Here is a 57,671-nt window from a genome sequence, read left to right on the forward strand (position 1 = left end):
TGCTCGCGAAGGCTTGATTGAGTACATATCCATTTCTGCGGTAACGGCTGCTTAGGGTTCCGCCCTGACGGCGGCTCACTTTTTTTCAAACGCCAAAAAAAGTAAGCAAAAAAGGCTTGCCCCACCACTCGGTGCCTCGCCTAGGCTCGGTGCCGAGTGGTGGGGCAGGAGCGTTTTGGTTACTTTTGACTGGGCCGGCTTCCGGGCTTTTCAAAAGTGACCCGCCGTCAGGGCGGAACCCTAAGTGGCCGTTACCGCAGCAATGGATATGTACTCAGTCAAGCCGCCATCGCGAGCAGGCTCGCTCCCACAGTTTGATCGAAGTACAACAGGGAGTACCAGGTCGGACACCAGGCCGCCATCGCGAGCAAGCTTTGCTCCCACAGCCGCTGTGATCGACGGGTCATAGGAGGCAACAACACGGTCAAATCCCCCCCAATCACCGCAATCTCCCTGTAAACTCCGGCCTTTGCCCAACACCCAGGGAGTCGGCAATGTCGGGTTCGATCCTTTATATCCATGGCTTCAACAGCGCCCCAGCGTCGACCAAGGCCTGTCAGTTGACGCAAGTGATGACACGCCTGGGCCTGGGCGACCAGTTGCAGGTGCCTGCCTTGCATCACCACCCCCGCCAGGCCATCGGTCAGTTGGAGCAGGCGATTACAGAACTGGGGCGCCCGCTGCTGGTCGGCAGCTCGCTCGGCGGCTACTATGCGACTCACTTGGCCGAGCGCCACGGCCTCAAGGCCCTGTTGGTCAACCCTGCCGTCAGCCCGCATCGGATGTTCGACGGGTACCTGGGCACGCAGAAAAATTTGTACACCGACGAAACCTGGGAGTTGACCCACGACCACGTCACGGCCCTGGCCGAACTGCAAGTGCCGGCACCCCGGGATCCGCAACGGTTTCAGGTATGGTTGCAAACCGGTGACGAAACGCTGGATTATCGCCTCGCCCAGCAGTATTACCGCGCCTGTGCCTTGCGCATCCAGGCCGGCGGCGACCACAGTTTCCAAGGGTTTACCCAGCAGTTGCCGGCGCTGTTGAGTTTTGCCGGCATTGGCGCCGATTTGTACCAGGCGATCGACTTCACGTCGCTGTGAGCCCATCGCCCCTTTTTCATTGAACACTGACGACGAGACCCCATGGCCACTCCCAGCGCTAGCTCTTATAACGCAGACGCCATCGAAGTCCTCTCGGGCCTCGACCCGGTGCGCAAACGCCCCGGCATGTACACCGACACCAGTCGGCCGAACCATCTCGCCCAGGAAGTCATCGACAACAGTGTCGACGAAGCCTTGGCCGGGCACGCCCGTTCGGTGCAGGTCATCCTGCACGCCGATCACTCGCTGGAAGTCAGCGATGATGGCCGCGGCATGCCGGTGGACATTCACCCTGAAGAAGGCGTGTCGGGCGTCGAGTTGATCCTCACCAAGCTCCACGCCGGCGGCAAGTTTTCCAACAAGAACTACCAGTTCTCCGGCGGCCTGCACGGGGTGGGTATTTCCGTGGTCAACGCCTTGTCGACCCAGGTGCGGGTGCGGGTCAAGCGTGACGGCAACGAATACCAGATGACCTTCGCCGACGGCTACAAGGCCACCGAGCTGGAAGTGGTCGGCACCGTCGGCAAGCGCAACACCGGGACCAGCGTGTATTTCGCCCCGGACCCGAAGTATTTCGACTCACCGAAGTTTTCCGTCAGCCGCCTCAAGCATGTGCTCAAGGCCAAGGCCGTGTTGTGCCCGGGACTGCTGGTCAGTTTCGAAGACAAGGCCACCGGCGAGAAAGTCGAATGGCATTACGAAGACGGCCTGCGCTCTTACCTGGTGGATGCGGTCAACGGTTTCGAGCGCCTGCCCGACGAGCCGTTCTGCGGCAGTCTGGCCGGTAACAAGGAAGCCGTGGACTGGGCACTGCTGTGGCTGCCCGAAGGTGGCGAAAGCGTCCAGGAAAGTTACGTCAACCTGATCCCTACGGCTCAGGGCGGCACCCACGTCAACGGCTTGCGTCAAGGCTTGCTCGATGCGATGCGTGAGTTCTGCGAGTTCCGCAACCTGTTGCCCCGTGGCGTGAAGCTGGCGCCGGAAGACGTCTGGGAACGCATCGCTTTCGTCTTGTCGATGAAGATGCAGGAACCGCAGTTCTCCGGCCAGACCAAGGAGCGCCTGTCGTCCCGCGAAGCGGCGGCGTTTGTCTCCGGGGTGGTCAAAGACGCGTTCAGCCTATGGCTCAACGCCAACCCTGAAACCGGTTTGGCCCTGGCCGAGCTGGCGATCAACAACGCTGGCCGTCGTCTCAAGGCCAGCAAGAAGGTCGAGCGCAAGCGCATTACCCAAGGGCCGGCATTGCCGGGCAAGCTCGCCGATTGCGCCGGGCAGGACCCGATGCGTTCCGAGCTGTTCCTGGTGGAAGGTGACTCCGCCGGCGGCTCGGCCAAGCAGGCGCGGGACAAGGAGTTCCAGGCGATCCTGCCACTGCGGGGCAAGATCCTCAACACCTGGGAAGTGGACGGCAGCGAAGTGCTGGCCAGCCAGGAAGTGCATAACATCGCCGTGGCCATCGGTGTCGATCCGGGCGCCGAGGACATGAGCCAGCTGCGCTACGGCAAGATCTGCATCCTCGCCGACGCCGACTCCGACGGCCTGCACATCGCCACGTTGCTCTGCGCTTTGTTCGTCCAGCATTTCCGCCCGCTGGTGGACGCCGGCCACGTCTATGTGGCGATGCCGCCGCTGTACCGCATCGACCTGGGCAAGGAGATCTACTACGCCCTGGACGAAGCCGAGCGCGACGGCATTCTGGATCGCCTGGTGGCCGAGAAGAAGCGCGGCAAGCCGCAGGTCACTCGATTCAAAGGCCTGGGCGAGATGAACCCGCCGCAACTGCGTGAAACCACGATGGACCCGAACACCCGCCGTCTGGTGCAGTTGACCTTGGATGATTTCGAAGCGACGTCGGAGATGATGGACATGTTGCTGGCGAAGAAACGCGCCGGCGATCGCAAGTCCTGGCTCGAATCCAAAGGGGACCTGGCCGAGGTGTTGGCCTGATGCGCAACGGTTTCGCCCTGGCGTTGTTGCTGTGGGCGGGGGGGGTGGTCGCAGGGCCTGCGCCGGAACTGAAGTTGCTGTCCGAGCATGTCGTCGATGGCATGCGCGGCGGCAATCTGTCCGGGCTGGCGCTGTGCGGCGACGAAATGTGGACGGTATCCGATCGCGACGATGATCGGCTCTATCGCCTCGCGCCCTCCGAGGCGCCTCTCTGGCAAGCCGAAGTGGTTGACATCGAGGTGCCTGAGGTGCCGGACAGTGGTTTGCCCTGGGGCTTGAACGCACGGACTTGGGCGGCCTCGTTCCTGCGCGGTGGCGAGCTGGATTTCGAAGGCATCAGCTGCGACAGCGCTGGCAATCGCTACGTGGTCAGCGAGTCCCATGCCGCCGTGTTGCAGGTGCCGCCGACGGAGCCGGCGTCCTGGTTGAGAATTGCACCAACCATGATCCGCCAGGCCCGCGCCAGTGGCATGTTGCTGCATTTCAATGCGTTGTTCGAAGGCTTGGCGGTCAACCCTGCCGGTGACCAACTGTGGTTGGCGGCCGAACGTGAGCGTCGCGGCCTGTTGCTGATCAAGCGCCAGCAAACGGTCTGGGACTGCGACGGTAGCTGCGTGCTGCTGAGCGAAGCAGGACTGGAGATGCAACCGGCGCAATTCCCCAAGGCCGAGGCGGTTTCACGGGATTTTGCTGACCTGTCATTGTTCAACGGCAAGCTGTTTACCCTGGAACGCAACGCCTTTCAGATCTGTCGACGTGACCTGCAGACCGCCCAAGTGGAGCGGTGCTGGTCGTTCGCCGCCGAGGCGTTGCAGGACAGTCGGCGTTACGCCCAGGATTATGGGCTGGCCGAAGCGCTGGTCGTAGACGCCGAGGGCGCCTGGATCGGCCTGGACAATAACGACGGTGCTCGCGCCGACGGCGAAACCCGGCCGATCATCTGGCGCTTCGCCGCGCCGGACGGTGGTTGGAGCGCCTCGCCATGAGTCAGCCGCCGGGCAAGCGTGCTGGCCGGGTGTTGATGATATTGGCCTGGTGCGCGGCGCTGTTCCTGGCAACGCGGTTTTTTGCCCAATGGGAACAGCGCCAGCAAAACCCCAATGCCCAGGTGTATTCGCAAAGACGCGAAGGGTTTATCGAGGTGAAGTTGGTCGGCAACAGGCAGGGACATTTTGTCGCCAGCGGCCAGATCAACGGCCAGCCGGTGGATTTCATGCTCGACACCGGCGCCACCGACGTGGCGATTCCGGTGGAGTTGGCCGAGCGCCTCAAGCTGGAAAAAGGTTTCGGCGTGACGTTGAGCACTGCCAACGGTTTGAGCGAGGGCTATCGCACCCGCATCGACCGGCTGCAATTGGGTGACATCGTATTGCGCGATGTCCGTGCCCTGGTGGCGCCCGGCCTGGGTGGCACGCAAGTGCTGCTGGGTATGAGCGCCCTGAACAAACTTGAATTTACCCAGCGCGACGGCACCATGCTGCTGCGCCAGACAACGAACTGATGAGGCCCGCATGAGCGACATTCTTGCAGACAGCTTAGACGGCGTAGAACGCCGATCGCTGGCTGACTTCACCGAAAATGCCTACCTCAATTACTCCATGTACGTGATCATGGACCGCGCCTTGCCGCACATCGGTGATGGTTTGAAGCCGGTTCAACGGCGGATCATCTATGCCATGAGTGAGCTAGGGCTGGATGCTGATTCCAAGCACAAGAAATCGGCGCGTACCGTCGGTGACGTGCTCGGTAAGTTCCACCCCCACGGCGACTCAGCCTGCTATGAAGCCATGGTGCTGATGGCCCAGCCATTCAGCTATCGCTACACGCTGGTGGACGGGCAGGGTAACTGGGGTGCGCCGGACGATCCCAAGTCTTTCGCGGCCATGCGTTACACCGAGGCGCGGTTGTCGCGCTATTCCGAGGTGCTGCTCAGCGAGTTGGGCCAGGGCACCGCGGACTGGGGGCCGAACTTCGACGGTACCCTCGACGAACCCCTGGTTTTGCCGGCGCGCTTGCCGAATATTCTCCTCAATGGCACCACGGGCATTGCCGTGGGCATGGCCACTGACGTGCCACCCCACAACCTGCGGGAAGTGGCCACGGCGTGCGTGCGTTTGCTGGACGAGCCCAAAGCCACGGTAGAACAACTCTGTGAACACATCCAGGGCCCGGACTATCCGACCGAAGCGGAAATCATCACGCCGCGTGCCGACCTGCTGAAAATCTACGAGACCGGTCGCGGTTCGGTGCGCATGCGCGCCGTGTACCACATCGAAGACGGCGACATCATTGTCACGGCGCTGCCGCATCAGGTCTCCGGGGCCAAGGTCTTGGAGCAGATTGCGGCGATGATGCAGGCAAAGCCGTCGAAAGCACCGCAAGTGGCGGACTTGCGTGACGAATCCGACCACGAAAACCCGTGCCGCATCGTGATTATCCCGGTCAACAGCCGAGTCGACCACGACGCGCTGATGCAGCACCTGTTCGCCAGCACCGACTTGGAGTCGAGCTACCGGGTCAACATCAACATCATCGGCCTGGACGGCAAGCCGCAGTTGAAAAACCTGCGGGCATTGCTGGTGGAGTGGTTGGCGTTCCGGGTCGAGACCGTGCGCCGGCGCCTGCAATTCCGCCTGGACAAGGTCGAGCGTCGCCTGCACCTGTTGGACGGTTTGCTGATTGCCTATCTCAACCTGGATGAAGTGATTCACATCATCCGCACCGAGGAGCATCCCAAGGCCAGCCTGATCGCCCGTTTTGATCTGAGCGAAATCCAGGCCGACTACATCCTCGACACCCGCCTGCGGCAGTTGGCGCGGTTGGAAGAGATGAAGCTGCGCGCCGAACAGGATGAATTGCTCAAAGAGCAGGCCAAGCTGCAAGCCCTGCTGGGCAGCGAAGCCAAGCTCAAGAAACTGGTGCGTACCGAACTGCTCAAGGACGCTGAAACCTACGGCGACGACCGTCGCTCGCCCATCGTCGAGCGTGCCGAAGCCAAGGCGCTGACCGAACACGACCTGTTGCCGAACGAGAAAGTCACCGTCGTGCTGTCAGAAAAAGGTTGGGTGCGCTCCGCCAAGGGGCATGATATTGACGCGACGGGGCTTTCCTACAAGGCCGGGGACGGGTTCAAGGCCTTGGCGGCCGGGCGTTCCAATCAATTTGCGGTGTTCGTCGACTCCACCGGGCGCAGTTATTCGGTGCCGGCGCATACCCTGCCATCGGCTCGTGGCCAGGGCGAACCGCTGACCGGTCGGTTAACGCCGCCACCGGGTGCAACTTTTGAATGCGTGCTGATGCCTGAAGATGATGGACTGTACGTAATTGCGTCGGACGCGGGTTACGGGTTCGTGGTCAAGGGTGAGGACCTGCAAGCCAAGAACAAGGCAGGCAAGGCGTTGGTGAGCTTGCCGAACAACGCCAAGGTGATTGCGCCGCGGCCGGTTGCTGACCGGGAGAACAACTGGCTGGCGTCGGTCACCACCGAAGGCCGGTTGCTGGTGTTCAAGATCAGCGACCTGCCACAGCTGGGTAAAGGCAAGGGCAACAAGATTATTGGTATTTCCGGCGAACGGGTCGCCAGCCGTGAGGAATATGTCACGGATATTGCAGTGTTGCCGGAAGGTGCGACGCTTGTGCTACAGGCAGGAAAGCGCACGCTTTCGTTGAAAGCAGACGATCTTGAACATTACAAGGGTGAACGCGGTCGGCGGGGCAACAAGCTTCCAAGGGGATTTCAGCGAGTCGATGCGCTGCTCGTCGAAAACCTCAATTAGGCGTACTAGAGGGCTCGGTCTGCGATTAAATGCCGCAGATCGATACTTTCGCGCTGGAGTCGGCGCGCATATTCACGGATGATAGGCCCTTTCAAGCGCCGGCGTGGCCGAGCGTTCTTCATAATGACCGAGTATTTTTTCACTGTGGTAAGCCTTGTGGCTGCCACCTGGACGGAACGATGACTGCTCTGCGCCTCCCTATTTTGTGGCTCGCCGGCCTGCTTGGCCTGGCGGGCTGCAGCATGAACCAGCCGGTGTCGCTGTACCAACTGGACAGCGGAACCCCGGCCCAGCCTGCGCAAAGCACAGGCATGGCAGTATTGCTGGGGCCGGTCCTGATTGCCGATTACCTGCAACGCGAAACCTTATTGCAACGCCAACCGGACGGCAGCCTGCAGGCCGCCACTGACGGTCGTTGGGCTGGCAGCTTGTCTTCTGATATCGATCAGTTGCTGCTACGCCAGGTTGCCGGGCATCTGGACAGCCAGCGTGTGGTGCTGGCACCCGCGACCCAAGGCTTCACCCCGGATGTACAGGTGTTGCTGTCGATTACCCGCCTGGACTCGGGTAAAGCCCAGCCGGCAGTGCTCGATGCCCAATGGCGATTGGTCGACCGTCGTGGCAAGGTGCGTGAGAACCGCATCGTTCATTTGCAAGAACAACATGCCGGCACCACGGCGGCACAGGTCCAGGCCCAGGGCGTGCTCCTGCAACGCCTGGCCGAACAGCTGTCCGTGTCGCTCAAGCCCCTGGCCAACCAGCCTCCTGTCGCAGAAGTCCCACGAAAGTCTGCTCCCGCCCCGGCCAAGCCGGTAGAAAAGGACAAGGACAAGGACAAGATCCCCATGGCCTTGCCGATTCGCACGGACATGGAAGTGTTCAGGTTCTGACGCCAGGACTGGATGCAAAACAAAGCCCGCGTTGATGCGGGCTTTGTTGTTTCTGTCTGGCGGAATCTCTGGCGTCTGTCCTGGCCCTATCGCGAGCAGGCTCGCTCCCACAGAAGATCTGTGGTCATACAGAGAACTTCCGGTGGGAGCGAGCCTGCTCGCGAAGAGGCCAGACAAAGGCGACAAAAAAGCCCGCAGACAATCACTCATCTGCGGGCTTCGTCATTTCAAGTCTGGGGATCAGGCCTGGCGTTCATGCATCCGTGCCAGCTGCCGTTCCAGCATCGATGGGTAAGGCTCCATCAAGCGTTCTACGCAACACGCGCCTTCGGGGCTGGCGATGGGGCGAATGCGGGTGCGCTGACGGATCAGGGCGTCGTCGTTGATCTTGCGCTCCACCAGCAGCAAGTTGCGGCTGTGTTGCGACAGCGCCAGGGCGTCCTGGGCGGTTTCGGTCAGCAGCAGGTCGATCTGGCTCAGGCCGAACAAGTCGTCGCCCAGGGTCAGGCCCAATTGCAGTTGCAGGGTGATGCCGCTGTCGGCGACTTCTATCTGCAACTGGTGGCCCAAGGCGCGCAGCAGCTCACCGCAGCAAATGGCGTTGGTCAGGTAGTCGTCACCGCTGTCTTCGGCGTGGAACAGCATCAGCGTGCTGCCGTCGTTCAGGGTGTGCAATTCGCCCTGATAGAGTGACGCGGCCTGGTCGAGGCAGTCGCGATAGCGCTCGAGCAATTCCTTCAGGCGCGCCTGGGGCAGGCGGCGCAGTTGGTCCTGGGCGCCCAGTTGCACGGCCAGTACGGCGCTGTGCTGGGGCAGGTTCGAGACGACTGGCCTGGCGACCGGTTGAGGTGCTCGATCGACTGACTCGTCCCGCAGATCGGCGAACGCGTCGTCGTCCTCCTCGTCCTCTACCGTGCGTACCACGTGGCGTAGCGCTGGTTTGGAGGCGGGCATTGGCTGGCTTTCATCAAACCCTGGGTCGCGCAGGTTGCGCACTTCGAAGCCTGGCTCGGCATCGTCGTCGTCCACGTAGTCGATGTCTTCAGGTTCCGGCACGGGCGCAGGCTCCGGTGCGAAGCTGACGTGCAGTTGCCGGGCCAAGTCGCCGATCTCGTCCTGGCGCTGGGTGGCCGGCGTGTGTTCGTCGATGTCCCGCAGCCAGACACGCAATTGCAACAGCGGCGTAGAGATGTGCCGTCCCAGGCGCAGGCTCAAGGCCAATGCCAGCGCCAGCAGGATCGCGCTGAGGATGCCCATGCTTTGCAGGCTGATGGTCATCGGTTGTTGGAACTGGTCCATGTCCAGGCTGATGCGCAGTTGCCCGGCGGTCACGTCCTGGAAGGTGATCTTGCTCTGGTACATGCCACCGGGCTCGCCCAGCAGGCCTGCCTTGGGACGCTGGCCGGCCTCGGCGAGGATGCGGTTGTCCACGCTGTAGATGGCGGCGTGAGCCACCAGTTTGTTCTTGGTCAGGTTGTTGAGTAGCACGTTGAGGCTGAGGATGTCGTTGGACACCAGCAGCTCGGTGGCGGATGTGGCGGTCTGGGTGGTCAGGCTTTCACCCAGGGCATCGGCCTGCTCGTGCATCGCCTGCTTGAATTGCAAACCCATCACGCAGGCATAGATAACCAGGGCCAGGGCGACCAGAATCACGTTATGGCTGGCAATGCGCAATGCAATCGGCACACGACGGTGACGCAGTGCACGGAAGATCAGCAGGAAGAAGTTGTCGGTTTTGACTGGCGTGGGCCGGTTCACTGAGCTCGGCTCTTTGTCCGTGAAATTGACGCGCAGTATAGCGACAGCCCCATGACCGGCAAAGCGCTGGCGGTGCCCGATGGTCACTGAATGTGGGTAGAATGCGGTTTTTTTCCACCTGCGGGGGTGCGCCTTGCGCGAAATCGTCCTGATAAACATCACTGGCAGCGACCGTCCGGGTCTGACTGCGGCCATTACCGGCGTTCTGGCCCAGGGTGGTGTGAACATTCTCGACATCGGTCAGGCGGTGATCCATGACACGTTGTCGTTCGGCATCCTGGTTGAAATCCCGGACGCCGAACAAGGCAAGTCGGTGCTCAAGGACATCCTGTTCACCGCTTACAAGCTTGACCAACAGGTGCGCTTCACCCCGGTGTCCGAGGACGATTACCAGCATTGGGTGGCCGGCCAGGGCAAGAAGCGCCACATCGTTACCCTGCTGACCCGCAAGGTTACCGCCGAGCAGTTGCAGCGTGTCAGCTCGATCACCGCCAAATATGACCTGAACATCGATCACATCGACCGCCTGTCCGGGCGCATGCCGCTGGACACTCCGGATGACAAAGGCAAGGGCTGCATCGAGTTTTCGGTGCGCGGCGAGCCGGCCGATCCCCAGGCGTTACGTGCCGAGTTCCTCAGCGTGGCCCAGGAACTGAACGTCGACATCGCCTTCCAGGAGGATTCGCTGTTCCGTCGTAACCGCCGCCTGGCGGTATTCGACATGGACTCGACGCTGATCGAAGCCGAAGTCATCGACGAACTGGCGAAGGCAGCCGGCGTGGGCGACAAGGTCTCGGCCATCACCGAGCGCGCCATGGCTGGCGAATTGGATTTTCGCGCCAGCTTCAAGGAGCGCCTGGCGCTGCTCAAGGGGTTGGACGTCAGCGTGCTGGACTCCATTGGCGCTTCCCTGCGTCTGACCGAAGGCGCCGAGACGCTGTTCGCCGAACTCAAGCGCCTGGGCTACAAGACCGCCATTCTGTCCGGCGGCTTCACCTACTTCGCCAAGCAGTTGCAAGCCAAGCTCGGCATCGACTATGTGTTCGCCAACGAACTGGAAGTGGTGGACGGCAAGGTGACCGGCGTGGCCGTCGAGCCGATCGTCGATGCCCAGCGCAAGGCGGACCTGCTGCGTGAATTGGCTGAAAAAGAAGGCCTGCGCCTGGAACAGACCATCGCCGTGGGCGACGGTGCCAACGATTTGCCGATGCTGGCGATAGCGGGCCTGGGCGTGGCGTTTCGCGCCAAGCCGCTGGTCAAGCAGTCGGCCAGGCAGGCGATTTCAACCTTGGGGCTCGACGGGGTGTTGTACCTGCTGGGCTTCAGGGATCGTGACGGGCAGCTCTGAGTCTGTCGCAATCTTTTGTGGCGAGGGGATCTAGTTGTGGGAGCAGGCTTTGCTCCCACAGAGAATTCTCTTTTCACAAAGGGTTACGCGTTGGCTGTTTAAAGCGACTTCCACAACGAATCAAAATCCCCTTCTTGCTCGTCGCCATCCCCGTGGGTGGCTGAGTCTTCCTGATGATAAGCAAACTGGTTGAAGCTGTGGGTGCTGGTGACCCGGCGGTCCAGACCGGCGCGGCGTTCCTGGCCGTTGGTATTGATCAACACCCGCTGGCCCTCCTGGAAGGGCAGGCGCGGGGCGATCATGGTAGGGGGGAGGTCAATGGCGCTGATCTCGGGGAGTAGCAGCCCGCGCAGGTAGTGACCGTGCTCATTTTCTTCCCGGACCAGTTGCAGCCCGCAAGGCTGGGCATGTGGTGCGACCAGCTCGATGCCCATTTGCATGGCGCCGTTGCGCACTTGCCGGATCCAGCGCACCACGGCAACGCTCCAGGCTTGGTCGCTGGTGTCCCGAATGCCGATCATTTCCCCGGCTTGCAACTGTTCCGGCACCTCCTTGGGCCAGCCGAGGCAGTAGCCGCCAGGGCTGTGGTTGATGATCGGCAGGTCGTAGGTGGGGAAGTGATGCTGGTTGTCGGAGTGGCTGCCGTCGTCGTCGCTCGGGTTGACCGGGTACTCGATTTCTTCGTAGGGCAGTAGGTCGCTGTCGCCAGCAGGGGCGGCATCGAAGGCCTGGTCCCAGGCGTCGTTTGTCTTGCTCGACGAGGCTTCGAAGCGGGCCTTGCGGGGGGCGGGGCTTTTCAGTATTTCGTTGAAAGAGCGCTCGCCGCCGAGGTAGTAGTGCAGTGCACTCATGCCCACGCACAGCGTCAGCGTGCCGTTACCCTCGGTGCGCTGGAAACTACGTTCCGCCGCTTCGCCCCAGGCGGCTTGCAGGTGATGCAAGGTGTCGACGCTCATACCACCGGGTATCGGCAGGCTTTGCTCGGCAGGTTTTTCCAGGTGCGTGGCGATTGCGCGCACCAAGGGCTGTGGATCGAAGCCCTGCAAGGTTGGCTGTTGTTCGGCGCGGAACTTGGAGCGGTAGCGTGGCCCCACGTCCAGTTGCGGAGCGAGCGCGAACAGGCTGGCCGCTCTGCTGGCGGGTTCCAGCTTGACCCACTGGCTCCAGGCTTCGAGCGCTTCGGTCAGTCGCCCGATTTGGCTCTGGCGCAGCTGATTGCTGCGTGACGCCCCCAGCAGCAGGGCGACGACATAGGTCTGCTCGGCGGTCAATTGATGAACCTGGCTGGCCAGTTCGTCACTCACGCTCAGGTGCTGTAACCGGTGCAGGCAGGCGATCTGGTACAGCTGATGCAAATCGAGCCACAGCCCCTCAGGCACTGGGCTGTACAACTGACTGGCACGCAGCAGCGGGCCATTGAGGGCATGCATCGCCCGTTGCAGCGCGGTGCTCAGCAGGCGGGCCCGGTCCTTGGTGTATTTAGGTGTAATACGCGCCACGATCTGTTTGTAGCCCATCGCCAGCTGAGTTTGCAGCGCCTGGCAGAGGTTGACGATTTTGCGCGAGCGTTCATCCAGCACGATGGCCTGTTGCAGGAAGTGCCGTTCCAGGTGCTTGCAGACGTAATACACCTCGGGCCGCAGCAGCTCGAGCAGTTGCAGGCGATTGTCGCTGGGCGTGAGCAGTTGGTTGAGTTCACCAAGGGCTTGGTACAAAAGACGGGCTGTTTCGCCGATGTTGGCCTTGGGCAGGTCGGCAATCCAGCGCTTGAGGTCGCGCGGCGTGGCTTCACAGAACGACAAGCGTGATTGCGTCGGGGTCAGGACGCGCAATAGCTGGAGAGGGCTGGTCTCATTCATGCCGTGTACGGGCTCCGGCGGGAAATGAACGTGATGTTTCCAACTCTAGCAGCTGACAGGCCGGTGTGTTGCCCTGAATGTGCTGTGGGAGCAAAGCTTGCTCGCGATGCAGGCGCCGCGGTTTCTTTTGGACCGCGTCATCGTTCATCGCGGGCAAGCCTTGCTCTCACAATCCTACTTCCGCAGGCCTGTCTCTACAGGCCTGGTTCAAGGGGCGGGCGTGAATCAGGCTTTTGGCAGTGCCAGGCCCTGGCCCATCTGCACTGGCGAACCGGCCACCAGGCCTTCGACCCATTTCACCTGGTCCGGCCCGAACAGCACGATGGCCGTCGAACCCAGCTTGAAGCGCCCCAGTTCGGCGCCTTTTTCCAGATGAATCGGCGCGCGGGCGGCTTCGTCATAACGGAAGGTTTTCAGCTGGCGCTTGGGTGGCGTCACCAGCCCGGCCCAGACGGTTTCGATGGACGCTACGATCATCGCACCCACCAGTACCACGGCCATCGGCCCACGTTCGGTGTCGAAAATGCACGCCACGCGCTCGTTGCGGGCGAACAGCTCCGGAACGTTTTCGGCGGTGCTCTGGTTGACCGAGAAAATCCGCCCAGGGATGTAGACCATCTCCCGCAGGGTGCCGGCCAGCGGCATGTGCACGCGGTGGTAGTCCTTGGGGGACAGATAGATGGTGGCGAAATCGCCGCCCATGAACGGCGCCGCGTTGGTCGCGTCACCACCCAGCAGTTCCAGCACGCTGAAGCTGTGGCCCTTGGCCTGGAATACCCGGCCGTGCTCGATCGGGCCGAGCTGGCTGACGGCGCCGTCGGCGGGGCTGAGGATCGCGCCTGGGGTGTCGTCCAGCGGACGTGCGCCGTCTTTCAGGGCGCGGGTGAAGAAGGCGTTGAAGTGCTCGTAGGCAGTCAGGTCTTCCACCAGGGCCTGGGACATGTCCACTTGGTAGCGCTTGGCAAACCACGCGGTAAAGGCGTTCTTGAACCATCGCACGCGGCATTCGGCAATGCAGCCGGCCAGCCGCGACAGCAGGTGGTGGGGCAGCAGGTATTGAGTGAGGATGAACAAACGGTTTTTCATTAACTGTCCTTAAGAACCTTCAAAGCTCGATGGGTGTGTCGGGGTGGTTGCCCCATTCGCCCCAGGAACCGGCATAGCCTTTGACCCGTGGATAACCGAGCGCCTTGGCCACCAGGTAGGTGAAGCCGGAGCGGTGGTGAGTTTGGCAGTGGGTGATGATTTCTTTGTCAGGCGTGATGCCCAATTGTTCGAGGATTTGCGGCATGTCTTTGCGGATGCGCAGGTTGCGCGATTGGTCCATGCCGGCAGTCCATTCGAAATTGACCGCCCCGGGAATGTGCCCGCCTCGGGCTGCGACGACTTTCGCGCCGGAATATTCCAGCGGGCCGCGAGCGTCCCAAATCGCCAGGTCGGCGGCACCGAGCCGGCTTTGCAGGTACTCGCGGGTGGCGGTGGGCGCTTCGTGCAGCGTCAGGCTGACCGGGCCTGCGACGGGCACAGGCGCTTCGACGGACACCGGCAGGCCTTCGTCCAGCCACGACAGCAGGCCGCCGTCGAGGTAGTGGTAGTTCGAGTGGCCGATCACGTCCAGCAGCCAGATAAACCGCCCGGCCCAGCCGCCGCCTTCATCGTCATAGACCACGTAGACCGCATCCGGGTTGTGCCCGAGCTCGCCGAACAGTGCTTGCAGGTCGGCTTTGGCCGGCAGCAGGCCCGGCGCCGGCGGGTGGCCGAGCTGGGTGCGCTTGGGATCGACGAAGCGTGCGCCGGGGATATGGCCGGTGCTGTAGCGGGCGGCGCTGGTCAGGTCCACCAGAATCAGCTCGCGGGCATCGAGGCGCGGTAGCAGTTCGCTCGGCTCGATCACCAGCGGCAAGCCAGAGAAGTCAGGCATGTGAGGTCTCCAGGGGCGCAAAGGGAAAGGATTGTAGCAAGTTCAGCGGCCGCGGTTGGTAAAGGTATGCAGGGCCCTTTCGATGCATTGCACGGTTTTGCCGAAGGCTTGCACGGTCACGTCCGAGAACGGCCCACCGCCCTGGTCCACCACCACCAGCATGATCACTCGGCCATTACAGGTCAGGGAGCGCAGCAGCAGGTGCTCACCCCGGAACAGGGTGCGCAGGCCCGGTGGCAGTAGTGCCGAAAACTGCGCGTTGTTGTCCGGGTTCAGGCGAACCTGGGCCTGCTGAGCCAGCAAGCGCTGCACTATTTTGCTCTGGCTGATGGTAAAGCTCATGGCCGCGGCTTCTTTGGGCAGGCCGGCGGTCTGATGTACGCGCACGCTGGTCTGGTTGCGGTCGGCCATCAAAATCATCACTCGACGCATGCCGCAGGCCGCCAACACGTCACGTGCCGAGGTGGTCAGGTGCATGGCATTGCTGAAGGGGCTCGGCTCCACTAGCAGTGCGGAACATTGTTTGCGCCACTGGCTCAGGTCCTCGGCGCTGGGTGGCGGAGGCGGTAGCAAGCCGGGGTGGATGCGTCGGCAGCCCCAGGGCCAGAGCAACGCCACGGCCGGATGCCAGAGGTCTGGCATGGCGTCATGACGGGCGCTCGTGACGGCTTGTTGGTGCAGTTGTTGTTGGAGCTCATCCATCGGCATCTGCAGATACAAACTGGTGAGGTATTGCCAGCGGGCACTGTGGGGGGTGTCCCAGGCCTGTTGTGCTGAAAGTGCCAGGCCGTTGGCCAGCAACACAGTATTGGCCGGTTGATTGAGCCAGCGTCGCAGGGTTGGGTCGTCGTCTAGGCGATTCCGCTGGCGCAGCGGGTGCTCGCTGTCCCGGGCGATGCGCAGAACCTGCACCAGCTCGCGGCGTTCATTGAGCAGTAGGCGATAACCCTGCATCACCCAGATCGGCAGGCGCCAGGTCTCCACCAGCGCCAGGCAGATTTTCATTAGGCTGACGCCGAACAATTCGCGCTCTACCTTGCGCGCAGGCTCGCCTTTGTGGACGACTCGCAATTCCCATTCCCCCAGCAACCGCGGGTGAGTCAGGGCCAGTGGCCACAGCGGCGAGAGAAACAACAGGCTGCCCCAGTGTATGTCCTGCCACAGCCGCGCCAGGCGGCTGGCAAAAAAGCCATTGGCCTGTTGCGTGGCGTGCTGGCTGATCAATTGCAGTTGGCGCAAGGCGATGGGGATTTCGTGGCCCGGCAACGACGGCAGGCGAGCGAGCAGTTCCTCGGTACGCTTGAGGCCGAGGCGGTTGATGGCCACTTCGAGGTTTTCCGCAGGTTCGGCGAGGCTGCCATGGGTGTGATGGTTGGCCTCGCGGATGACGCTCAGGGCCAGGGCGGGGCTGTCCTGCATCAGTTCGGCGATGTCTCGCAACGAGCGGCGGCTGTCGGCAATGGCCTTGCAGACCAGGTCATGGCTGGCCTGGGGCACCGGTAGGTGCACGCCATCGAGCAACTTCACCCAGCCTTCGAGGGTGGTCGGTCGTGGCGTTGGAACCTTCGTTTTGTTAGTCATGGCTGGACGTGATCATCGTATGAATTCTCTACGCCCGGAACGGGGCAAATTGGCTTTTCGCCAGAACAGCCTATAGTCTGGCGCAGTTTTGCCGATAAGGAGAAGAAGAGATTTTTCAGCTTCCGAATATGACCTTGAACCCGACTTAAGTAAGTACTTTCTATCTATGGCTAAAATTATCGGCATCATCGTCGTGTTCGCGAGCGTGCTTGGCGGATACGTGCTCTCCCATGGCAAGATTGCCGCCCTGGTCCAGCCTTTCGAGGTGTTGATCATCGGTGGTGCGGCCCTTGGCGCATTCTTGCAGGCCAACCCCGGCTACATGACGATGCATGTGCTCAAGAAATCCCTGGGCATGTTCAGCTCGCGTTTCAGCCACACCTTCTACCTCGAGGTGCTGGGCCTGATCTACGAGATCCTCAACAAAAGCCGCCGTGAAGGCATGATGGCGATCGAGGGCGATATCGAAGACGCTGCCGCCAGCCCGATCTTCGCCAAGTACCCTGCGGTACTCAAGGACGCTCGCATGACGGCGTTCATCTGTGATTACTTGCGCATCATGTCGTCCGGTAACATGGCGCCCCATGAACTCGAAGGCCTGTTCGACATGGAGCTGTACAGCCTCAAGGAAGATCTGGAGCACCCGTCCCACGCGGTCAACGGCATTGCCGACGGCATGCCTGGCTTCGGTATCGTCGCGGCGGTATTGGGGATCGTGGTGACCATGGCATCCTTGGGAGAAGGTGATCAGGCCTCCATCGGTCTGCACGTGGGTGCGGCATTGGTAGGTACTTTCTTCGGTATTCTGGCTGCGTACGGTTTCTTCGGCCCGCTGGCCCATTCCCTGGCCCATGATGCCAAGGAAGAACTCAACGTCTATGAGTCCATCAAGGCGTCCCTGGTGGCCTCGGCCTCGGGCATGCCGCCATCGCTGGCGGTGGAGTTCGGTCGCAAGGTCCTGTACCCAGCGCACCGTCCAAGCTTTGCCGAGCTGGAACAAGCGGTTCGCGGTCGTTAAACCATGGAAAATAACCAGCCGATTATTGTAAAACGCGTCAAGCGCATTGCCGGGGGGCATCACGGGGGCGCCTGGAAAATCGCCTTCGCCGACTTTGCGACGGCAATGATGGCGTTCTTCCTGGTGCTGTGGCTGCTGTCTACGGCAACCCCGGAACAGAAGATCGCCATCGCCGGTTACTTCAAGGACCCGGTCGGTTTTACTGAAAGCGGCACGCCGTACATCATCGATCTGGGCGGCTCACCGACCCTGGCGCCGGACACGACCCTCAACCCCGAAGTCAAATCCGAGCCCCAGCCCGACAAGGTGACGGTGGATTCCGAACAGGTCGAAGGCATGGCCGAGCAGATCGAGCGCGAGCGCCTGGAGCTGTTGTTGCAGGAGTTGCAGAACAAGGTCGAAGAAAATCCTGAGCTGCAGAAGTTCAAGGACCAGATCCTGTTCGAGATCACGCCGAACGGCTTGCGCATCCAGATCATGGACGCCGAGAACCGGCCGATGTTCGACTCCGGCAGTGCGCGCCTGAAGCCTTATTTCGAAGACATTCTGCTGGCCATGGCCGATACCATCAAGGCGGTGCCGAACAAGATCAGTGTCAGCGGTCATACCGATGCCAAGCCCTTCATTGGCAACGGTGACTTCGGTAACTGGGAGCTTTCAGCCAACCGCGCCAACGCGGCACGCCGCGCCTTGGTGGCGGGCAGTTACCCGGACGAGCAGGTGGCAAGGGTGGTCGGTTATGCGTCTTCAGCGTTGTTCGACCGCGCGGATCCGTTCAACCCGGTCAACCGGCGTATCGATATCGTGGTGTTGACCAGGAAGGCCCAGCAGGCCATCGAAGGTTCGCAAGCCGATGATCTGGCGCCGGATCCGGCCCAGGGCGCACCGGGTGAAGTGCCGGCGACGCCTGGCGCTGCGGCGGACCCGAATGCCTTGCCGGCGGATCAGCAACCCGTACCGGCCCATGAGCTGCGCGAACGCCTGAACCTGTTCGACGACGTTGCGCCGAAACCGGCCGAGCCACCGGCGCAATGACCTAAGAGCCGATACAGACCTGTGGGAGCAAGCTTTGCTCCCACAGGTCCTCTCGACTCACATTCCTTTTAGAATCAGTAACTGCTTTCCGGCAGGCTGGCGATGATCGAGCGGTAGCTGTTCATCCTTTGCTGATGCACGCGGCCTTCTTCCAAGGCCATGAGCAGCGCGCAACCGGGTTCGCGGTCGTGCTTGCAGTCGCGGAAGCGGCAGGTGCCGATCAGCTCGTTGAACTCGATGAACCCGGCTTCGACGTCGGCCCGGCTGACGTGGCCCAGGCCGAATTCGCGGATGCCCGGTGAGTCGATCAATTCACCGCCGCCGGGAAAGTGGAACAGTCGCGCGGTGGTGGTGGTGTGGGTGCCCTGGCCGGACAGCTCGGACAACGGCCCGACGCGCGTCTCGACGTCCGGCAGCAGGCTGTTGACCAGCGATGACTTGCCGACGCCGGACTGGCCGACGAACACACTGATGTGCCCGTCCAGTTGTTGTTGCAATTGTTCCATGCCGTTACCGTGGTGGGCCGAGACTTCCAGCACCGGGTAACCCAAATCCCGATAGACCGACAGCAGGGCGTTCAGCGCCGGGGCGTTGTGCTCGTCGATCAGGTCGAATTTGTTGAGCAGCAACAGCGGGCGGATGCCGGCGTGCTCGGCGGCCACAAGGTAGCGGTCGATCAGGTTGGCGTGGGGTTCGGGCAGCGGGGCGAACACGATGACAATCATGTCGACATTGGCGGCAACGGGCTTGAGCTGTCCCCGACTGTCCGGACGGCACAGCTCGGTGTGGCGCGGCAATTGCGCGACGATCACGCCAATGCCCTGGTTGCCGGCACGCCAGACGACTTGGTCGCCCGTCACCAGCGCCGGCAGGTTGGCGCGCAAGTGGCAGCGGAACACCTGGCCGGCCAGTTCGCCTTCCCGGGCCTCGACCTCGACCTGTACGCCGAAGTGGGCGATGACCAGGCCGGTCTGTTCAGGGCCCAGGTCACCACCCTCCAGGGCTTCGACAGCGCTGGATTCGCGTTTGGCGGCGCGGGCGGCGCGCTCGCCCTGGATCTTTTCGATGCGCCAGTTTTGACGACGATTGAGTTGGCGTTTGGCCATGGGTGTTCCGTATGAAGAAATGCAGCGAATAGGGTAAAACGGCCGCGAGTTTAGCACGCCCAAGGGGCGGCCTAGGCTAAACTGCGTGGCTACGCCGAGGAGCTTCCCTATGCAAAACCCGCAGAATCTGATCTGGATCGACCTGGAAATGACCGGTCTGAACCCGGACACCGACGTCATCATCGAAATGGCCACCATCGTCACCGACAGTGATCTCAACACCTTGGCCGAAGGCCCGGTGATCGCGATCCATCACAGCGACGAGATCCTGGCCGGCATGGACGAGTGGAACACTCGCCAGCACGGCGGCTCGGGCCTGACCCAGCGGGTGCGCGAGAGCAAGATCAGCATGGCCGAGGCCGAGGTCCAGACCCTCGCCTTCCTGGAGCAGTGGGTGCCCAAGGGCAAGTCGCCGATCTGCGGCAACAGCATCTGCCAGGACCGTCGCTTCCTGTACACCCACATGAAATCCCTGGAAAGCTACTTCCACTACCGCAACCTGGACGTCTCCACCCTAAAGGAGCTGGCCGCCCGCTGGGCACCGCAAGTACGCGACAGCTTTCAGAAAGGCGGCAGCCACCTGGCCCTGGACGATATCCGCGAGTCCATTGCCGAGTTGCAACATTACCGTAAGCACTTCATCAAGTTCTGATTCCAGCGCACGGCATTCTTGTAGCGCGTGGGATTTGAGGGAGCAAAGTTTGTGGGAGCAAAGCTTGCTCGCGAAACAGGTGACTCGGTCTCTGAAGGACCGCACCGCCTTCATCGTGGGCAAGCCTTGCTCCCACAGATCTCCTGAGCACAGATTCCTTGTTTGGCATGGTCGAGGACTGCCCCCTTTTGGTGCCTGCCCGAAATGGCTAGACTGCGCGCCTTCTCGTAAGGACCGCCATCATGTTGCTGATGCTCTATCTGATCGCCATCACCGCTGAAGCCATGACTGGCGCCTTGTCTGCCGGGCGCAGGGGCATGGACTGGTTCGGTGTGGTGCTGATCGCGTGTGTCACCGCGCTGGGTGGCGGTTCGGTGCGTGACGTGCTGCTCGGTCATTACCCGCTGACGTGGGTCAAGCACCCCGAATACCTGGTGCTGACCACTGCCGCCGCGATGTTGACGGTGTTCCTGGCGCGCTGGATGCGCCACCTGCGCTCGTTGTTCCTGGTGCTCGACGCCGTGGGTTTGGTGGCGTTCACCTTGATTGGTTGCATGACGGCCCTGGAAATGGGGCATGGGATGCTGGTGGCGTCGGTCAGCGGGGTCATCACTGGGGTGTTCGGCGGCATTCTGCGAGACATCTTCTGCAACGATATTCCGCTGATCTTCCGTCGCGAGCTCTACGCCAGCGTTTCGTTTGCCGCAGCATGGTGTTATCTGCTGTGCGTCTTCCTGCAACTACCGAGCGAACAGGCGATCCTCATTACCTTGTTCGGCGGTTTCCTGCTGCGGCTCCTGGCGATTCGTTTTCACTGGGAAATGCCGAAGTTCGTCTACAACGACGAGGTTTGACGCTCGGCATGTTGGCGCAGGGCCCACGCCACGTGCTCGCGCACCAGCTCTGACGGGTAGTCGCGCCGCGCCTCCAGCGCTTGCAGCACGGGAATCGTAGATGGCGCATTGCCCAGGCCCACCGCCAGGTTGCGCAGCCAGCGCTCGTAGCCGGCGCGGCGCAGGGGGGAGCCTTCGGTGCTGCTCAGGAAAGTCGCCTCGTCCCACATGAACAGCTCGGCCAGCCCGGCGTTGTCCAGGTTGTGCCGCGGCTTGAAGTCGCTTTCCCCGGACGGCCGGGCAAAGCGGTTCCATGGACAGACGATCTGGCAGTCATCGCAGCCAAACACCCGGTTGCCGATCAACGGCCGCAGCTCCTCGGGGATGGCGCTTTTCAGCTCGATGGTCAGGTAGGAAATGCAGCGGCGGGCATCGAGTACGTAGGGTCCGACGAAGGCATTGGTAGGGCAGATGTCCAGGCACGCGGTGCATTTTCCGCAATGTTCGCTGGCATGGGGCGGGTCCACCGGCAGCGGAAGGTCGACAAACAGCTCGCTCAGGAAGAAATAGCTGCCGGCCTTGCGGTTCAATACCAGGGTGTTTTTACCGATCCAGCCCAGGCCGGCTTGTTCGGCGATGGCTTTTTCCAGGACTGGCGCGCTGTCGACGAAGGCGCGATAACCGAAGGGACCGATGACCGCCTGAATTTTTTCTGCCAGTTGCTGCACACGTTTACGGATCAATTTGTGGTAGTCGCGGCCCAATGCATAACGAGAGACGTAGGCTTTTTCCGGTTGGCCGAGCATCTGGGCCATGTGCGTATCGCCTGACAGGTAGTCCATGCGCAGGGAAACCACCCGCAGCGTACCCGGCACCAGTTCCTCGGGGTGCGAACGTTTGCTGCCGTGGGCGCCCATGTAGTCCATTTCGCCGTGGTAGCCGGCATCGAGCCAGCGTTGCAGGTGTTGTTCATGCTCGGCGAGGTCCAGGCCGCTGATGCCGACCTGCTGGAAGCCCAGCTCACGGCCCCATTCCTTGATGGATTGGGCTAGGGCGGGGAGGTCTGTGGGAATGGCAGGCATGAGGCGAGAGAAACCAGAGCTGAGATGCGTATAATTCTGCCAGACATCGGAGCCCGAAGACGCATGCCGCACACTAAAGATGATTTTCCCGACGCGCTGTACAGCGCCGCGCAGGTCCGGGCCCTCGACGCGCAACTGATCGCGGCCGGCACCACCGGTTTCGAATTGATGCAGCGCGCCGCCCGCGCCACCTGGCGAGCGATCGTACGGCGCTGGCCTGACGTCCACGAACTGACGGTGCTGGCCGGGCATGGCAATAACGCTGGCGATGGCTACCTAGTCGCGACCCTGGCCCGGCGCGCCGGCTGGTCGGTGCGGGTGCTGACAGTGGGCGAACCCCGGCGATTGCAGGGGGACGCCGCCAATGCCCATGCCGAGGCTGTGGCGGTGGGCGTGCCGATGGAGCCGTGGTCGGATGAGGCAGCGTTGCGCGGCGTGTTGCTGGATGCGCTGCTCGGCACGGGCTTGGAGGGTGATGTGCGCGAGCCTTATGTGCGGGCTATCGATACGATCAATGTCAGCGGTCTGCCGGTCACGGCGGTGGATATTCCCTCGGGGTTGTGCGCCGATACCGGCCGGGTGCTAGGCACGGCGGTGGTGGCCGACCTCACCGTGACCTTCATTGGCTTGAAGCTGGGCCTGTTTACCGGCGAAGCGGCGGATCGGGTCGGTGCACTGGTGTTCAACGACCTGCACGCCGATCCCGATATTGTTGATGCGGCACCGGCCAGTGCCCGATTACTCTCACCCCATAATCTGCCACGTCTGACGCCTCGCTTCGCCACGTCCCACAAAGGCAAGTTCGGTCATGTGCTGTTGATCGGTGGCGACCGAGGCTTTGGCGGTGCGATCCAGATGAGCGCCGAAAGCGCCCTGCGCTGCGGCGCGGGGATGGTTTCGATGGCGACCCGCAGCGAGCACGTATCCGCTGCGCTGACGCGTTTGCCGGAAGTGATGGTGCAAGGCACCCATTCGGCAAACCAATTGATGGGCTTGCTCCAGCAGGCCAGCGTGCTGGTGGTCGGGCCGGGCCTGGGCCAGGCCGCGTGGGGGTGTAGTCTGTTGTCGGCGGCAGCCAATGCGCCGCTGCCGCAAGTGTGGGATGCCGATGCGCTGAACCTGCTGAGCAGTGGCGATGTCCGCTTGCCTGAGCAGTGTGTCATCACCCCGCACCCGGGCGAGGCGGCGCGATTGTTGGCGCTATCCACCGCTCAGGTGCAGGCCGACCGTCCGGCGGCGGCCCGTGCACTGAGCCAGAAATACACCGCTACGGTGATCCTCAAGGGCGCCGGCAGCCTGATTGCCAGCCCGGACGGTCGCCTGGCGGTTTGCAGTCAGGGCCATCCGGCCATGGCCACGGCCGGTCTGGGGGATGTACTGGCCGGTGTGGTCGGCGCCTTGCTGGCTCAAGGCATGGAGGGTTTCGAGGCCGCGTGCCTGGCGGTCTGGCTGCATGCCAGTGCCGGTGCCCAGGTCGGTCGCTCGGGACGGGGGTTGGCGGCAACCGATCTGATCCCGGCCATTCGTCAGTTGTTGGAGGAGCATTCACCGTGTCTGAAGTAACCCTGTACGTGGCGGACGAACACGCCATGACACAAATTGGCGGCCGCATCGCGCAGATTACCGCGGGCCATGGCCTGATTTTTCTTGAAGGCGACCTCGGCGCGGGGAAAACCACCTTGTCTCGTGGCATTATTCGCGGTCTCGGCCATGTCGGCTCCGTCAAGAGCCCCACGTTCACCTTGGTCGAGCCCTACGAGATCGACGACATTCGCGCCTTCCATTTCGACCTGTATCGACTAGTGGATCCTGAAGAGCTGGAATTCCTCGGTATCCGCGATTATTTCGAAGATGACGCCTTGTGCCTGATCGAATGGCCCCAGAAGGGTGCAGGCTTTTTGCCAAAGCCTGACCTGACCATTACCATTGGCGCGCAGGGCGGCGGGCGTTCGCTGAAACTGACGCCGCAAGGCTCGCGTGGCGAGTCGTGGTGTGCCGCTTTGGCATTGGAAAACTAATTGATGATGGGGTTTTGTATGCGCTTTCGCGCGGTGGTTGCTGTCGTAGGACTGTTGCTTACGGCACTGGCCGTCGATGCTGTGGCCGAGACAAAGGTCAACAGCGTTCGCCTTTGGCGAGCGCCGGACAATACACGGCTGGTGTTCGACCTGACGGGGCCGGTGCAGCACAGCGTATTCACCCTGACCGCCCCGGATCGCCTGGTGATCGACATCAATGGGGCGACCCTGGGCACGCCATTGAATGTGGCGACCGCCAACACGCCGATTACCGCGATACGCTCGGCCCAACGGACGCCGACCGACCTGCGGGTGGTCATCGACCTGAAAAAAGCCGTGACCCCGAAAAGCTTCACCCTGACCCCCAATGCCCAGTACGGCAACCGGCTGGTGGTGGACCTGTTCGATAACCCGGCCGACGCCGACCCACCGCCACCGCCGCCAACCAAGGTCGCCACGGTGCCAGCGGTGCCGGTGACCCCGACCGCGCCGACGCTCAAGCTGCCACCGGCCCCGACCGGCAAGCGCGACATCATCGTGGTGATTGACGCCGGTCACGGGGGCGAAGACCCAGGAGCCTCGGGTTCTCGCGGGCAGCGTGAAAAAGACGTGGTGCTGTCCATCGCTCGGGAATTGCAGCGCCAGGTCAACGGCATGAAAGGCTTCCGTGCCGAACTGACCCGTACCGGAGACTACTTCATTCCCTTGCGTGGGCGTACCGTAATCGCCCGCAAGAAAGGCGCCGATCTGTTCGTCTCCATCCACGCCGACGCCGCGCCTTCGGCGGCTGCGTTCGGGGCCTCGGTGTTTGCCCTGTCCGACCGTGGCGCGACTTCCGAGACCGCCCGTTGGCTGGCGGATACCGAAAACCGTTCCGACCTGATCGGCGGTGCCGGCAACGTCAGTCTCGACGACAAGGACCGCATGCTCGCCGGTGTGCTACTCGATTTGTCGATGACGGCCTCGTTGACTTCCAGCCTGAACGTCGGCCAGAAAGTCCTGAGCAACATTGGTCGCGTCACGCCGCTGCACAAACGGCGCGTCGAGCAGGCCGGATTCATGGTGCTCAAGTCGCCGGATATCCCGTCGATCCTGGTGGAAACCGGCTTCATCTCCAACGCCAATGAGGCCTCCAAGCTGTCGTCCTCCAGTCATCAGCAGGCGCTGGCCCGTTCCATCAGCAGCGGCGTGCGGCAGTTCTTCCAGCAGAATCCTCCGCCAGGCACCTACATCGCCTGGCTGCGCGACTCTGGCAAGATCGCCCAGGGCCCGCGGGACCATCGGGTCAATCCCGGCGAAACCCTGGCGATGATCGCCGTGCGTTACCAAGTGTCGCCCGCGACCTTGCGCAGCGCCAACAACCTCAAGAGCGACGAGCTCAAGATCGGCCAGACCCTGACCATTCCCGCCAATGACGTGGCGGTCCAGCGATGAGTGAGGAAGTGATCGGCAGCAACGCTCGCATCGAACTGCTCAGCCCCCGGCTGGCGAACCAGATCGCCGCCGGTGAAGTGGTCGAGCGCCCGGCGTCGGTCATCAAGGAGCTGCTGGAAAACAGCCTTGACTCCGGGGCCAGGCGCATCGATGTGGATGTCGAGCAGGGCGGCGTCAAGCTGCTGCGGGTACGCGATGACGGTGGCGGTATTTCTTCCGACGACCTGCCGCTGGCCCTGGCGCGTCACGCCACCAGCAAGATCCGCGACCTGGAAGACCTCGAGCGGGTCATGAGCCTGGGGTTTCGGGGCGAGGCGCTGGCGTCCATCAGTTCGGTGTCGCGCCTGACGCTCACTTCCCGCACCCGCGACGCCGAGCAGGCCTGGCAGGTCGAGACCGAGGGTCGGGACATGGCCTCTCACGTGCAGCCTGCGGCCCATCCGGTGGGCACCTCGGTGGAAGTGCGCGACCTGTTCTTCAATACCCCGGCCCGGCGCAAGTTCCTCAAGGCCGAGAAGACTGAATTCGATCATCTGCAAGAAGTCATCAAGCGCCTGGCCCTGGCGCGTTTTGACGTGGCGTTCCATTTGCGCCACAACGGCAAGACCATCCTCAGCCTGCACGAGGCCCACGATGATGCGGCCCGCGCCCGCCGTGTCGGCGCGGTGTGCGGTGCAGGTTTCCTGGAGCAGGCATTGCCCATCGAGGTGGAACGCAATGGCCTGCACCTGTGGGGTTGGGTCGGGTTGCCGACCTTTTCCCGCAGCCAGGCGGACTTGCAGTATTTCTACGTGAACGGTCGGGCGGTGCGCGACAAGCTGGTGGCCCACGCGGTGCGCCAGGCGTATCGCGATGTGCTGTTCAATGGCCGGCACCCGACCTTCGTGCTGTTTTTCGAAGTCGATCCGGCCGTGGTGGACGTCAACGTCCACCCGACCAAGCATGAGGTGCGTTTCCGCGACGGGCGCATGGTCCACGATTTCCTCTACGGCACCCTGCACCGCGCCTTGGGCGATGTGCGCCCGGAAGACCAACTGGCGGCTCCGGCGGCGGTGGGCGGCATGGTCCGGCCAACGGGGCTGGACGCTGGCGAATTCGGGCCGCAAGGCGAAATGCGCCTGGCGGCCAATGCACTGCTGGAACAACCCCAGCCTCAGCCGAGCTACAACACGGCCGGGAGTGGTGCCGGTAGCGGCTATCAGTATCAATACACCCCGCGCCCGCAATCCAGCGTGCCGGCAGCCGAGGCTCAGGCGGCCTATCGCGAGTTCTTCAAACCGTTGCCGGAAGCCGGAGCGGCGGCGATGCCTGACGGCCAAGGCGATATCCCGCCGCTGGGTTATGCCCTGGCGCAACTCAAAGGCATTTATATTCTCTCGGAAAATGCCCAAGGCCTGGTCCTGGTGGACATGCACGCCGCCCATGAACGGATCATGTATGAACGCCTGAAAATCGCCATGGCCAGCGAAGGCTTGAGCGGCCAGCCGCTGTTGGTGCCTGAGTCCCTGGCCGTCAGCCAGCGCGAAGCCGATTGCGCCGAAGAGCATGTGGCCTGGTTCCAGCGCCTGGGCTTCGAGTTGCAACGGCTGGGCCCGGAAACCCTGGCGATCCGTCAGATTCCGGCCTTGTTGAAGCAGGCCGAAGCCAATCGCCTGGTCAGCGACGTGCTGGCTGATCTGATGGAATACGGCACCAGCGACCGCATCCAGGCGCACCTGAACGAACTGCTCGGCACCATGGCCTGCCACGGCGCGATCCGCGCCAACCGGCGCCTGGCCCTACCGGAAATGAACGGCCTGCTGCGGGACATGGAAAACACCGAACGCAGCGGTCAATGCAACCATGGCCGGCCGACCTGGACCCAATTGGGCCTGGACGATCTGGACAAACTGTTCCTGCGCGGTCGCTGATGAGCCCGTTGCCACCCGCGATTTTCCTGATGGGGCCAACCGCCGCCGGCAAGACCGACCTGGCCATCGAATTGACCAAGGTCCTGCCCTGCGAGTTGATCAGCGTCGATTCGGCCCTGGTCTACCGGGGCATGGACATCGGCACCGCCAAGCCGTCGAAAGAACTGTTGGCCGAATTTCCCCATCGTCTGATCGACATCCTCGACCCGGCCGAGGCTTATTCGGCAGCCGATTTCCGGCGTGACGCGCTCCAGGCCATGGCCGAGATCACGGCGCGGGGCAAGATCCCGCTGCTGGTGGGCGGCACGATGCTGTACTACAAGGCCTTGGTCGAGGGGCTGGCGGACATGCCAGCGGCCGATCCCGAGGTGCGCGCGCAGATCGAAGAAGAGGCCGCGCGCCTTGGCTGGCAAGCCCTGCACGAGCAATTGGCGGTCATCGATCCGGAGTCGGCGGCGCGTATTCACCCCAATGACCCGCAGCGGCTCAGTCGGGCTCTGGAGGTTTATCGGGTCAGCGGCCAGAGCATGACGGTCCTGCGCCAGCGACAATCTGCGCAAAGTACTGAAGCAGCCGCTTCGGGACTGCAACAATTGCCCTATACTGTCGCGAACCTGGCCATCGCTCCGGCGAACCGGCAAGTGCTGCATCGGCGAATTGAACAAAGATTCACATTAATGTTGGAACAGGGGTTCATAGACGAGGTCGTAGCCCTGCGTGAGCGAAGTGACCTGCATGCCGGGTTACCGTCTATACGTGCGGTAGGTTATCGACAAGTCTGGGATTACCTGGACGGCAAGCTGACGTCAGCCGAGATGCAGGAGCGTGGGATCATTGCCACGCGCCAATTGGCGAAACGCCAGTTCACCTGGCTGCGCAGCTGGACTGACCTGCATTGGCTCGACAGTCTCGATTGCGACAATCTGCCACGCGCCTTGAAATACCTTGGGACCATCTCCATATTGAGCTGAGTCCTTGCAATTGCCGTCTATCCTTGGGGGTGTGACGGCCCAAGCCATCTGATTCCGATTTTTATTATTGATCCTTAAAGGAGTGCGGCACATGTCAAAAGGGCATTCGCTACAAGACCCTTACTTGAACACTTTACGTAAAGAAAAAGTTGGGGTGTCCATCTATCTGGTCAACGGGATCAAACTGCAAGGCACGATCGAGTCTTTCGACCAGTTCGTCATCCTTCTGAAAAACACCGTCAGCCAGATGGTCTACAAGCACGCGATCTCGACAGTCGTGCCAGTTCGTCCAATTCGTCTGCCTAGCGCAACCGAATCCGAAGGCGGTGACGCTGAACCGGGTAACGCCTGATAGGAGCCTCCTTTGTTCTTTGAGCGCCACGGTGGTGGTGAACGGGCCATTCTCGTTCACTTGGATGGACAGGACCCTGAGGCGCGCGAAGATCCGCAGGAGTTTCAGGAATTGGCACTTTCGGCTGGCGCCGAGACCGTCGCGTTTTTCAACGTGCCGCGTCATCGGCCAACCGCCAAGTTCCTGATCGGCAGTGGCAAGGTCGAGGAGTTGCGCGACCTGGTCAAGGCCGAACAGGTCGATCTGGTGATTTTCAATCACATCCTCACGCCCAGTCAGGAGCGTAACCTCGAACGTGTCTTCGAGTGTCGCGTGATCGACCGTACGGGGCTGATTCTCGATATTTTCGCCCAGCGCGCCCGTACCCATGAAGGCAAGCTCCAGGTCGAACTGGCCCAGCTTGAGCACATGAGTACGCGGCTGGTTCGCGGCTGGACTCACCTTGAGCGGCAGAAAGGCGGTATCGGCCTGCGCGGCCCGGGTGAAACCCAGCTGGAAACCGACCGGCGCCTGTTGCGGGTGCGCCTGCGTCAGATCAAGGGGCGGCTGGAAAAGGTCCGCAGCCAGCGCGAGCAGTCGCGACGCGGCCGCAAGCGCGCGGACATCCCGACGGTTTCATTGGTCGGTTATACCAACGCCGGCAAATCGACCCTGTTCAATAACGTCACCCAATCCGACGTCTATGCCGCCGACCAGTTGTTCGCCACGCTCGACCCGACCCTGCGCCGGCTCGACCTGGACGACCTCGGGCCGATCGTGCTGGCCGACACCGTGGGCTTCATCCGTCACCTGCCGCATAAGCTGGTCGAGGCTTTTCGAGCTACGCTCGAAGAGTCGAGCAATTCCGATCTGCTGCTGCACGTGATCGATGCCGCCGAACCTGACCGGATGCTGCAGATCGAGCAGGTGATGGTGGTGCTGGGCGAGATCGGGGCCCAGGACTTGCCGATCCTCGAGGTATACAACAAACTCGATTTGCTCGAAGGCGTGGAGCCGCAGATCCAGCGCGATGCCGACGGCAAACCGCAACGGGTCTGGCTGTCGGCCCGTGATGGCACCGGCCTCGACCTGCTCAAGCAGGCTGTGGCCGAGCTGTTGGGCAACGATCTGTTTGTCGGCACCTTGAAGTTGCCGCAACGTTTCGCCCGGTTGCGTGCGCAGTTTTTCGAGCTGGGGGCGGTGCAAAAAGAAGAACACGACGACGAAGGCGTCTGCCTATTGGCTGTTCGCCTGCCTCGGTCGGAGCTCAACCGGCTGGTCAGCCGGGAAGGGCTGCGGCCGATGGAGTTCATCGAACAACACACTTTGCAATAAAAGCCTGAGAAAGCTGTGTCAGGCATTCTGTAGCATTGGTCGGCGCGCCGTGGGTGCGTCTTTGCTTTATCAGATGGAGAGCGCTATGGCTTGGAATGAGCCGGGTGGCAACTCGAATAATCAGGATCCTTGGGGTGGCAAGCGTCGTAACAACGGCGACCGCAAGGGGCCGCCGGATCTCGACGAGGCCTTCCGAAAGCTGCAGGAAAGCCTGAACGGTTTGTTCGGTGGTGGTAAAAAACGCGGTGACGATGGTGGCGGTCGTCCGGGCAAGGGCGGCGGTTTCGGCCTGCTCGGCATCGGTCTGGTCGTGCTGGCGGCTGTCTGGTTGTACAGCGCGGTCTATGTCGTGGACGAGCAGGAGCAGGCCGTGGTGCTTCGCTTCGGCAAGTACTACGAGACGGTTGGGCCGGGCCTGAATATCTATTTCCCGCCGATCGACCAGAAGTACCTGGAAAACGTCACGCGTGAGCGGGCGTACACCAAGCAGGGCCAGATGCTGACCGAAGACGAGAACATCGTCGAAGTGCCGCTGACCGTGCAATACAAGATCACCAACCTGCAGGACTTCGTGCTGAACGTCGACCAGCCGGAAATCAGCCTGCAGCACGCGACCGAAAGTGCCTTGCGCCATGTGGTGGGTTCCACTGCCATGGACCAGGTGCTGACCGAAGGTCGTGAGCTGATGGCCAGCGAAATCAAGGAGCGCCTGCAGCGGTTCCTCGATACCTACCGCACGGGTATCGCCGTCACCCAGGTCAACGTCCAGAGCGCGGCAGCCCCGCGTGAGGTCCAGGAAGCCTTCGACGACGTGATCCGGGCCCGTGAAGACGAGCAGCGTTCGCGTAACCAGGCCGAAACCTATGCAAACGGAGTTGTGCCGGAAGCCCGTGGTCAGGCCCAGCGCATCATCGAGGATGCCAATGGTTACCGTGACGAGGTGGTCTCCCGTGCCAAGGGTGAGGCTGACCGCTTCACCAAGCTGGTAGCCGAGTATCGCAAGGCTCCAGAAGTCACCCGCGAGCGCCTGTACCTGGACACCATGCAGGAAGTCTTCAGCAACACCAGCAAGGTCCTCGTGACCGGCAACAAGAACGGCCAGAGCAATCTGCTGTACCTGCCGCTGGACAAGATGGTGGAGAGCGGGCGCAGCACCAGCAAGCCTGCGAGCAGCTCGGCAGCCGCCAGCAATGAAGCCAATGCCCGTGCGGCGGCGGACCTGCAGCAACAGCAAGCACGTACCAGGGAGAGTCGCTGATGAGCAATAAATCGCTGATCGCCCTTATTGTCGGTGTCGTCGTGGCGATCGCTGCCTGGAACTGCTTCTACATCGTGGCTCAGACCGAGCGTGCGGTGTTGCTGCAGTTTGGTCGCGTGGTCCAGGCTGATGTCCAGCCAGGGCTGCATGTGAAAGTGCCGTACGTCAACAAGGTGCGTAAGTTCGACGGTCGCCTGATGACGCTGGATGCACCGACGCAACGCTTCCTGACGCTGGAAAAGAAAGCCGTGATGGTAGACGCCTACGCCAAGTGGCGGGTGAAGGACGCAGAGCGCTTCTACACCGCGACCTCCGGTCTCAAGCAGATCGCCGACGAGCGTTTGTCCCGTCGTCTGGAGTCGGGCCTGCGTGACCAGTTCGGTAAGCGTACGCTGCATGAAGTCGTGTCCGGTGAGCGTGATGCGCTTATGGCCGACATCACCCGTTCGCTGAATGCGATGGCGGAAAAGGAGCTGGGTATCGAAGTGGTCGATGTCCGGGTCAAGGCCATCGACCTGCCGAAGGAAGTGAACCGCAGCGTGTTCGAGCGGATGAGCACCGAGCGTGAGCGTGAAGCCCGCGAGCACCGCGCCAAGGGTAACGAGCTGGCCGAGGGCATCCGTGCCGACGCCGATCGTCAACGCCGTGTGCTGCTGGCCGAAGCCTATCGTGAATCGGAAGAGGTCCGTGGTGATGGTGATGCCGAGGCCGCTTCGATCTACTCCAAGGCTTATGGTCAGGATCAGGAGTTCTACGCGTTCTACCGTAGCCTGCGTGCTTACCGTGAAAGCTTCGCGAGCAAATCTGACGTTCTGGTCCTGGACCCAAGCAGCGACTTCTTCCACTACCTGGAAAAGTCCAAGCCTTGATGCGACGTTGACCTGAGACGCTCCGCCCGGCGCCTAAAGCGTCGGGCGGGGTGATCCTTTGGGAAAACGTGTGTATGATGCGGCAGCCGGGAAATTCCCGGCTTTTTTGCGTCTGCACGTTCGATTGCGGTTCATAGGTGCAGGCGTCGGGTTGAACGACTCGACAGGTTTTTCGAGGGAAGTGCTGGGCGAGGCCGATTGCGGGCCATTCGTCACGTCGCTCTTGCGCGTTTTTTGCCCATGATGCGCGCCTGGCGCAGGCATTTTCTGCTTCACTCAAGGCCAGCCCGAAAGCTGGCCGCCCGGACCATAGGGGAATGGCGTAATGGCAACGGTAGATCGCTGGCTGCTGCCAGATGGCATCGAAGAAGTACTGCCACCGGAGGCTGCGCGTATCGAAGTAGCGCGTCGGCAGGTGTTGGATCTGTTCCAGAGTTGGGGTTACGAGTTCGTCGTTACCCCGCATATCGAGTACCTGGAATCTCTGCTCACGGGCGCGGGCCAGGACCTGGATCTGCGCACCTTCAAGGTGATCGACCCGCAGTCGGGCCGGCAGATGGGCTTTCGTGCCGACATCACGCCGCAAGTGGCACGCATCGACGCCCACACCCTGCGCCGTGAAGGTCCGAGCCGCCTGTGCTACGCCGGCAGTGTGTTGCATGCCCAGCCGCGTGCCTTGTCCTCTTCGCGCAGCCCGATCCAGTTGGGTGCCGAGTTGTATGGCGATGCCAGCCCGAGCAGCGATGTAGAAGTCATCAGCTTGATGTTGGCCATGCTGCAACTGGCTGACGTGCCGGATGTCCACATGGATCTGGGGCATGTTGGCATCTATCGCGGCTTGGCCCGTGCGGCCGGTTTGTCCGGCGAAGTGGAGCAACAGCTGTTCGATGCCCTGCAACGCAAGGCCATCGACGAAGTCATCAGCCTGACCGAGGGCCTGCCGGCCGATCTGTCGGGCATGCTGCGGGCGCTGGTGAACCTGTGCGGCGGGCGTGAAGTATTGGCTGCTGCCCGTGAGCGCCTGGCCCACGCGCCGGCGCCTGTGTTGGCGGCGCTGGACGACTTGCTGGCGATTGCCGAGCGTCTGTCGGTGCGCTTCCCCGAGTTGCCGCTGTATTTCGACCTGGGTGAGTTGCGCGGTTATCACTACCACACGGGTGTCGTGTTTGCCGTGTTCGTACCGGGTGTGGGCCAGTCCATCGCCCAGGGTGGCCGTTATGACGACATTGGTGCCGACTTTGGTCGTGCCCGTCCGGCGACCGGTTTCTCTACCGATTTGAAAACCCTGGTGACCCTGGGGCGTGCTGAAGTCGAGCTACCGTCTGGCGGTATCTGGATGCCTGACAGTACGGATGCGGCACTCTGGCAAGCAGTCTGCCAGTTGCGCAGTGAGGGTCAGCGTGTCGTCCAGGCCTTGCCTGGGCAGCCTTTGGTCGCCGCCGGTGAAGCGGGCTGCGACCGGCAATTGATTCAGCAGAACGGGCTTTGGCAAGTATTGCCGCTGGCTTCTTGAGTTTTCCTGCCGGCTGCGGCCGGCACCAAGTTTGCGCGAATGAGGACAAGTGTTATGGGTAAGAATGTCGTAGTCCTGGGCACCCAGTGGGGTGATGAGGGCAAAGGCAAGATCGTTGATCTGCTGACCGAACATGCTGCCGCCGTAGTGCGCTACCAGGGTGGCCACAACGCAGGTCACACCTTGGTGATCGACGGTGAAAAAACCGTCCTGCACCTGATTCCCTCGGGCGTGCTGCGCGAAGGCGTCCAGTGCCTGATCGGCAATGGTGTGGTGGTTGCTCCCGACGCTCTGCTGCGGGAAATCATCAAGCTGGAAGAAAAAGGCGTACCGGTGCGTGAGCGCCTGCGTATCAGCCCGTCCTGCCCGCTGATCCTGTCCTATCACGTCGCGCTGGACCAGGCCCGTGAAAAGGCCCGTGGCGAACTGAAGATCGGCACCACCGGTCGCGGTATCGGCCCGGCCTATGAAGATAAAGTAGCCCGTCGTGGCTTGCGCATCGGTGACCTGTTCCACCGTGAGCGTTTCGCCGCCAAACTGGGCGAGTTGCTGGACTACCACAACTTTGTCCTGGTCAATTACTACAAAGAACCGGCCATCGACTTCCAGAAAACCCTGGACGAGTGCATGGAGTACGCCGAGCTGCTCAAGCCGATGATGCTCGACGTCACTGCCGAGCTGCACGAGCTGCGCCGCGCCGGCAAGGACATCATGTTCGAAGGTGCTCAGGGTTCGCTGCTGGACATCGACCACGGTACCTACCCGTACGTCACCAGTTCCAACACCACCGCCGGCGGCATCGCCACCGGTTCGGGTTTCGGCCCGATGTATCTGGACTACATCCTGGGTATCACCAAGGCCTATACCACTCGCGTGGGTTCGGGGCCGTTCCCGACTGAGCTGTTCGACGACGTCGGTGCCTTCCTGGCCAAGCGTGGCCACGAGTTCGGCGCTACCACCGGCCGTGCCCGTCGTTGTGGCTGGTTCGATGCTGTCATTCTGCGTCGCGCCATCGACGTCAACAGTATTTCGGGTCTGTGTCTGACCAAGCTGGACGTGCTGGACGGCCTGGAAACCATCAACATCTGCGTGGGCTACAAGAACCAGGACGGCGCCGTCATCGACGCACCGACCGACGCCGACAGCTACATCGGCCTGGAGCCGGTGTACGAGCAGATGCCAGGCTGGACCGAATCGACCGTGGGCGCCAAGACCCTGGAAGATCTGCCAGTGGCGGCCCGTAACTACATCAAGCGCGTCGAAGAGCTGGTCGGTGCGCCGATCGACATTATTTCGACGGGGCCGGACCGCAACGAAACCATCGTTCTGCGTCACCCATTCGCCTGATAACGCGTTGATATAAAACACAAAGGTCCCTCGTTCGGGGCCTTTGTCGTATCTGCCTGTCGAACGGCACGACCTTTGCTACACATCGTTAACAATAAGTACTTCATTGAAGTGCCATCAATTTAATGGCGTTTAGTAGAGGGATTCCCCTGTGTCGGCCGTTCTCTCACTGTTACAAAGCCGTCTATTGCGGCCTGTGTTCGTTACCCTGGGTATCGCCCTTTTGGTGCAAGTGCTCGTGGCTGTCGCGCTGACCCGAAGCACGGTCACCGCGTTGGAGGTCGAACTAGGGGCCCGGCTGGGGGGTGATAGTCAGAAATTGTCTGGCGAGCTGGAGCAGGCCGGACGTGAGGTCACCTCAAGCCTGGACAGTTTGTCTGTCAGTACTCGTCAGCGCCTCACCGTCGGTTTGTCGACGCGTCTGAAGGACGAGCAAGCGCAGTTGCGCACGACGCTCGAGAAATCGCTCAAGGATTCCGCCAATGATATGGCGCAGCTCCTGGCCTCGGTCTCGCCACGCGCCATGTGGGACAGCGACATACCGGCCCTCTCCGAATTCGCCCGCCGGGCCCAGCGCAATCCCAATGTACTGTTCGTTATTTATGACGACGCTAACGGTGAGCACCTGACCCGCTACCTGAATCGGCAAAACCCGATCAACAAGGCGCTGCTGGAAAAAGGCAAGGGTGAGCGGGCGTTGGACAAAGTGCTGGATGCGGCGAAGAATGACCCGTCGGTGTATTACCTCGAAGCCTCGATCAGCCCCAACGGCGTCGAGATCGGTAAAGTCTTGATGGGGGTTTCCACGGCCACCGTTGAAACTGACCTGAAGGCGCTTGACCAGCGCTTCTCGGCCTTGATTGCCAGCGGTGACCAGTTGGTCGGCGACAGCCTCAAGGGGGCGGCTGCCGACAGCGCCACCGCCATGCGCGGTCGCCTGGAGTCGGCCCAGGTCACCGCCACGCAGATGCAGGCCAACACCGCCAGTACCGTGCAAGAATCGGCAGGCACTTTGCGCTGGCGTATCGGCCTGGGGTTGGCGTTGGTGGGCCTCGGTGTGCTGGTCCTGCTGGCCGTGGTGCTGGGGCGTCGGGTGGTCAATCGCTTGAAGTTGCTGATCGCGGCCATGAACGACCTGGCGGCAGGCGAGGGTGACCTGACCAAGCGTGTGCAAATCAATAGCAAGGACGAAATCGGCGACATGGCGTCAGCGGTCAATCGCTTTGTGGATAAATTGCAACCCATCGTGCGCGAGGCGGGCGATGTGGCCCAGCGTACCGGTGTGGAGATTGGTGCGATGACCTTGCGCAACTCTGGTGCCGATGCGGCTGCCGGGATGCAGCGTGATGAAGTGGCCGAGAGCCTGCGTGCGCTGTCGCAAATGGCTGATGAGGCTCAATCGGAAAGCCAGGCGATGCAGGCGGCCTTGCAGCAGGTCGTGGAGATTCGCCAGGCCACCGATGAAAACACCCGCACTTCGGCCAAGGTCGGTGGCTTGATCGAGGCGTTGGCCGGGCAGGTAGACACTGGGGCGAAAGTGATCGAGCGGCTGGCGCAGCAGAGCGAGCAGATCGAAGTGGTACTGACGGTGATTCACGGCATTGCCGAGCAGACTAACTTGTTGGCCTTGAACGCGGCCATTGAGGCGGCGCGGGCCGGGGAAACCGGGCGTGGGTTTGCCGTGGTGGCGGATGAGGTGCGGGCCTTGGCGAGCAAGACCCAAAGCTCAACGGGCGATATCCAGGCGCATATCGTGGCCTTGCAGCAGGGGGCTCGCGAGGCGGTGGCCGCTATCGGCCAGGCCGGGCGCCAGGCCAGCGAAGGCTTGGTGGTGCTGCGCGACAGCGCGCGGTTGCAGCAGTCGGTGCAGGCCTCCGTAGAGCAGGTGCATGCGGCCATCGGCCTGGCGACTCAGGCCGCGGCTCATCAGGCCCAGGGCGCGCAAGCGGTGCGTGGGCGGGTGGAAACCATCCATGCTCAGGCCGAGAAAGCGGCTCAGGCCGTGGTTGAGACCACCGCCAGCGGCAAGGTGCTCGACACCCTGGCGGCGCAGTTGAAGGCAAGCCTGGGGCAGTTCCGGGCCTGATCAGGCGGCTGGGCAGGCCTCATTGCGAGCAAGTTCGTGGTGAGGTTTGTAGGCGTCTGCGATCTTTTGATCTTTCACTCGCGATTCAATCGCCTGGAGAAAGATCGCAGCCTCGTTGTGCTTGGCAGTGCCTACGGCTCGTGTTTGGCGGGAGAGGGGGTAAGGAGGCCAGAAACGCAAAAACCCGCTTTCGCGGGTTTCTGTGAGCTTCAAGGCTGTAACCTCGAAGTTTGAATTGGTGCCCAGAAGAAGACTCGAACTTCCACGACCTTGCGGTCACCAGCACCTGAAGCTGGCGTGTCTACCAATTTCACCATCTGGGCAATATCTTCAGCGTAGCCGCTGTTGATGTGGCGCACTATACGGAGCGCGTTTTGATCTGTAAACCCCTGTTTTTGTTTTAGTAATTTCCAGACGCTATTGCAGGGGGCAAAAATGCAAAAACCCGCTTTCGCGGGTTTTTGTTGAGCTTACAGGCCATTGACCTGTTGCTCGAAATTGGTGCCCAGAAGAAGACTCGAACTTCCACGACCTTGCGGTCACCAGCACCTGAAGCTGGCGTGTCTACCAATTTCACCATCTGGGCAGTATCGACATCGTGTGTGCGTCGTCGATGGCGCGCACTATACGGAGCGTCTTTTTAACTGTAAACCCCTTCTGAGAAAAAAACCGCTAAATTTCACGAGTGGCGCTTTTCCGGGCTTCAAAGGCAGGTCAAAAGACTTTAGAAAAGCAATCGGCTGCTTGAAATTTCCCGTTTCATTACGCCTATGCCAAACTAACCCGCATATAGACAAGGTGAAAACTCTCTAATGGCCGATTGGCAGTCCCTCGATCCCGAGGCCGCTCGTGAAGCGGAAAAATATGAAAACCCTATCCCTAGCCGCGAACTGATCCTGGCGCATCTCGCCGATCGGGGGTCGCCTGCTAGCCGCGAGCAGTTGGTCGAAGAGTTCGGTCTGACCACCGAGGACCAGCTCGAAGCCCTGCGCCGCCGTCTGCGTGCCATGGAGCGCGACGCTCAACTGATCTATACCCGGCGCGGCACCTATGCGCCGGTGGACAAGCTCGACCTGATCCTGGGGCGCATTGCCGGTCACCGTGACGGCTTCGGTTTCCTGATCCCGGACGACGGCAGCGACGATCTGTTCATGAGCCCGGCGCAAATGCGCCTGGTGTTCGATGGTGACCGGGCCCTGGCCCGCGTGTCCGGCCTGGATCGCCGTGGTCGTCGTGAAGGCGTGATCGTCGAAGTGGTGTCCCGTGCCCACGAGTCCATCGTCGGCCGTTACTTCGAAGAAGGTGGTATCGGTTTTGTTGTGCCGGATAACCCGAAGGTTCAGCAGGAAGTGCTGATTACCCCGGGCCGTAATGGCGCTGCCAAGGTTGGTCAGTTCGTCGAGGTGAACATCACCCACTGGCCAACGGCGCGCTTCCAGCCACAGGGCGATATCGTTGAAGTGGTCGGCAACTACATGGCGCCGGGCATGGAGATCGACGTCGCGCTGCGCACCTACGACATTCCTCACGTCTGGCCCGAGGCTGTGCTCAAGGAAGCCGCCAAGCTCAAGCCGGAAGTTGAAGAGAAAGATAAAGAAAAACGCATCGACCTGCGCCATCTGCCATTCGTCACTATCGACGGTGAAGACGCCCGGGACTTTGATGATGCGGTCTATTGCGAAGCAAGGCCTGGCAAGCTGCGCCTGTTCTCCGGCGGTTGGAAGTTGTTCGTCGCGATTGCCGACGTGTCCAGCTACGTGAAGATCGGTTCGGCCCTGGATAACGAAGCCCAGGTGCGCGGCAACTCCGTATATTTCCCTGAACGCGTGATCCCGATGCTGCCTGAGCAGCTGTCCAACGGGCTGTGCTCGCTGAATCCGAAAGTTGACCGTTTGGCCATGGTGTGCGAGATGACCATCTCCAAAGCCGGCGAAATGACCGACTACCAGTTCTACGAAGCGGTGATCCACTCCCAGGCGCGCCTGACTTACAACAAGGTCAGCACCATCCTGGAAACGCCGAAGACCAGTGAGGCCAAGGCCCTGCGTACTGAATACGCTGGCGTGGTGCCGCACCTCAAGCAACTGTACTCGCTGTACAAGGTGCTGCTGGGCGCCCGTCACGTGCGTGGCGCGATCGATTTTGAGACCCAGGAAACCCGGATTGTCTTCGGTTCCGAGCGCAAGATCGCCGCAATCACCCCGACGACCCGTAACGATGCGCACAAGCTGATCGAAGAGTGCATGCTGGCGGCTAACGTGGCCACCGCGGAGTTCCTCAAGAAGCACGAGATTCCTGCGTTGTACCGCGTGCACGACGGCCCGCCGCCGGAACGTCTGGAAAAACTGCGCGCCTTCCTCGGCGAACTCGGCCTGTCCCTGCACAAAGGCAAGGATGGCCCGACGCCGAAGGACTACCAGGCACTGCTGGCCAACATCAAGGATCGTCCGGATTACCATGTGATCCAGACCGTGATGCTGCGCTCCCTGAGTCAGGCGGTGTACAGCGCCGACAACCAGGGTCACTTTGGTTTGAATTACGAGGCGTACACCCACTTCACCTCGCCGATCCGCCGCTACCCGGACCTGCTCACGCACCGCGCGATCCGCAGCGTGATCCATTCCAAGCAGAACACCCCGCACGTCAAGCGCGCCGGTGCCATGACCATTCCGAAGGCACGGATCTATCCGTACGACGAAGCGGCCCTGGAGCAGTTGGGCGAGCAGTGCTCCATGAGCGAACGCCGCGCCGACGAAGCCACCCGCGACGTGGTGAACTGGCTCAAGTGCGAGTTCATGAAAGACCGCGTGGGCGAGTCGTTCCCGGGCGTGATCACTGCTGTGACCGGCTTTGGTTTGTTTGTCGAGCTGACCGACATCTACGTCGAGGGCCTGGTGCACGTCACCGCCTTGCCGGGCGATTACTACCACTTTGATCCTGTGCACCACCGCCTGGCGGGCGAGCGCACCGGTCGCAGCTTCCGCCTGGGCGACACCGTGGAAGTGCAGGTCATGCGCGTCGATCTCGATGAGCGCAAGATCGACTTCGGAATGCCTGACAAGCCCGCCGAAGCGCCGGCTGGTCGTAAAAAACGTGGCAGCGAGAGCGCAGCGCCTGCGACCAAGGGTAAAGGGGCTCCTGCAAAAAACGCAGAGCGTGAGCCAGCCAAGGCGGCCGGTCGCCGTTCGCCTGCCAAGGACAAGGCCCCCGAAGCCTATCGCCCCAGCGACGCAGCGGCGAAAAACGCCGAACTGCGCAAGAGTCGCGAGTTGAAGCAGCAGTTGCTCAACGAAGCCAAAAGCGGTGGTAAAGCGGCGCCTGGGGGAAAGTCCCACGGGACGGAAAAGCCGTCGAGCAAGCCAAGTAAACACCGTAAAGGCCCGCCAAAAGCGGGTTCGGCCCCTGCGAAAAGCGGCGGGTCGCGCAAACCTAAGGCCAAGTCATGAGTCTGGAAAAAATCTACGGCGTGCACGCTGTAGAAGCGCTGCTGCGTCACCACCCTAAGCGTGTCAAGCAAGTGTGGTTGGCGGAAGGTCGCAGCGAGCCGCGTGTGCAAGCGCTGGTCGAGCTGGCCACTCAAAACAAGGTTGCCATCGGCCAGGCCGAGCGTCGTGAAATGGACGTGTGGGTAGAAGGCGTTCACCAGGGTGTGGTGGCGGACGTAAGTCCGAGCCAGGTCTGGGGCGAGGCGATGCTCGACGAACTGCTCGATCGCAGCGAAGGCGCCCCCCTGCTGCTGGTGCTGGACGGCGTGACCGACCCGCATAACCTCGGCGCCTGCTTGCGTTCGGCGGATGCAGCTGGTGCGTTGGCGGTCATCGTGCCTAAAGACAAGTCGGCAACCTTGACGCCGGTGGTGCGTAAAGTTGCCTGCGGCGCGGCGGAAGTGATTCCGCTGGTGGCGGTGACCAACCTGGCACGCACCCTGGAAAAACTCCAGCAGCGCGGCTTGTGGGTGGTCGGCACGGCGGGCGAGGCCGAGGTCAGTATTTACAATCAGGACCTGACGGGGCCGACGATCCTGATCATGGGTGCCGAAGGCAAGGGCATGCGCCGCCTGACCCGCGAACACTGCGATTACCTGGTCAAGCTGCCGATGGCCGGCAGCGTCAGCAGCCTCAACGTTTCGGTGGCCACGGGCGTGTGCCTGTTCGAAGCGCAGCGCCAGCGCAGCGTCAAGGCTGTCGCCAAAAAGCCCTGACATACCCTTGTAGGAGCTGACGAGTTCAACGAGGCTGCGATCTTGTCCCTGACACTTGAGTCTCAAGCGAAAGATCAAGATCAAAAGATCGCAGCCTTCGGCAGCTCCTACAATTGTTCAGCTTCGCAATCGTCAGTGGTTGTTCAAATAATCGCCAATTGCCTTGCGCCTCCCTCGGCCCTTCTCTACAATTGCGCCCCTTGCTGTGATGGCAGGCACTTATGTGTCTAGCGTCCACAAGTCCATAAGTGTCATTCACTCCTTGTCTGACCGTTTTTGAGCGGCAGGCTACAACCCGTAAGGAGCATTCATGCGTCATTACGAAATCATCTTTTTGGTCCACCCGGATCAAAGCGAGCAAGTCGGCGGCATGGTTGAGCGTTACACCAAGCTGATCGAAGAAGACGGCGGCAAAATCCACCGTCTGGAAGATTGGGGCCGTCGTCAACTGGCCTACGCAATCAACAATGTTCACAAGGCTCACTACGTGATGCTGAACGTTGAGTGCACTGGCAAGGCCCTGGCCGAGCTGGAAGACAACTTCCGCTACAACGATGCAGTGATCCGTAACCTGGTCATCCGTCGCGAAGAAGCCGTCACCGGCCAATCCGAGATGCTCAAGGCTGAAGAAAACCGCAGTGAGCGCCGTGAGCGTCGCGACCGTCCTGAGCACTCTGACAGCGCCGATGGCGATGACAGCGATAGCGACAGCGACAACAGCGATAACGCTGACGAGTAATCCACGGACCTTTTAAGGAGCCAATCACATGGCACGTTTCTTCCGTCGTCGTAAATTCTGCCGCTTCACCGCTGAAGACGTGAAAGAGATCGATTACAAAGATCTCAACACTCTGAAAGCCTACGTATCCGAGACCGGCAAAATCGTTCCAAGCCGCATCACCGGTACCAAAGCTCGTTATCAGCGTCAGCTGGCCACCGCTATCAAGCGCGCCCGCTTCCTGGCCCTGCTGGCCTACACCGACAGCCACGGCCGCTGAGACCGGGCAGTCGACGAGTAGTAAGGGATTGAATGCATGCGCGCCTTAGCTGACTTCATCATGCGGGGACGCGTGCAGGCCACGTTGGTTGTGGCCGGATCCGCGGCATTGCCGCTGTTGTTCTGGTTGAGTGCCGCCGCTGGGTGCCTTGTGCTCCTGCGGCGCGGTTCGGACGCCTTGAGCGTCCTGGGTATCGGGTTGTTGTCAGCGTTGGTGAGCTGGTATTTCCTGAAGGACCCGACAACACTTCTGGTGTTGCTCGGGGCTTGTGGCCTGGCGTTGGTTCTGCGCGCCGGACATACCTGGAATCGCGTGCTGCTGTGCAGCGTGGCCGTGGGGTTGTTGTGTGCGGTGAGCCTGGGAACTGTATTCAGTTCCTTCATCGAGTCACTGGCGCAGACGTTCGAACACGTCCTGCCGCTGGCGATGGGTGAGGTCTACGAGACATTCTCGGCAGACCAGAAGGCGTTTCTCACCGCCCTGAGCGCTCCGCTGATGATCATCTCGATAGCGTCTTCGCTGCAGATCTTTAGCGTGCTGTGCCTGATTCTTGGGCGCTATTGGCAGGCGTCGTTGTATAACCCCGGTGGTTTCGGTCGCGAATTTCGCGCCATCCGATTCCCCAAGCGCGTGGCGCTGTCACTGCTGGCCGTCATGTGTGTTGCTCCGTTTTTCGGGCTGCATGCACTGATCCTGTTGCCGTTGTGCAGTGTACCGCTGGTCTTCGCCGGCCTGGCCCTGATTCACGGGCTGGTGGCGCAGAAGCGACTGGCTACGTTCTGGCTGGTGGGGATGTACGTGACGTTGTTGCCTTTCATGCACTTGCTCGGTCCGTTACTCGTGGTCATGGCCATCGTTGACAGCCTGATTGATTTTCGCGGTCGTATGGCGCCGAAAGACGCCGACAACGCGAACGGTGAAGGTTAAAAGTTAGAGGATTTTCACATGCAACTGATCCTTCTGGAAAAAGTCACCAACCTGGGCAACCTGGGTGACAAAGTAAACGTTAAGGCCGGTTACGGCCGTAACTACCTGCTGCCTTACGGCAAAGCCACCGCTGCGACCGCTGCCAACCTGGCTGCGTTCGAAGAGCGTCGTGCTGAGCTGGAAAAAGCTGCCGCAGACCGTAAAACCTCGGCTGAAAGCCGTGCTGCCCAACTGGCTGAGCTGGAAGTGACCATCACTGCCACCGCTGGCGACGAAGGCAAGCTGTTCGGTTCGATCGGTACTCACGACATCGCTGATGCACTGACCGCCTCCGGCGTTGAAGTTGCGAAAAGCGAAGTTCGTCTGCCGAACGGCACCATCCGCAACGTAGGCGAATTCGACGTAGCTGTGCACCTGCACTCCGAAGTTGAAGCCACCGTACGCGTTGTCGTGGTAGCAGCCTAAGCAACACCTGTCGGCTGGCACCCTCGGGTGCTTGCCGGTAACATCGGGCACGATCCTGTTTACAGGTCGTGCCCTTTGTCTTTCTGCAATTCCTGATTTTCATAACCAGAAGTGGCCATGAACGAAATCACCGCTCCCGAGCAATATGATCTGCAAACCGCTGCCCTGAAGGTGCCTCCGCATTCCATCGAGGCCGAACAGGCCGTGCTCGGTGGCCTGATGCTGGACAACAACGCCTGGGAACGCGTGCTCGATCAGGTCTCCGATGGCGATTTCTACCGGCATGACCACCGCCTGATTTTCCGTGCGATCGCCAAGCTGGCCGATCAGAACATGCCGATCGACGTCGTGACCCTGGCCGAGCAATTGGACAAGGAAGGGCAGACGTCTCAGGTTGGTGGCCTCGGTTACCTGGGCGAACTGGCGAAAAACACGCCGTCGGTCGCCAACATCAAGGCTTACGCGCAGATCGTGCGCGAGCGGGCGACCTTGCGCCAATTGATCGGCATCAGCACCGAGATCGCCGACAGCGCTTTCAACCCCGAAGGCCGCACCGCCGCCGAGATTCTTGACGAAGCCGAACGGCAGATCTTCCAGATCGCCGAAGCCCGCCCGAAAACCGGCGGCCCGGTCAGCGTCAACGACCTGCTGACCAAGGCCATCGACCGTATCGACACCTTGTTCAATACTGACAACGCCATTACCGGCCTGTCCACCGGCTACACCGACCTCGACGAGAAGACCAGCGGCCTGCAGCCGTCCGACCTGATTATTGTCGCCGGCCGTCCGTCCATGGGAAAAACCACCTTTGCGATGAACCTGGTGGAAAACGCCGTGCTGCGCAGCGAAAAGGCGGTCCTGGTGTACTCCCTCGAGATGCCAGGCGAATCGCTGATCATGCGTATGCTCTCGTCCCTGGGGCGTATCGACCAGACCAAGGTTCGTTCCGGCCAACTGGAAGACGACGACTGGCCGCGCCTCACCTCGGCGGTCAACCTGCTCAACGACCGCAAGCTGTTCATCGACGATACGGCTGGTATCAGTCCATCGGAAATGCGCGCCCGGACCCGTCGCCTGGTGCGTGAGCACGGTGAGGTCGGGTTGATCATGATCGACTACCTGCAACTGATGCAGATCCCCGGTTCCAGCGGCGACAACCGGACCAACGAGATTTCCGAAATCTCCCGTTCCCTCAAGGCCCTGGCCAAGGAATTCAACTGCCCGGTGGTGGCGCTTTCCCAGTTGAACCGTTCCCTGGAACAGCGCCCCAACAAGCGTCCGGTGAACTCCGACTTGCGGGAATCCGGAGCGATCGAGCAGGACGCCGACGTCATCATGTTCGTGTACCGCGACGAGGTGTATCACCCCGAGACGGAGCACAAGGGCATCGCCGAAATCATCATCGGCAAGCAGCGGAACGGCCCGATCGGCTTCATCCGCCTGGCGTTCATCGGTAAATACACCCGGTTCGAGAACCTGGCGCCGGGTAGCTACAATTTTGACGACGACGAGTAAGTTCTTCGTCGTCTGATCCGGCCTCATCGTCGGAACGCCGCCCGGAGCAAGCTCGCTCCCACCTTGGAATGCACTCCTCTGTGGGGGCGAGCCTGCTCGCGAAAGGTGCACCACCAATTTCCGACCATAGCCGTCGGAATTGGTTATTTTTTGTGCTATATTCCGCGCCCGCGATTTTTCATCTTTTATACCGGTTATCGACATGCAAGCAGCCAAGCCGTTATTTGACTATCCCAAGTACTGGGCCGAGTGTTTCGGCCCGGCGCCGTTCCTGCCCATGAGCAGGGAGGAGATGGATCAGCTCGGCTGGGATTCGTGCGACATCATCATCGTGACCGGTGATGCCTACGTCGATCACCCGTCGTTCGGCATGGCGATCATTGGCCGTTTGCTGGAAGCCCAGGGCTTTCGCGTCGGGATCATTGCCCAGCCGAACTGGCAGTCCAAAGACGACTTCATGAAGCTTGGCGAGCCCAACCTGTTTTTCGGTGTCGCGGCCGGCAACATGGACTCGATGATCAACCGCTACACCGCCGACAAGAAAATTCGCTCCGATGACGCCTACACCCCAGGTGGCATGGCGGGCAAACGGCCGGACCGTGCGAGCCTGGTCTACAGCCAGCGCTGCAAGGAAGCCTACAAGCATGTGCCGATCGTGCTTGGCGGTATCGAAGCATCGCTGCGGCGTATCGCTCACTACGATTACTGGCAGGACCGGGTGCGCAACTCGATCCTGATCGACGCCTGCGCCGATATCCTGCTCTACGGCAACGCCGAGCGGGCGATTGTCGAAGTCGCCCAGCGCCTGTCCTACGGCCACAAGATCGAAGACATCACCGACGTGCGCGGCACGGCGTTCATCCGTCGTGACACGCCGAAAGACTGGTACGAAGTCGACTCCACGCGCATCGACCGCCCGGGCAGGATCGACAAGATCATCAACCCGTATGTGAACACCCAGGACACTCAAGCTTGCGCCATCGAGCAGGAAAAAGGGTCGACTTTTTCAAGTGCAGAAGACCCGAGCGAAGCCAAGGTCGTGCAGATCCTGGCGAGCCCGAAAATGACCCGCGACAAAACCGTGATCCGTCTGCCATCGGTGGAAAAGGTTCGTGGCGATGCGGTGCTCTACGCCCACGCCAACCGCGTGCTTCACCTGGAAACCAACCCAGGCAATGCCCGCGCCCTGGTGCAGAAGCACGGCGAAGTCGATGTCTGGTTCAACCCGCCGCCCATTCCGATGACCACCGAAGAAATGGACTACGTGTTTGGCATGCCTTACGCACGTGTCCCCCACCCGGTGTACGGCAAGGAGAAGATCCCGGCCTACGAGATGATCCGTTTCTCGGTGAACATCATGCGTGGCTGCTTCGGTGGCTGCACCTTCTGCTCGATCACCGAGCACGAAGGCCGGATCATCCAGAACCGTTCCGAAGAGTCGATCATTCGCGAGATCGAAGAGATCCGCGACAAGGTCCCCGGTTTCACCGGGGTCATTTCCGACCTCGGCGGTCCGACCGCGAACATGTACCGCATCGCCTGCAAGAGCCCGGAAATCGAATCCGCGTGCCGCAAGCCGTCGTGTGTGTTCCCCGGCATCTGCCCGAACCTGAACACTGACCATTCTTCGCTGATCCAGCTGTACCGCAGCGCCCGGGCCTTGCCTGGGGTGAAGAAGATCCTGATCGCCTCCGGCCTGCGTTACGACCTGGCGGTCGAGTCGCCGGAATACGTCAAGGAGCTGGTGACCCACCACGTTGGCGGTTACCTGAAGATCGCTCCGGAGCACACCGAGGAAGGCCCGCTCAACCAGATGATGAAGCCGGGCATCGGCAGCTATGACAAATTCAAGCGGATGTTCGAGAAGTACACCAAGGAAGCCGGAAAAGAGCAGTACCTGATTCCGTACTTCATCGCCGCCCACCCGGGCACCACCGACGAAGACATGATGAACCTGGCGCTGTGGCTCAAGGGCAACGGTTTCCGGGCGGACCAGGTGCAGGCGTTCTATCCGTCGCCGATGGCCACGGCCACCGCCATGTACCACTCGGGCAAGAACCCGCTGCGCAAGGTCACCTACAAGAGCGACGCGGTGACCATCGTCAAGAGCGAGGAGCAGCGCCGCCTGCACAAGGCCTTCCTGCGTTATCACGACCCCAAGGGTTGGCCGATGCTGCGCGAAGCGCTGACCCGCATGGGCCGCGCCGACCTGATCGGGCCGGGCAAGAACCAATTGATTCCGTTGCACCAGCCGGCCACCGACAGCTACCAGAGCGCCCGTCGCAAGAACTCGACGCCAGCCGGCAGCCATAAGGTAGGCAAGGAAACCACCAAGATCCTGACCCAGCACACCGGCCTGCCGCCGCGGGCCAGCGACGGTGGCAACCCGTGGGACAAGCGCGAGCAGGCCAAGGCCGCGGCATTCGCCCGCAACCAGCAGGCCGCCAAGGAACGCAAGGACGCCGCCAAGGGCAAGGGCCCGAAACCGGCGCGCAAGCCTGTCGTGCCGCGCTGATCGCCTAGCCGCCTCGCCAAACGCCAGCCTAAGTGCTGGCGTTTTGCTTTCTAGCGGCGGTGCTGGCCGTTTGTTATCGTGGCGCCCGCCAATTCCCGTCAATAGGCACAACAACGCCGGACACATCGCTCTTGTGGCGAGGGGATTTAGCGAAACGTCGCACCGCCCCGCTGGGCTGCGCAGCAGCCCCATACAGGCTTAGCACAATCAGCCTGACCCACCGAGGTGGCAGATATTTAGGGCTGCTTCGCAGCCCAGCGGGGCGGTGCGACGTTTCGCTAAATCCCCTCGCCACAGGTTCAGTGTGGATAACGTCTCACCCTCCGATTCTCAAGGACGATTCATATGAGCACTCCATTACCCGGCATCGGCATGGACAACAGCATCTCTCAGATGATGGCCCGTCGCCGTATCGAAAGCCAACTCAACCTGCCGCGCCTGTTTGCTGCCATTGACGCCGATCCCGGTATCGTCGGCGCCGGTGTGGTGTACATCGATGCTGAATTCAATGTAGTGACCCTGCGTGAATTCAAGCCGATCTGTAGCATCAAGCCCAAGCGGATCATTTTGCGTGAGGCGCAGAAATACATCGCGCCGGAGCAGTTCGCGCAACAGGTACAGAGCAATCCTCGTGAGTCGCGATTAGTGGGGGAGGCGGTCAATACCACGCTATCTTGCGCAGGAGCGGTGTTGGGCTGGATTGTCGTGCTCAGTGGCACGATTGCGGTTCCCTTCAGCGCGGGAGCCAGTTCTGTCGTGGTTGCTCTGGGGTATACCGCAGCGGTTGCTAGCTCTGCGCAGTGCGTTATCGGAGTTATACGAACAGGGGCTGAAGTGACCAACCCGCAAATCAATGACAAATTGGACAGCGAGGAGTGGTACCAATACGCTTCTATCGGTCTAGATGCAGCCTCATTATTGGGAGTCGGGGCTTCTGCCTTAACTACCATAAAACTGGTAAAGGTGACGAAGGCCACCACCGGCAAAAGTCTGCGTGAGATTCTGCGTGGTCTGAATCGCCAAGAGCGGGCGAAGTTGACCAAAGAATTGCTAAGTATCAATGACCCACGGCTGACACCGAAAATGCTTAAGCTCAAACAGCTTGCTGGGGAGTTGCCCAAACGTTTCACGCCGACCCAGCTCAAGCACGCTACGGTTACTCAGATCAAAGACTCCTTAGGGGCGACAATCGGCCTGACCGGCAGCAGCTTGTCGGGAAATGTTAAGACTATTGCCGTCGGCTTGTACGAAGAGTTGGAGGAGTAATGGACGATTTGAGTTTGCCGCGTTTTCTTGCGCGTTACTTACCTACCTTTATTGGCGGCGTTTTTTCGGTGCTGTTTTCAGTGGGCTGTGCTGTTCCCTTACTGGTGATGTTCTATTTGTCTGGGGTGTCAGTCGGTGAGCAAGCGACTTGGTCGGTATTGGGAGGAACGGCTGCCACCTTGGTCGTGGTGCATTGCAATTTCATGGTGATGCGGGGACGGCCACAGTGGGTGTGGGGACTGGTCGGAGTACTGGTTCTATGTCTGTTGAGCGTGTTACCGACCATTGAGGGGCGCCCACACAAAGTCATCTATGTGATGGCTGTATTATTTCCGCTCCTGGGTCTGCTATTGCTCAACAGCAAACGCCACCGGGAGATGCGGAGCAAACTGGTAGAAATCCGCCGCCAGCGCGAACTCATCATCCAGGCCGCCAAGGCCTCGCGCCGGCGGCGCTGAGTCGAATCGCGCTGTCCGCGCCGCATTTATGTGCATTGCTTTGCAGATGAATTCGGGCTTCGCGCGGTGTTAGTGCTCTATGGCCTTGGCGGGTAGACAAAGAAAGTGTCCGGCCTGCCTGCAGTGTAGGAGCTGTCGAGCGAAGCGAGGCTGCGATCTTTACCCAGGCACTTGAATCTCAAGCGAAAGATCAAAAGGTCAAAAGATCGCAGCCTTCGGCAGTTCCTACAGGGCACAGCGCAGCGAGCGCAAGGTTCAGTGTGGATAAAATCTCACCCTCCGATTCTCAAGGACGATTCATTTGAGCACACCGTTACCCGGCATCGGCATGGACAACAGCATCTCCCAGATGTTGGCCGCCGCCGCATTGAAAGCCAAATCAACCTGCCGCGGTTGTTCGCCGTCATTGATGCCGATCCAGCGCTACACACCCACTCAGCTTAGGCATGGCACTGTTACTCAGATACAGGATTCTCTGGGCGCGGCATTGGGGTTCGCCGGCAGCGCCATATCTGGCAATGTCAAAACCATTGCGGTTGGCTTGTATGAGGAGATGGAGTAATGGAGCAGAACCAGACTATCCGTAGTTTCCTGGTACGTTACCTTTTTGTTTTCATGGGAGTCATTTTTGCGGGCTGCTTCGCTGCTTCGCTGCTTCGGCGATGGTATCGTTAGCGATGAGTACTTATTTTCGAGCTGTCCCAGTGGATATCAGGGCGACTTCCGGGTGGGCGGCGACCGTTATCATCGCCATGGTCATCGTGCACAGCAACTATTTGATCGTTCGAGGGCGACCTTGGTGCGCATGGGTCATGGTCGCCGTACTTGCTGCTTGCTTGCTAACCGTTTTGCCGACTATCCAATATGATCCCCACAAGTTTGTTTATGCGGAGGGGGTGTTTTGGCCCTTGCTTGGTGTGTTGCTGCTCAGTAGCAAACGTCACCGGGAAATGCGTGCTCGACTTTTGGAGATCCGCCACGAACGTCAGCGGATCAAGCGTGAGACCAGGCAGCAGAGCCGATCAAGCTAATGCGCGGGGGGGGTAGTTGATGGACCGCAAGTATTCATTGAACGCGTTCCTTGCTCAGTATTTTCCAACCTTCATATGCGCTTTTTTTCTAGCCTGTTTTGCGGTTTCCGCTTCGATTTCATTGGCCTCAAGTACTTATTTTCGAGGCGATCCTGAGCGGGCTAAATATTCTTTTCTGATTGCACTGGTGCTATCTCTGCTCTTGGCGTTGAGTCATTTCTTCATGATCAGAGGGCGGTCGTGGGGTGTTCGGGCCATCGTTGTGTTCTATCTCGTTTGCCTCTTCATTGTCCTTCCCACCTACGGCTATAGACCGCATCCCGTTGCCTATGTGACTGGGTTGTTGTTCCCGTTGCTGGGGTTGCTATTGCTCAATAGCAAACGCCATCGAGAGATGCGTCAAAAACTATTGGAGTTACGCAATGAGCGTATCGCGACAAGGTCTGCCACCCGGCAGCGGAAAAAAATGAAAGGACGCTAGATGAAAAGCCATCCGAATTTCATCGATTTCATGAGGCGCTACTTTCCAACCTTCATTGCAGCAATCTTCGTGGCGAAAATATCGTTTCTGTTTGCCCTCTTTGCTCTGCTCGACGGTTTCCTTGCGGGCGTTCCGTTGGCGAGCCAAGCAAAATTGTCCGCCATAGGCATCGCTATTTGCACAATGGTTCTGGTCCATAGCAACTTCATGGTCATCCGGGGCAGGCCTGGTTGGATCTGGCTGTTTGTCGGGTTGTTCGTAGCTTGTCTGCTGTGTGTATTACCAACCATTGGCTATCGTCCGAATCGAATCGCCTATGCGGCAGGTCTGTTTTTTCCATTACTCGGACTCCTGCTGCTCAACAGCAAACGCCACCGCGAGATGCGCAGCAAGCTCGTCGAAATCCGCCATCAGCGCGAACGCATCCTCCAGTCCGCAAAGACGTCGCGACCGCGTCGCTGAGTCGGTGTCGTCAGGCCAGAAATCTGAGCTGGCGTAGATACTTCAGGGCACGGCACAATAAAAAATCAACTCTCCAATTCTTCAAGGACGATTCATATGAGCAGCGCCGTGCTTTGGGGATCATTGGCAGTTATACCGGCGATGGCGCCGTGAAGACTGTTGCCGTCGGGCTGTATGAGGAGTTCACCGAATGATTGGCGGCGGATCAATGAAGCGGTTCCTCGCCCATTATTTTCCGGTGTTCATGGGCACGATCTTTCTGGGCTGCTTTTCCGGGTCTGCGCTGCTCGTTTTGTCCGCAAGCACTTATTGGCGAGCCTTGGAGCCTTCCGTCAGGGGCAACTATGTTGGACTCGGCACCTTGGCTCTGGTGAGTGTCCTGGTCCTGGGCAATCTCATGATCGCACGCGGGCGCGCCTGGGCGGTCTGGTGGGTGGCGGGTTATTTCCTCGCCTGTCTGGCGGCGATGCTGCCGACATTCGCTTATGGGCCGCATCAGGGCGTGTACCTTTTCGCGGTGCTGTTGCCACTGCTGGGGCTCTTGCTGCTCAACAGCAAACGCCATCGGGAAATGCGCGGCAAACTCGTCGAGATTCGCCGCCAACGCGAGCTTATCATCCAGGCCGCCAAGGCCTCACGCCGGCGTCGCTGAGTCGACTTGCGCCAGCCGCGCTGCATTTATGTGCATTCCTTTACAGATGAATACGGGCATCGCGCGTTTTTAGTGCTCTACTGCCTTGAGTAGACGAAGAAAGTGTCCGGCCTGCCTGCATGGCATAAGTCTTGCGCCGCTTTCGATAACGCCCAGGCTCGCAGGAGGCACGTCGTGTCGATCCATGTCGCATTGCATCACGTCACGCATTACCGCTACGACCGCGCCGTCGAACTCGGCCCGCAGATCGTTCGCCTGCGCCCGGCGGCCCACAGCCGCACGCGGATTCTTTCCTATGCGCTGAAGGTTTCGCCCGAGCAGCATTTCATCAATTGGCAGCAGGACCCCCAGGGCAATTACCTGGCGCGGTTGGTGTTTCCCGAGAAAACCCGGGAGCTGCGGATCGAAGTCGATCTGCTGGCGGAAATGGCGGTGTTCAATCCGTTCGACTTCTTCCTCGAGCCCTACGCCGAAAAGATTCCGTTCGCCTACGCGGCCGACGAGCGCAAGGAGCTGGCGCCTTACCTGGAAACCCTGCCGCTGACGCCGAGGTTCCAGGCGTATCTGGACGGCATCGACCGCACGCCATTGCCGGCGGTGGATTTCTTGGTGGCGCTCAACCAGCGCCTGAGCGAAGACATCAACTACCTGATTCGCATGGAGCCCGGTGTGCAGACCCCGGAGCATACCCTTGAGCACGCCTCCGGCTCGTGCCGTGACTCGGCCTGGTTGTTGGTGCAGTTGTTGCGCAACCTTGGCCTGGCGGCTCGGTTTGTCTCCGGTTACTTGATCCAGTTGACCGCCGACGTGAAGAGCCTCGATGGCCCGTCCGGCACCGACGTCGATTTCACCGACTTGCATGCCTGGTGCGAGGTGTACCTGCCCGGTGCCGGCTGGATCGGCCTGGATGCGACGTCCGGGTTGTTCGCCGGTGAAGGCCACATCCCGCTGGCCTGTAGTCCCGATCCGTCCTCGGCGGCACCGATCAGTGGCTTGGTGGAACCTTGCGAATGTGAGTTCAGCCATGAAATGTCCGTCGAGCGGGTCTGGGAAGCGCCGCGGGTGACCAAGCCTTACACCGACGCGCAATGGCTGGAGATCCAGGCCCTGGGGCGGCAGATCGATGCCGACCTGTTGGAGGGCGACGTGCGCCTGACCATGGGCGGCGAGCCGACCTTCGTCTCGATCGATGACCCGGACGGCGCTGAATGGAACACCGCCGCGCTGGGGCCTGACAAACGCTGGCTCTCCGCCGAGTTGTTCCAGCGCATGCGCAAGCACTATGCGCCCAAGGGGCTTGTGCATTTCGGCCAGGGCAAGTGGTACCCCGGCGAGCAATTGCCGCGCTGGTCGCTCAACTGCTATTGGCGCCGCGACGGGGTGCCGATCTGGCACAACAGCGCGTTGATCGCCGATGAGCAGGAGGACTACGGCGCCGATGGCGAACTGGCCGGGCGCTTCCTGGCGAGCGTCGCCGAGCGTTTGAAAATTCCTGCGCGGTTCGTGTTTCCGGCCTACGAAGACAACTTCTATTACCTCTGGCGCGAAGGCGCATTGCCTTCGAATGTCACGGCCCAGGACCCACGCCTGGAAGACGCTCTGGAGCGCGCGCGGCTGCGCAAGGTCTTCAGCCAGGGCCTGGACAAGGTCATCGGCCAGGTCCTGCCGCTGGCCCGCACCGCCAAGGGCGATCAATGGCAAAGCGGTCGCTGGTACCTGCGTGACAGTCACTGCCGCCTGGTACCGGGGGATTCGCCCCTGGGCTATCGCTTGCCACTGGCGTCTCAGCCGTGGGTGACGGCAGCCGAGTACCCGTTCATTCACCCCACCGACCCGACCCAGGACTTGCCCGAGTTGCCCGGTACCGAGCAACTGGCGCGTCACGGCGAGTCGGCGACCGAACAGGAGCGTGTCCCGGAGATCGACAAGTCCGCCGACTGGCTGACCCGCACCGCTTTCTGTGCCGAGGCCCGCGAAGGCCGGCTCTATCTGTTCATGCCGCCGCTGGAGCGGGTCGAGGATTACTTGGAGCTGGTCAGTGCCATCGAGGCGACGGCTGAGGAGTTGCACTGCCCGGTGCTGTTGGAAGGCTACGAACCGCCGAGCGACCCGCGCCTGGGCAATTTCCGCATCACCCCCGACCCGGGTGTGATCGAGGTCAACGTGCAACCCTCGGCGACTTGGGATGAGTTGGTCGAGCGCACCGAGTTTCTTTACGAAGAAGCGCGTCAGACCCGGCTGACCACCGAGAAATTCATGATCGATGGCCGGCACACCGGCACCGGCGGCGGTAACCATTTCGTACTGGGTGGCGCGACACCGGCTGACTCACCGTTCCTGCGGCGTCCCGACCTGCTGCGCAGCCTGATCAGTTACTGGCATAACCACCCGTCTTTGTCCTACCTGTTTTCCGGATTGTTCATCGGCCCGACCTCCCAGGCGCCGCGCGTGGACGAGGCGCGCAATGACGCGTTGTATGAACTGGAAATCGCGTTCTCGCAGATGCCACAGCCCGGCGAGGAGTGCCCGCCGTGGTTGGTCGATCGCCTGCTGCGCAACCTGTTGATCGACGTGACCGGCAATACCCACCGCGCCGAATTCTGCGTCGACAAGCTCTATTCGCCGGATGGTGCCACGGGGCGTCTCGGCCTGTTGGAGTTGCGTGCGTTCGAGATGCCGCCCCACGCCCGCATGAGCCTGGCCCAGCAATTATTGCTGCGGGCGCTGGTGGCGCGGTTCTGGCGCGAGCCTTATGCGCCGGCGAAACTGGCGCGTTGGGGCACTGAGCTGCATGACCGCTTCCTGTTGCCGCACTTTATCGAGCAGGATTTTGCCGACGTCATCCATGAGCTGAACGCCGCCGGCTACCCGCTGCGGGCCGAGTGGTTCGCCGCGCACCTGGAGTTCCGTTTTCCCAAGGTCGGCGATTACGCGGTCAGTGGTATCGAGCTGCAATTGCGCCAGGCCCTCGAGCCTTGGCATGTGCTGGGGGAGGAGGGTGCGGTCGGCGGCACCGTGCGTTATGTGGATTCCTCCCTGGAGCGTTTGCAGGTCAAGCTCAGCGGCCTGGCGCCGCAACGCTACCTGCTGACCTGCAATGGCGTGCCGGTACCCTTGCAACCCACCGGTCGGGTCGGCGAGTTCGTTGCCGGGGTGCGTTTCCGCGCCTGGCAACCGGCCAACTGCCTGCAACCGACCATCCCGGTGCATGCGCCGCTGGTCTTCGACTTGCTCGATACCTGGATGCAACGCTCCGTGGGCGGTTGCCAGTATCACGTGGCCCATCCGGGCGGGCGCAACTACGACAGCCTGCCGGTGAATGCCAACGAGGCCGAGAGCCGGCGCATGGCGCGTTTCTTCCGTCTCGGACATACACCGGGGAAGCTGCCGATTCCCTGCCTCGTCGTAGATGACGAGTTTCCACTCACCCTTGATCTGCGACGTCTTCAAGGGGCCTAAATGGAGGAGCTGTGTAGAGGCTGTGTAGGAGCTGTCGAGTGCAACGAGGCTGCGATCTTTCCCCTGCCAATTGAGTCTGGAGCGAAAAATCAAGATCAAAAGATCGCAGCCTTCGGCAGCTCCTACAGGGCACAACCCAGCGTCTGCTCACCATCTTTCAACTATCCGGGCGTCATGCGCTTGCGCTAGTCTCACCTTTCATTGCCGTCTGCCGAGCTTTCCATGCCTGACCTGCTTGACCGTTACCCGCTGACGACGGGCACCTATCACGAATTGCTGGACGACAGCGGTGCGGTGCGTACGCACTGGCGGCGGCTGTTCGACCAGTTGCAGCGCAGCACGCCGGCCCAGTTGCTCCAGCGTCAGGCCCTGCTGGCCCGGCAGATCCAGGAAAACGGTGTCACCTATAACGTCTACGCCGATCCGAAGGGCGCCGACCGGCCGTGGGAGCTGGACCTGCTGCCCCATGTGATCGACCCGCAGGAATGGAAACACCTGTCGGCCGGGATCGCCCAGCGTGCGCGACTGCTCAATGCCGTACTGGCCGACCTGTACGGGCCGCAGCGGCTGATCAGCGAAGGGCTGTTGCCGGCAGAGCTGGTGTTCGGGCACAACAATTTCCTCTGGCCTTGCCAAGGCATCGCGCCGCCGGACGGCAGCTTCCTGCACTTGTACGCGGTGGATCTGGCGCGCACGCCCGATGGCCGTTGGTGGGTCACGGCGGATCGGACCCAGGCGCCTTCAGGGGCTGGTTATGCGCTGGAAAATCGCATGATCGTTTCCCGCGCGTTCCCAGACCTGTACCGCGACCTCAAGGTGCGCCACCTGTCCGGTTTTTTCCGCACCTTGCAAGAAACCCTGGCGCGCCAGGCGCCCTGCGATGGCGACTCGCCGCTGGTGGTGCTGTTGACGCCGGGGCGGTTCAACGAAAGCTATTTCGAACACCTTTACCTGGCGCGCCAACTGGGCTATCCGCTGGTGGAAGGCGGCGACCTGACCGTTCGCGATGCCACGGTCTACCTCAAGACCCTCAGCGGCCTGCGCCGGGTTCACGCCATCATGCGCCGGCTCGACGACGATTTCTGCGATCCCCTGGAGCTGCGCACCGATTCGGCCCTCGGCGTGCCGGGGTTGCTGGAAGCGGTGCGCCAGGGCCGGGTGCTGGTGGCCAATGCCCTGGGCAGTGGCGTGCTGGAGTCGCCGGGCCTGCTGGGGTTCCTGCCAAAGATCAATCAGTACCTGTTTGGCGAAGAACTGCTGCTGCCGTCCATCGCCACCTGGTGGTGCGGCGAGCCGCCGGTGCTGGCCCAGGCCTTGGAAAAATTGCCGCACTTGTTGATCAAGCCGGCGTTTCCTTCCCAGAGTTTCAGCCCGGTGTTCGGTCGCGACCTGAGCGAGGCGCAGCGCGCCCAACTGGCCGCGCGCATTCAGGCACGGCCCTACGCCTATGTCGCCCAGGAACTGGCGCAACTGTCCCAAGCGCCGGTCTGGCAGGCCGAAGATGGGCGCATCCAGCCCCGGGCAATTGGCATGCGCATGTACGCCGTGTCCGGGAAAGACGATTATCGGGTGCTGCCAGGTGGCCTGACTCGCGTGGCCGCCGAGGCCGACGCTGAAGTGGTGTCGATGCAGCGTGGCGGCGCCAGCAAGGACACCTGGGTGCTGAGTGAGCAGGCACCCGGTGGTGAGCAATGGACGGCCCAGCGAACCGTTGGGGTCCATGATCTGGTTCGACGTGATCCGTACCTGCCTTCGCGGGTGGTGGAAAACCTGTTCTGGTTCGGCCGTTACTGCGAACGCTGCGACGACAGCGCACGGCTGCTGCGGATCATGCTCGGGCGTTATGTCGATGGCGACGACCCGCAGGCTTTGCAATCGGCGGTGTCCCTGGGCGAAAGCCTGATGCTGTTGCCTGAAGAGGGCGAGTTGCACGAGCGTTTGCTGGCGGCGTTGTTGGGGGACGACTGGTCGTTCAGCCTGCGCTCCAACCTGCAGCGCTTGCAGTGGGCGGCCTCGCAGGTTCGCGGCAAGTTGTCCCGGGAGAACTGGCAGGCCCTGGTGGAGTTGCAGCGCGAAGCGATGGAGCTGGAAACCGAGGAACCGGATTTCGGTGAGTTGCTGGATTTCCTCAATCGGCTGGTGATGTCCCTGGCGGCATTGTCCGGCTTTGCTCTGGACGACATGACCCGTGACGAGGGCTGGCGCTTCTTGATGATTGGCCGGCGCCTGGAACGCTTGCAGTTCCTCAGCAGCAGCCTGG

General features: G+C 61.3%; 45 protein-coding genes, 2 tRNA genes and 3 pseudogenes (1 of these 50 only partly in view). 41 read left to right on the forward strand and 9 right to left on the reverse strand.

Annotation, left to right across the window (positions count from 1 at the left end):
• The first annotated feature begins 494 nt into the window (after positions 1–494).
• The 6 genes from AACY42_RS07705 (at position 495) to AACY42_RS07730 (ending at position 7,716) form a co-directional block, all read left to right on the forward strand.
• Positions 495–1,103 (forward strand): YqiA/YcfP family alpha/beta fold hydrolase, encoded by a 609-nt coding sequence (locus tag AACY42_RS07705; protein ID WP_339478328.1) that lies wholly within the window; start codon positions 495–497, stop codon positions 1,101–1,103.
• A gap of 42 nt (positions 1,104–1,145) precedes the next feature.
• Positions 1,146–3,050, forward strand: a complete 1,905-nt coding sequence (gene parE / locus AACY42_RS07710; protein ID WP_339478329.1) for a DNA topoisomerase IV subunit B — start codon at positions 1,146–1,148, stop codon at positions 3,048–3,050.
• Entirely contained in the window at positions 3,050–4,036 is a 987-nt protein-coding gene (locus AACY42_RS07715) for an esterase-like activity of phytase family protein (RefSeq protein WP_339478330.1), read from the forward strand. Before parE ends, AACY42_RS07715 begins: the two co-directional genes overlap by 1 nt.
• Entirely contained in the window at positions 4,033–4,551 is a 519-nt protein-coding gene (locus AACY42_RS07720; RefSeq protein WP_339478332.1) for a retropepsin-like aspartic protease family protein, read from the forward strand. Before AACY42_RS07715 ends, AACY42_RS07720 begins: the two co-directional genes overlap by 4 nt.
• Positions 4,552–4,561: 10 nt before the next feature.
• A complete protein-coding gene (gene parC / locus AACY42_RS07725) occupies positions 4,562–6,826 on the forward strand; it encodes a DNA topoisomerase IV subunit A (protein ID WP_339478334.1) in 2,265 nt (754 codons plus the stop codon).
• A 179-nt stretch (positions 6,827–7,005) separates the two neighbouring features.
• Positions 7,006–7,716, forward strand: a complete 711-nt coding sequence (locus AACY42_RS07730; protein ID WP_339478335.1) for a PqiC family protein — start codon at positions 7,006–7,008, stop codon at positions 7,714–7,716.
• A gap of 240 nt (positions 7,717–7,956) precedes the next feature.
• On the opposite strand, the gene AACY42_RS07735 is transcribed toward AACY42_RS07730, so the two are convergent.
• Positions 7,957–9,474 (reverse strand): AhpA/YtjB family protein, encoded by a 1,518-nt coding sequence (locus AACY42_RS07735; protein WP_339478336.1) that lies wholly within the window; start codon positions 9,472–9,474, stop codon positions 7,957–7,959.
• 133 nt (positions 9,475–9,607) lie between these two features.
• Here AACY42_RS07735 and serB point away from each other — a divergent pair, with 133 nt between their 5' ends.
• Positions 9,608–10,822 carry a phosphoserine phosphatase SerB gene (serB, locus tag AACY42_RS07740; protein WP_339478337.1) on the forward strand — a complete coding sequence of 405 codons (1,215 nt, stop codon included), beginning with the start codon at positions 9,608–9,610 and terminating at the stop codon, positions 10,820–10,822.
• A 98-nt stretch (positions 10,823–10,920) separates the two neighbouring features.
• On the opposite strand, the gene AACY42_RS07745 is transcribed toward serB, so the two are convergent.
• From AACY42_RS07745 to AACY42_RS07760, 4 genes are all read right to left on the reverse strand, one after another.
• On the reverse strand, positions 10,921–12,681 hold the full coding sequence (locus tag AACY42_RS07745) for a molecular chaperone (protein ID WP_339478339.1): 1,761 nt from the start codon (positions 12,679–12,681) through the stop codon (positions 10,921–10,923).
• Positions 12,682–12,906: 225 nt separating this feature from the next.
• The gene (gene asd / locus AACY42_RS07750; protein ID WP_339478341.1) at positions 12,907–13,767 is read right to left on the reverse strand and encodes an archaetidylserine decarboxylase; all 861 of its coding nucleotides are present in this window, start codon (positions 13,765–13,767) and stop codon (positions 12,907–12,909) included.
• Between the two features lie 19 nt (positions 13,768–13,786).
• Positions 13,787–14,602, reverse strand: coding sequence for a rhodanese-like domain-containing protein (locus AACY42_RS07755; RefSeq protein ID WP_339478342.1), 816 nt, complete (start codon positions 14,600–14,602; stop codon positions 13,787–13,789).
• A 42-nt stretch (positions 14,603–14,644) separates the two neighbouring features.
• Positions 14,645–16,183, reverse strand: a complete 1,539-nt coding sequence (locus AACY42_RS07760) for an HDOD domain-containing protein (protein ID WP_339478344.1) — start codon at positions 16,181–16,183, stop codon at positions 14,645–14,647.
• A 166-nt stretch (positions 16,184–16,349) separates the two neighbouring features.
• Between AACY42_RS07760 and motA the strand changes: the two genes are divergently transcribed.
• Both motA and motB read left to right on the forward strand, forming a co-directional pair.
• Positions 16,350–17,201, forward strand: a complete 852-nt coding sequence (gene motA / locus AACY42_RS07765; RefSeq protein WP_339478345.1) for a flagellar motor stator protein MotA — start codon at positions 16,350–16,352, stop codon at positions 17,199–17,201.
• Positions 17,202–17,204: 3 nt separating this feature from the next.
• On the forward strand, positions 17,205–18,236 hold the full coding sequence (gene motB, locus AACY42_RS07770) for a flagellar motor protein MotB (RefSeq protein ID WP_339478346.1): 1,032 nt from the start codon (positions 17,205–17,207) through the stop codon (positions 18,234–18,236).
• 74 nt (positions 18,237–18,310) lie between these two features.
• Here the strand turns inward: motB and rsgA are convergent, their stop codons facing one another.
• Positions 18,311–19,342 carry a small ribosomal subunit biogenesis GTPase RsgA gene (gene rsgA, locus AACY42_RS07775; protein ID WP_339478347.1) on the reverse strand — a complete coding sequence of 344 codons (1,032 nt, stop codon included), beginning with the start codon at positions 19,340–19,342 and terminating at the stop codon, positions 18,311–18,313.
• A gap of 109 nt (positions 19,343–19,451) precedes the next feature.
• Between rsgA and orn the strand changes: the two genes are divergently transcribed.
• Together orn and AACY42_RS07785 are read left to right on the forward strand one after the other, a co-directional pair.
• Entirely contained in the window at positions 19,452–19,994 is a 543-nt protein-coding gene (gene orn / locus AACY42_RS07780) for an oligoribonuclease (protein ID WP_339478348.1), read from the forward strand.
• Positions 19,995–20,233: 239 nt separating this feature from the next.
• Positions 20,234–20,848 (forward strand): trimeric intracellular cation channel family protein, encoded by a 615-nt coding sequence (locus AACY42_RS07785; RefSeq protein ID WP_204126993.1) that lies wholly within the window; start codon positions 20,234–20,236, stop codon positions 20,846–20,848.
• Here the strand turns inward: AACY42_RS07785 and queG are convergent.
• Positions 20,830–21,909: a tRNA epoxyqueuosine(34) reductase QueG gene (gene queG / locus AACY42_RS07790; protein ID WP_339478349.1), complete on the reverse strand. Its 1,080-nt coding sequence runs from the start codon at positions 21,907–21,909 to the stop codon at positions 20,830–20,832. The genes AACY42_RS07785 and queG overlap by 19 nt on opposite strands.
• A gap of 63 nt (positions 21,910–21,972) precedes the next feature.
• Between queG and AACY42_RS07795 the strand changes: the two genes are divergently transcribed.
• The 13 genes and pseudogenes from AACY42_RS07795 to AACY42_RS28575 all read left to right on the forward strand — a co-directional run bounded on the left by AACY42_RS07795 (position 21,973) and on the right by AACY42_RS28575 (position 36,981).
• A complete protein-coding gene (locus AACY42_RS07795) occupies positions 21,973–23,472 on the forward strand; it encodes an NAD(P)H-hydrate dehydratase (protein ID WP_339478351.1) in 1,500 nt (499 codons plus the stop codon).
• On the forward strand, positions 23,460–23,927 hold the full coding sequence (tsaE, locus tag AACY42_RS07800) for a tRNA (adenosine(37)-N6)-threonylcarbamoyltransferase complex ATPase subunit type 1 TsaE (RefSeq protein WP_339478352.1): 468 nt from the start codon (positions 23,460–23,462) through the stop codon (positions 23,925–23,927). The genes AACY42_RS07795 and tsaE overlap by 13 nt, the downstream gene beginning before the upstream one ends.
• Before the next feature lie 3 nt (positions 23,928–23,930).
• Complete coding sequence (locus tag AACY42_RS07805) at positions 23,931–25,361, forward strand: N-acetylmuramoyl-L-alanine amidase (RefSeq protein WP_339478354.1); 1,431 nt, start codon at positions 23,931–23,933, stop codon at positions 25,359–25,361.
• Positions 25,358–27,271 (forward strand): DNA mismatch repair endonuclease MutL, encoded by a 1,914-nt coding sequence (mutL, locus tag AACY42_RS07810; RefSeq protein WP_339478356.1) that lies wholly within the window; start codon positions 25,358–25,360, stop codon positions 27,269–27,271. The genes AACY42_RS07805 and mutL overlap by 4 nt, the downstream gene beginning before the upstream one ends.
• Complete coding sequence (miaA, locus tag AACY42_RS07815; RefSeq protein ID WP_339478358.1) at positions 27,271–28,242, forward strand: tRNA (adenosine(37)-N6)-dimethylallyltransferase MiaA; 972 nt, start codon at positions 27,271–27,273, stop codon at positions 28,240–28,242. Before mutL ends, miaA begins: the two co-directional genes overlap by 1 nt.
• Positions 28,243–28,333: 91 nt before the next feature.
• A complete protein-coding gene (gene hfq / locus AACY42_RS07820; RefSeq protein ID WP_003186419.1) occupies positions 28,334–28,594 on the forward strand; it encodes an RNA chaperone Hfq in 261 nt (86 codons plus the stop codon).
• 12 nt (positions 28,595–28,606) lie between these two features.
• The gene (gene hflX / locus AACY42_RS07825) at positions 28,607–29,908 is read left to right on the forward strand and encodes a ribosome rescue GTPase HflX (protein ID WP_339478361.1); all 1,302 of its coding nucleotides are present in this window, start codon (positions 28,607–28,609) and stop codon (positions 29,906–29,908) included.
• Between the two features lie 85 nt (positions 29,909–29,993).
• Positions 29,994–31,166, forward strand: a complete 1,173-nt coding sequence (hflK, locus tag AACY42_RS07830; protein WP_339478363.1) for an FtsH protease activity modulator HflK — start codon at positions 29,994–29,996, stop codon at positions 31,164–31,166.
• Positions 31,166–32,035, forward strand: a complete 870-nt coding sequence (hflC, locus tag AACY42_RS07835; RefSeq protein ID WP_339478365.1) for a protease modulator HflC — start codon at positions 31,166–31,168, stop codon at positions 32,033–32,035. The genes hflK and hflC overlap by 1 nt, the downstream gene beginning before the upstream one ends.
• A gap of 325 nt (positions 32,036–32,360) precedes the next feature.
• On the forward strand, positions 32,361–33,548 hold the full coding sequence (locus AACY42_RS07840; RefSeq protein ID WP_339478366.1) for an ATP phosphoribosyltransferase regulatory subunit: 1,188 nt from the start codon (positions 32,361–32,363) through the stop codon (positions 33,546–33,548).
• 54 nt (positions 33,549–33,602) lie between these two features.
• Positions 33,603–34,895, forward strand: coding sequence for an adenylosuccinate synthase (locus AACY42_RS07845; protein ID WP_339478367.1), 1,293 nt, complete (start codon positions 33,603–33,605; stop codon positions 34,893–34,895).
• A 967-nt stretch (positions 34,896–35,862) separates the two neighbouring features.
• Positions 35,863–36,123: pseudogene (locus AACY42_RS28570) on the forward strand (HAMP domain-containing protein); the annotation flags it as partial.
• 108 nt (positions 36,124–36,231) lie between these two features.
• A complete protein-coding gene (locus tag AACY42_RS28575; RefSeq protein ID WP_445261739.1) occupies positions 36,232–36,981 on the forward strand; it encodes a methyl-accepting chemotaxis protein in 750 nt (249 codons plus the stop codon).
• A gap of 236 nt (positions 36,982–37,217) precedes the next feature.
• Here the strand turns inward: AACY42_RS28575 and AACY42_RS07855 are convergent.
• Both AACY42_RS07855 and AACY42_RS07860 read right to left on the reverse strand, forming a co-directional pair.
• Positions 37,218–37,304, reverse strand: a tRNA-Leu gene (locus tag AACY42_RS07855).
• Positions 37,305–37,480: 176 nt separating this feature from the next.
• Positions 37,481–37,567 (reverse strand) — tRNA-Leu (locus tag AACY42_RS07860).
• Between the two features lie 226 nt (positions 37,568–37,793).
• Between AACY42_RS07860 and rnr the strand changes: the two genes are divergently transcribed.
• The 17 genes and pseudogenes from rnr to AACY42_RS07940 form a co-directional block, all read left to right on the forward strand.
• Positions 37,794–40,427: a ribonuclease R gene (rnr, locus tag AACY42_RS07865; RefSeq protein ID WP_339478371.1), complete on the forward strand. Its 2,634-nt coding sequence runs from the start codon at positions 37,794–37,796 to the stop codon at positions 40,425–40,427.
• Complete coding sequence (gene rlmB / locus AACY42_RS07870) at positions 40,424–41,182, forward strand: 23S rRNA (guanosine(2251)-2'-O)-methyltransferase RlmB (RefSeq protein WP_339478373.1); 759 nt, start codon at positions 40,424–40,426, stop codon at positions 41,180–41,182. Before rnr ends, rlmB begins: the two co-directional genes overlap by 4 nt.
• A 310-nt stretch (positions 41,183–41,492) precedes the next feature.
• On the forward strand, positions 41,493–41,921 hold the full coding sequence (gene rpsF / locus AACY42_RS07875; protein WP_003186395.1) for a 30S ribosomal protein S6: 429 nt from the start codon (positions 41,493–41,495) through the stop codon (positions 41,919–41,921).
• A 28-nt stretch (positions 41,922–41,949) separates the two neighbouring features.
• Positions 41,950–42,180: a 30S ribosomal protein S18 gene (gene rpsR / locus AACY42_RS07880; protein ID WP_002551829.1), complete on the forward strand. Its 231-nt coding sequence runs from the start codon at positions 41,950–41,952 to the stop codon at positions 42,178–42,180.
• A gap of 36 nt (positions 42,181–42,216) precedes the next feature.
• Entirely contained in the window at positions 42,217–43,107 is an 891-nt protein-coding gene (locus AACY42_RS07885; protein WP_339478377.1) for a hypothetical protein, read from the forward strand.
• Between the two features lie 18 nt (positions 43,108–43,125).
• On the forward strand, positions 43,126–43,572 hold the full coding sequence (rplI, locus tag AACY42_RS07890) for a 50S ribosomal protein L9 (protein WP_339478379.1): 447 nt from the start codon (positions 43,126–43,128) through the stop codon (positions 43,570–43,572).
• A gap of 117 nt (positions 43,573–43,689) precedes the next feature.
• Positions 43,690–45,087 carry a replicative DNA helicase gene (dnaB, locus tag AACY42_RS07895; protein ID WP_014336312.1) on the forward strand — a complete coding sequence of 466 codons (1,398 nt, stop codon included), beginning with the start codon at positions 43,690–43,692 and terminating at the stop codon, positions 45,085–45,087.
• 202 nt (positions 45,088–45,289) lie between these two features.
• A complete protein-coding gene (locus tag AACY42_RS07900) occupies positions 45,290–47,602 on the forward strand; it encodes a YgiQ family radical SAM protein (RefSeq protein ID WP_339478381.1) in 2,313 nt (770 codons plus the stop codon).
• 345 nt (positions 47,603–47,947) lie between these two features.
• Positions 47,948–48,868 carry an NAD synthetase gene (locus tag AACY42_RS07905; RefSeq protein WP_339478383.1) on the forward strand — a complete coding sequence of 307 codons (921 nt, stop codon included), beginning with the start codon at positions 47,948–47,950 and terminating at the stop codon, positions 48,866–48,868.
• On the forward strand, positions 48,868–49,326 hold the full coding sequence (locus AACY42_RS07910) for a hypothetical protein (protein ID WP_339478384.1): 459 nt from the start codon (positions 48,868–48,870) through the stop codon (positions 49,324–49,326). The genes AACY42_RS07905 and AACY42_RS07910 overlap by 1 nt, the downstream gene beginning before the upstream one ends.
• Positions 49,327–49,627: 301 nt before the next feature.
• Positions 49,628–49,752 (forward strand): annotated as a pseudogene (locus AACY42_RS28580) (NAD synthetase); the annotation flags it as partial.
• Positions 49,745–49,888, forward strand: a pseudogene (locus AACY42_RS07915) (NAD synthetase); the annotation flags it as partial. The pseudogenes AACY42_RS28580 and AACY42_RS07915, both read left to right, overlap by 8 nt.
• Before the next feature lie 488 nt (positions 49,889–50,376).
• Positions 50,377–50,838, forward strand: coding sequence for a hypothetical protein (locus AACY42_RS07920; protein WP_339478385.1), 462 nt, complete (start codon positions 50,377–50,379; stop codon positions 50,836–50,838).
• The gene (locus tag AACY42_RS07925; protein ID WP_207965179.1) at positions 50,839–51,300 is read left to right on the forward strand and encodes a hypothetical protein; all 462 of its coding nucleotides are present in this window, start codon (positions 50,839–50,841) and stop codon (positions 51,298–51,300) included. It abuts the gene before it with no gap.
• 190 nt (positions 51,301–51,490) lie between these two features.
• Entirely contained in the window at positions 51,491–51,952 is a 462-nt protein-coding gene (locus AACY42_RS07930; RefSeq protein ID WP_339478387.1) for a hypothetical protein, read from the forward strand.
• 174 nt (positions 51,953–52,126) lie between these two features.
• Positions 52,127–55,411 (forward strand): transglutaminase family protein, encoded by a 3,285-nt coding sequence (locus tag AACY42_RS07935; protein WP_339478388.1) that lies wholly within the window; start codon positions 52,127–52,129, stop codon positions 55,409–55,411.
• Positions 55,412–55,633: 222 nt separating this feature from the next.
• A protein-coding gene (locus tag AACY42_RS07940; protein ID WP_339478389.1) for a circularly permuted type 2 ATP-grasp protein crosses the window boundary here: on the forward strand, positions 55,634–57,671 show its 5' portion. It continues 449 nt past the right edge of the window; 2,038 of the gene's 2,487 nt are visible here — the first part of the coding sequence; its start codon is at positions 55,634–55,636; its stop codon lies off the right edge, out of view.

The organism is Pseudomonas sp. RL_5y_Pfl2_73 (genome assembly GCF_963970515.1).
Classification (GTDB): domain Bacteria; phylum Pseudomonadota; class Gammaproteobacteria; order Pseudomonadales; family Pseudomonadaceae; genus Aquipseudomonas.

What these genes read in the sequence shown, in the direction of transcription:
- asd (WP_339478341.1), bottom strand. Translation starts at nt 13,767, where the DNA reads ATGAAAAACCGTTTGTTCATCCTCACTCAATACCTGCTGCCCCACCAC.
- miaA (WP_339478358.1), top strand. Translation starts at nt 27,271, where the DNA reads ATGAGCCCGTTGCCACCCGCGATTTTCCTGATGGGGCCAACCGCCGCC.
- AACY42_RS07930 (WP_339478387.1), top strand. Translation starts at nt 51,491, where the DNA reads ATGATTGGCGGCGGATCAATGAAGCGGTTCCTCGCCCATTATTTTCCG.
- orn (WP_339478348.1), top strand. Translation starts at nt 19,452, where the DNA reads ATGCAAAACCCGCAGAATCTGATCTGGATCGACCTGGAAATGACCGGT.
- rsgA (WP_339478347.1), bottom strand. Translation starts at nt 19,342, where the DNA reads ATGGCCAAACGCCAACTCAATCGTCGTCAAAACTGGCGCATCGAAAAG.
- AACY42_RS07925 (WP_207965179.1), top strand. Translation starts at nt 50,839, where the DNA reads ATGAAAAGCCATCCGAATTTCATCGATTTCATGAGGCGCTACTTTCCA.
- AACY42_RS07905 (WP_339478383.1), top strand. Translation starts at nt 47,948, where the DNA reads ATGAGCACTCCATTACCCGGCATCGGCATGGACAACAGCATCTCTCAG.
- rplI (WP_339478379.1), top strand. Translation starts at nt 43,126, where the DNA reads ATGCAACTGATCCTTCTGGAAAAAGTCACCAACCTGGGCAACCTGGGT.
- mutL (WP_339478356.1), top strand. Translation starts at nt 25,358, where the DNA reads ATGAGTGAGGAAGTGATCGGCAGCAACGCTCGCATCGAACTGCTCAGC.
- motB (WP_339478346.1), top strand. Translation starts at nt 17,205, where the DNA reads ATGGAAAATAACCAGCCGATTATTGTAAAACGCGTCAAGCGCATTGCC.
- AACY42_RS07705 (WP_339478328.1), top strand. Translation starts at nt 495, where the DNA reads ATGTCGGGTTCGATCCTTTATATCCATGGCTTCAACAGCGCCCCAGCG.
- AACY42_RS07745 (WP_339478339.1), bottom strand. Translation starts at nt 12,681, where the DNA reads ATGAATGAGACCAGCCCTCTCCAGCTATTGCGCGTCCTGACCCCGACG.
- AACY42_RS07760 (WP_339478344.1), bottom strand. Translation starts at nt 16,183, where the DNA reads ATGACTAACAAAACGAAGGTTCCAACGCCACGACCGACCACCCTCGAA.
- hfq (WP_003186419.1), top strand. Translation starts at nt 28,334, where the DNA reads ATGTCAAAAGGGCATTCGCTACAAGACCCTTACTTGAACACTTTACGT.
- AACY42_RS07840 (WP_339478366.1), top strand. Translation starts at nt 32,361, where the DNA reads ATGGCAACGGTAGATCGCTGGCTGCTGCCAGATGGCATCGAAGAAGTA.
- rnr (WP_339478371.1), top strand. Translation starts at nt 37,794, where the DNA reads ATGGCCGATTGGCAGTCCCTCGATCCCGAGGCCGCTCGTGAAGCGGAA.
- parC (WP_339478334.1), top strand. Translation starts at nt 4,562, where the DNA reads ATGAGCGACATTCTTGCAGACAGCTTAGACGGCGTAGAACGCCGATCG.
- AACY42_RS07720 (WP_339478332.1), top strand. Translation starts at nt 4,033, where the DNA reads ATGAGTCAGCCGCCGGGCAAGCGTGCTGGCCGGGTGTTGATGATATTG.
- rlmB (WP_339478373.1), top strand. Translation starts at nt 40,424, where the DNA reads ATGAGTCTGGAAAAAATCTACGGCGTGCACGCTGTAGAAGCGCTGCTG.
- dnaB (WP_014336312.1), top strand. Translation starts at nt 43,690, where the DNA reads ATGAACGAAATCACCGCTCCCGAGCAATATGATCTGCAAACCGCTGCC.
- AACY42_RS07910 (WP_339478384.1), top strand. Translation starts at nt 48,868, where the DNA reads ATGGACGATTTGAGTTTGCCGCGTTTTCTTGCGCGTTACTTACCTACC.
- AACY42_RS07805 (WP_339478354.1), top strand. Translation starts at nt 23,931, where the DNA reads ATGATGGGGTTTTGTATGCGCTTTCGCGCGGTGGTTGCTGTCGTAGGA.
- AACY42_RS07885 (WP_339478377.1), top strand. Translation starts at nt 42,217, where the DNA reads ATGCGCGCCTTAGCTGACTTCATCATGCGGGGACGCGTGCAGGCCACG.
- AACY42_RS07730 (WP_339478335.1), top strand. Translation starts at nt 7,006, where the DNA reads ATGACTGCTCTGCGCCTCCCTATTTTGTGGCTCGCCGGCCTGCTTGGC.
- queG (WP_339478349.1), bottom strand. Translation starts at nt 21,909, where the DNA reads ATGCCTGCCATTCCCACAGACCTCCCCGCCCTAGCCCAATCCATCAAG.
- parE (WP_339478329.1), top strand. Translation starts at nt 1,146, where the DNA reads ATGGCCACTCCCAGCGCTAGCTCTTATAACGCAGACGCCATCGAAGTC.
- AACY42_RS07795 (WP_339478351.1), top strand. Translation starts at nt 21,973, where the DNA reads ATGCCGCACACTAAAGATGATTTTCCCGACGCGCTGTACAGCGCCGCG.
- AACY42_RS28575 (WP_445261739.1), top strand. Translation starts at nt 36,232, where the DNA reads ATGCAGCGTGATGAAGTGGCCGAGAGCCTGCGTGCGCTGTCGCAAATG.
- AACY42_RS07715 (WP_339478330.1), top strand. Translation starts at nt 3,050, where the DNA reads ATGCGCAACGGTTTCGCCCTGGCGTTGTTGCTGTGGGCGGGGGGGGTG.
- AACY42_RS07900 (WP_339478381.1), top strand. Translation starts at nt 45,290, where the DNA reads ATGCAAGCAGCCAAGCCGTTATTTGACTATCCCAAGTACTGGGCCGAG.
- hflC (WP_339478365.1), top strand. Translation starts at nt 31,166, where the DNA reads ATGAGCAATAAATCGCTGATCGCCCTTATTGTCGGTGTCGTCGTGGCG.
- hflK (WP_339478363.1), top strand. Translation starts at nt 29,994, where the DNA reads ATGGCTTGGAATGAGCCGGGTGGCAACTCGAATAATCAGGATCCTTGG.
- rpsR (WP_002551829.1), top strand. Translation starts at nt 41,950, where the DNA reads ATGGCACGTTTCTTCCGTCGTCGTAAATTCTGCCGCTTCACCGCTGAA.
- AACY42_RS07845 (WP_339478367.1), top strand. Translation starts at nt 33,603, where the DNA reads ATGGGTAAGAATGTCGTAGTCCTGGGCACCCAGTGGGGTGATGAGGGC.
- AACY42_RS07920 (WP_339478385.1), top strand. Translation starts at nt 50,377, where the DNA reads ATGGACCGCAAGTATTCATTGAACGCGTTCCTTGCTCAGTATTTTCCA.
- motA (WP_339478345.1), top strand. Translation starts at nt 16,350, where the DNA reads ATGGCTAAAATTATCGGCATCATCGTCGTGTTCGCGAGCGTGCTTGGC.
- AACY42_RS07755 (WP_339478342.1), bottom strand. Translation starts at nt 14,602, where the DNA reads ATGCCTGACTTCTCTGGCTTGCCGCTGGTGATCGAGCCGAGCGAACTG.
- rpsF (WP_003186395.1), top strand. Translation starts at nt 41,493, where the DNA reads ATGCGTCATTACGAAATCATCTTTTTGGTCCACCCGGATCAAAGCGAG.